Annotated in this window: 50 protein-coding genes, 1 tRNA gene, 1 other RNA gene and 1 pseudogene (2 of these 53 cut by a window edge); 40 read left to right on the top strand and 13 right to left on the bottom strand. The window is 42.8% G+C overall.

Features of this window, described 5'->3' with window-relative positions; genetic code table 11:
* The 3 genes and pseudogenes from QNI24_RS08565 to QNI24_RS08555 form a co-directional block, all read left to right on the top strand.
* Positions 1–41, top strand: part of the annotated coding region (locus QNI24_RS08565) for a hypothetical protein (protein ID WP_283708625.1) (this coding region is incomplete at its 5' end). 1,617 nt of the annotated region lie to the left of the window's left edge; 41 of its 1,658 annotated nt are in view.
* Positions 42–278: 237 nt separating this feature from the next.
* Positions 279–527, top strand: a pseudogene (locus QNI24_RS08560) (integrase core domain-containing protein); the annotation flags it as partial.
* 151 nt (positions 528–678) lie between these two features.
* Complete coding sequence (locus tag QNI24_RS08555) at positions 679–2,520, top strand: right-handed parallel beta-helix repeat-containing protein (RefSeq protein WP_283708624.1); 1,842 nt, start codon at positions 679–681, stop codon at positions 2,518–2,520.
* A 668-nt stretch (positions 2,521–3,188) separates the two neighbouring features.
* Here the strand turns inward: QNI24_RS08555 and QNI24_RS08550 are convergent.
* Positions 3,189–3,923 (bottom strand): transposase, encoded by a 735-nt coding sequence (locus QNI24_RS08550; RefSeq protein ID WP_267176145.1) that lies wholly within the window; start codon positions 3,921–3,923, stop codon positions 3,189–3,191.
* 810 nt (positions 3,924–4,733) lie between these two features.
* Here QNI24_RS08550 and QNI24_RS08545 point away from each other — a divergent pair.
* The 4 genes from QNI24_RS08545 to QNI24_RS08530 all read left to right on the top strand — a co-directional run bounded on the left by QNI24_RS08545 (position 4,734) and on the right by QNI24_RS08530 (position 9,299).
* Positions 4,734–5,858, top strand: coding sequence for a methionine aminotransferase (locus QNI24_RS08545; protein ID WP_267176147.1), 1,125 nt, complete (start codon positions 4,734–4,736; stop codon positions 5,856–5,858).
* Entirely contained in the window at positions 5,846–6,637 is a 792-nt protein-coding gene (locus QNI24_RS08540) for an amidohydrolase (protein WP_267176144.1), read from the top strand. Before QNI24_RS08545 ends, QNI24_RS08540 begins: the two co-directional genes overlap by 13 nt.
* 94 nt (positions 6,638–6,731) lie before the next feature.
* Positions 6,732–8,048 carry a hypothetical protein gene (locus tag QNI24_RS08535; protein WP_283708623.1) on the top strand — a complete coding sequence of 439 codons (1,317 nt, stop codon included), beginning with the start codon at positions 6,732–6,734 and terminating at the stop codon, positions 8,046–8,048.
* Between the two features lie 222 nt (positions 8,049–8,270).
* A complete protein-coding gene (locus QNI24_RS08530; RefSeq protein ID WP_267176142.1) occupies positions 8,271–9,299 on the top strand; it encodes a hypothetical protein in 1,029 nt (342 codons plus the stop codon).
* 33 nt (positions 9,300–9,332) lie between these two features.
* Here the strand turns inward: QNI24_RS08530 and QNI24_RS08525 are convergent, their stop codons facing one another.
* Complete coding sequence (locus QNI24_RS08525) at positions 9,333–10,223, bottom strand: 1-acyl-sn-glycerol-3-phosphate acyltransferase (RefSeq protein ID WP_267176141.1); 891 nt, start codon at positions 10,221–10,223, stop codon at positions 9,333–9,335.
* Between the two features lie 196 nt (positions 10,224–10,419).
* Between QNI24_RS08525 and QNI24_RS08520 the strand changes: the two genes are divergently transcribed.
* Together QNI24_RS08520 and QNI24_RS08515 are read left to right on the top strand one after the other, a co-directional pair.
* Positions 10,420–10,965: a hypothetical protein gene (locus QNI24_RS08520; protein ID WP_267176140.1), complete on the top strand. Its 546-nt coding sequence runs from the start codon at positions 10,420–10,422 to the stop codon at positions 10,963–10,965.
* Positions 10,962–11,594: a hypothetical protein gene (locus QNI24_RS08515; protein WP_283708622.1), complete on the top strand. Its 633-nt coding sequence runs from the start codon at positions 10,962–10,964 to the stop codon at positions 11,592–11,594. The genes QNI24_RS08520 and QNI24_RS08515 overlap by 4 nt, the downstream gene beginning before the upstream one ends.
* A gap of 116 nt (positions 11,595–11,710) precedes the next feature.
* On the opposite strand, the gene QNI24_RS08510 is transcribed toward QNI24_RS08515, so the two are convergent.
* Both QNI24_RS08510 and QNI24_RS08505 read right to left on the bottom strand, forming a co-directional pair.
* Positions 11,711–14,377, bottom strand: a complete 2,667-nt coding sequence (locus tag QNI24_RS08510) for a choice-of-anchor Q domain-containing protein (RefSeq protein WP_267176138.1) — start codon at positions 14,375–14,377, stop codon at positions 11,711–11,713.
* Between the two features lie 157 nt (positions 14,378–14,534).
* On the bottom strand, positions 14,535–14,786 hold the full coding sequence (locus QNI24_RS08505; RefSeq protein ID WP_267176137.1) for a hypothetical protein: 252 nt from the start codon (positions 14,784–14,786) through the stop codon (positions 14,535–14,537).
* A 155-nt stretch (positions 14,787–14,941) separates the two neighbouring features.
* Between QNI24_RS08505 and QNI24_RS08500 the strand changes: the two genes are divergently transcribed.
* The 4 genes from QNI24_RS08500 (at position 14,942) to QNI24_RS08485 (ending at position 21,893) form a co-directional block, all read left to right on the top strand.
* Positions 14,942–15,643 carry a DNA alkylation repair protein gene (locus QNI24_RS08500; RefSeq protein WP_267176136.1) on the top strand — a complete coding sequence of 234 codons (702 nt, stop codon included), beginning with the start codon at positions 14,942–14,944 and terminating at the stop codon, positions 15,641–15,643.
* Positions 15,644–15,795: 152 nt separating this feature from the next.
* Positions 15,796–17,442, top strand: a complete 1,647-nt coding sequence (locus tag QNI24_RS08495) for a patatin-like phospholipase family protein (protein WP_267176135.1) — start codon at positions 15,796–15,798, stop codon at positions 17,440–17,442.
* A gap of 124 nt (positions 17,443–17,566) precedes the next feature.
* Positions 17,567–18,736: an efflux RND transporter periplasmic adaptor subunit gene (locus QNI24_RS08490; protein WP_267176134.1), complete on the top strand. Its 1,170-nt coding sequence runs from the start codon at positions 17,567–17,569 to the stop codon at positions 18,734–18,736.
* A gap of 10 nt (positions 18,737–18,746) precedes the next feature.
* Complete coding sequence (locus QNI24_RS08485) at positions 18,747–21,893, top strand: efflux RND transporter permease subunit (RefSeq protein ID WP_267176133.1); 3,147 nt, start codon at positions 18,747–18,749, stop codon at positions 21,891–21,893.
* 62 nt (positions 21,894–21,955) lie between these two features.
* Here the strand turns inward: QNI24_RS08485 and QNI24_RS08480 are convergent, their stop codons facing one another.
* Positions 21,956–22,648 (bottom strand): LytR/AlgR family response regulator transcription factor, encoded by a 693-nt coding sequence (locus QNI24_RS08480; protein WP_267176132.1) that lies wholly within the window; start codon positions 22,646–22,648, stop codon positions 21,956–21,958.
* Positions 22,645–23,670 carry a sensor histidine kinase gene (locus QNI24_RS08475; RefSeq protein WP_267176131.1) on the bottom strand — a complete coding sequence of 342 codons (1,026 nt, stop codon included), beginning with the start codon at positions 23,668–23,670 and terminating at the stop codon, positions 22,645–22,647. The genes QNI24_RS08480 and QNI24_RS08475 overlap by 4 nt, the downstream gene beginning before the upstream one ends.
* A gap of 299 nt (positions 23,671–23,969) precedes the next feature.
* Between QNI24_RS08475 and QNI24_RS08470 the strand changes: the two genes are divergently transcribed.
* From QNI24_RS08470 to QNI24_RS08460, 3 genes are read left to right on the top strand one after another with little or no spacing between them, the layout of a single operon-like run.
* Positions 23,970–24,956, top strand: a complete 987-nt coding sequence (locus QNI24_RS08470) for an SDR family oxidoreductase (protein WP_267176130.1) — start codon at positions 23,970–23,972, stop codon at positions 24,954–24,956.
* Positions 24,953–26,284: an NTP/NDP exchange transporter gene (locus QNI24_RS08465; RefSeq protein WP_267176129.1), complete on the top strand. Its 1,332-nt coding sequence runs from the start codon at positions 24,953–24,955 to the stop codon at positions 26,282–26,284. Before QNI24_RS08470 ends, QNI24_RS08465 begins: the two co-directional genes overlap by 4 nt.
* Positions 26,285–26,301: 17 nt before the next feature.
* On the top strand, positions 26,302–26,841 hold the full coding sequence (locus tag QNI24_RS08460) for a DUF6841 family protein (RefSeq protein WP_267176128.1): 540 nt from the start codon (positions 26,302–26,304) through the stop codon (positions 26,839–26,841).
* Between the two features lie 68 nt (positions 26,842–26,909).
* Here QNI24_RS08460 and QNI24_RS08455 read toward each other — a convergent pair whose 3' ends face one another.
* A complete protein-coding gene (locus QNI24_RS08455) occupies positions 26,910–29,213 on the bottom strand; it encodes a S41 family peptidase (protein WP_267176127.1) in 2,304 nt (767 codons plus the stop codon).
* A gap of 291 nt (positions 29,214–29,504) precedes the next feature.
* On the bottom strand, positions 29,505–30,407 hold the full coding sequence (locus tag QNI24_RS08450; RefSeq protein WP_267176126.1) for a Vgb family protein: 903 nt from the start codon (positions 30,405–30,407) through the stop codon (positions 29,505–29,507).
* A gap of 194 nt (positions 30,408–30,601) precedes the next feature.
* Between QNI24_RS08450 and QNI24_RS08445 the strand changes: the two genes are divergently transcribed.
* From QNI24_RS08445 to QNI24_RS08395, 11 genes are all read left to right on the top strand, one after another.
* The gene (locus QNI24_RS08445) at positions 30,602–31,675 is read left to right on the top strand and encodes a sensor histidine kinase (protein ID WP_267176125.1); all 1,074 of its coding nucleotides are present in this window, start codon (positions 30,602–30,604) and stop codon (positions 31,673–31,675) included.
* Complete coding sequence (locus QNI24_RS08440; protein ID WP_283708621.1) at positions 31,668–32,420, top strand: LytR/AlgR family response regulator transcription factor; 753 nt, start codon at positions 31,668–31,670, stop codon at positions 32,418–32,420. The genes QNI24_RS08445 and QNI24_RS08440 overlap by 8 nt, the downstream gene beginning before the upstream one ends.
* A gap of 130 nt (positions 32,421–32,550) precedes the next feature.
* Positions 32,551–32,903, top strand: a transfer-messenger RNA (tmRNA) gene (gene ssrA / locus QNI24_RS08435).
* A 161-nt stretch (positions 32,904–33,064) separates the two neighbouring features.
* Complete coding sequence (locus QNI24_RS08430) at positions 33,065–34,312, top strand: tyrosine-type recombinase/integrase (RefSeq protein WP_267176123.1); 1,248 nt, start codon at positions 33,065–33,067, stop codon at positions 34,310–34,312.
* Positions 34,309–34,770 (top strand): DUF6795 domain-containing protein, encoded by a 462-nt coding sequence (locus QNI24_RS08425; protein ID WP_267176122.1) that lies wholly within the window; start codon positions 34,309–34,311, stop codon positions 34,768–34,770. Before QNI24_RS08430 ends, QNI24_RS08425 begins: the two co-directional genes overlap by 4 nt.
* Positions 34,763–35,563: a hypothetical protein gene (locus QNI24_RS08420; RefSeq protein ID WP_283708620.1), complete on the top strand. Its 801-nt coding sequence runs from the start codon at positions 34,763–34,765 to the stop codon at positions 35,561–35,563. The genes QNI24_RS08425 and QNI24_RS08420 overlap by 8 nt, the downstream gene beginning before the upstream one ends.
* Before the next feature lie 3 nt (positions 35,564–35,566).
* Positions 35,567–36,316, top strand: a complete 750-nt coding sequence (locus QNI24_RS08415) for a hypothetical protein (RefSeq protein WP_267176120.1) — start codon at positions 35,567–35,569, stop codon at positions 36,314–36,316.
* A gap of 232 nt (positions 36,317–36,548) precedes the next feature.
* Complete coding sequence (locus QNI24_RS08410) at positions 36,549–36,740, top strand: helix-turn-helix transcriptional regulator (protein ID WP_267176119.1); 192 nt, start codon at positions 36,549–36,551, stop codon at positions 36,738–36,740.
* Between the two features lie 399 nt (positions 36,741–37,139).
* The gene (locus QNI24_RS08405; RefSeq protein WP_267176118.1) at positions 37,140–37,574 is read left to right on the top strand and encodes a terminase small subunit; all 435 of its coding nucleotides are present in this window, start codon (positions 37,140–37,142) and stop codon (positions 37,572–37,574) included.
* Positions 37,575–37,641: 67 nt separating this feature from the next.
* Positions 37,642–40,875, top strand: a complete 3,234-nt coding sequence (locus QNI24_RS08400; RefSeq protein ID WP_267176117.1) for a type ISP restriction/modification enzyme — start codon at positions 37,642–37,644, stop codon at positions 40,873–40,875.
* Between the two features lie 2 nt (positions 40,876–40,877).
* Complete coding sequence (locus QNI24_RS08395) at positions 40,878–42,017, top strand: AlbA family DNA-binding domain-containing protein (protein ID WP_267176116.1); 1,140 nt, start codon at positions 40,878–40,880, stop codon at positions 42,015–42,017.
* Positions 42,018–42,159: 142 nt separating this feature from the next.
* On the opposite strand, the gene QNI24_RS08390 is transcribed toward QNI24_RS08395, so the two are convergent.
* Positions 42,160–42,471 carry a hypothetical protein gene (locus QNI24_RS08390; RefSeq protein WP_267176115.1) on the bottom strand — a complete coding sequence of 104 codons (312 nt, stop codon included), beginning with the start codon at positions 42,469–42,471 and terminating at the stop codon, positions 42,160–42,162.
* Between the two features lie 390 nt (positions 42,472–42,861).
* Between QNI24_RS08390 and QNI24_RS08385 the strand changes: the two genes are divergently transcribed.
* The 4 genes from QNI24_RS08385 (at position 42,862) to QNI24_RS08370 (ending at position 47,699) form a co-directional block, all read left to right on the top strand.
* Complete coding sequence (locus tag QNI24_RS08385) at positions 42,862–44,502, top strand: acetolactate synthase large subunit (protein ID WP_267176114.1); 1,641 nt, start codon at positions 42,862–42,864, stop codon at positions 44,500–44,502.
* A 42-nt stretch (positions 44,503–44,544) separates the two neighbouring features.
* On the top strand, positions 44,545–46,572 hold the full coding sequence (locus QNI24_RS08380; RefSeq protein WP_267176113.1) for a protein-disulfide reductase DsbD family protein: 2,028 nt from the start codon (positions 44,545–44,547) through the stop codon (positions 46,570–46,572).
* Positions 46,573–46,579: 7 nt separating this feature from the next.
* On the top strand, positions 46,580–47,188 hold the full coding sequence (locus QNI24_RS08375) for a redoxin domain-containing protein (protein WP_267176112.1): 609 nt from the start codon (positions 46,580–46,582) through the stop codon (positions 47,186–47,188).
* A gap of 199 nt (positions 47,189–47,387) precedes the next feature.
* A complete protein-coding gene (locus QNI24_RS08370) occupies positions 47,388–47,699 on the top strand; it encodes an HP1242/YdcH family protein (protein ID WP_267176111.1) in 312 nt (103 codons plus the stop codon).
* Positions 47,700–47,778: 79 nt separating this feature from the next.
* Here QNI24_RS08370 and yghU read toward each other — a convergent pair whose 3' ends face one another.
* The 3 genes from yghU to QNI24_RS08355 all read right to left on the bottom strand — a co-directional run bounded on the left by yghU (position 47,779) and on the right by QNI24_RS08355 (position 49,986).
* Complete coding sequence (gene yghU / locus QNI24_RS08365; RefSeq protein ID WP_267176110.1) at positions 47,779–48,651, bottom strand: glutathione-dependent disulfide-bond oxidoreductase; 873 nt, start codon at positions 48,649–48,651, stop codon at positions 47,779–47,781.
* A 104-nt stretch (positions 48,652–48,755) separates the two neighbouring features.
* Positions 48,756–49,574, bottom strand: a complete 819-nt coding sequence (locus QNI24_RS08360; protein ID WP_267176109.1) for a M15 family metallopeptidase — start codon at positions 49,572–49,574, stop codon at positions 48,756–48,758.
* The gene (locus tag QNI24_RS08355) at positions 49,567–49,986 is read right to left on the bottom strand and encodes a GFA family protein (RefSeq protein ID WP_267176108.1); all 420 of its coding nucleotides are present in this window, start codon (positions 49,984–49,986) and stop codon (positions 49,567–49,569) included. The genes QNI24_RS08360 and QNI24_RS08355 overlap by 8 nt, the downstream gene beginning before the upstream one ends.
* Before the next feature lie 71 nt (positions 49,987–50,057).
* Here QNI24_RS08355 and yajC point away from each other — a divergent pair, with 71 nt between their 5' ends.
* From yajC to QNI24_RS08330, 5 genes are all read left to right on the top strand, one after another.
* Positions 50,058–50,387 carry a preprotein translocase subunit YajC gene (yajC, locus tag QNI24_RS08350; protein ID WP_267176107.1) on the top strand — a complete coding sequence of 110 codons (330 nt, stop codon included), beginning with the start codon at positions 50,058–50,060 and terminating at the stop codon, positions 50,385–50,387.
* Between the two features lie 68 nt (positions 50,388–50,455).
* Positions 50,456–52,306: a protein translocase subunit SecD gene (gene secD, locus QNI24_RS08345; protein WP_267176106.1), complete on the top strand. Its 1,851-nt coding sequence runs from the start codon at positions 50,456–50,458 to the stop codon at positions 52,304–52,306.
* Positions 52,307–52,316: 10 nt separating this feature from the next.
* Entirely contained in the window at positions 52,317–53,267 is a 951-nt protein-coding gene (gene secF, locus QNI24_RS08340; protein WP_267176105.1) for a protein translocase subunit SecF, read from the top strand.
* A 166-nt stretch (positions 53,268–53,433) separates the two neighbouring features.
* Entirely contained in the window at positions 53,434–53,952 is a 519-nt protein-coding gene (locus QNI24_RS08335) for a DUF4252 domain-containing protein (RefSeq protein WP_267176104.1), read from the top strand.
* A gap of 316 nt (positions 53,953–54,268) precedes the next feature.
* On the top strand, positions 54,269–54,532 hold the full coding sequence (locus QNI24_RS08330; protein WP_267176103.1) for a zinc ribbon domain-containing protein: 264 nt from the start codon (positions 54,269–54,271) through the stop codon (positions 54,530–54,532).
* A 50-nt stretch (positions 54,533–54,582) separates the two neighbouring features.
* Here QNI24_RS08330 and QNI24_RS08325 read toward each other — a convergent pair whose 3' ends face one another.
* Entirely contained in the window at positions 54,583–55,371 is a 789-nt protein-coding gene (locus QNI24_RS08325) for an inositol monophosphatase family protein (protein WP_267176102.1), read from the bottom strand.
* 104 nt (positions 55,372–55,475) lie between these two features.
* Between QNI24_RS08325 and QNI24_RS08320 the strand changes: the two genes are divergently transcribed.
* The 4 genes from QNI24_RS08320 to bamB all read left to right on the top strand — a co-directional run.
* On the top strand, positions 55,476–56,213 hold the full coding sequence (locus tag QNI24_RS08320; RefSeq protein WP_267176101.1) for an RNA methyltransferase: 738 nt from the start codon (positions 55,476–55,478) through the stop codon (positions 56,211–56,213).
* Positions 56,214–56,299: 86 nt separating this feature from the next.
* Positions 56,300–56,375, top strand: a tRNA-Asn gene (locus tag QNI24_RS08315).
* 157 nt (positions 56,376–56,532) lie between these two features.
* Positions 56,533–57,168, top strand: coding sequence for a YfgM family protein (locus tag QNI24_RS08310; RefSeq protein WP_267176100.1), 636 nt, complete (start codon positions 56,533–56,535; stop codon positions 57,166–57,168).
* Between the two features lie 41 nt (positions 57,169–57,209).
* Positions 57,210–57,671: the 5' portion of an outer membrane protein assembly factor BamB gene (bamB, locus tag QNI24_RS08305; RefSeq protein WP_267176099.1), read on the top strand. Its footprint extends 672 nt past the window's final position; the window shows 462 of its 1,134 coding nt (coding positions 1–462); the start codon lies at positions 57,210–57,212; its stop codon lies off the right edge, out of view.

The following is a 57,671-nucleotide window of genomic DNA, read 5'->3' as shown; positions in this document are numbered from 1 at the left end:
TGCCTTTGATATATAACAATTATTCATCAGAAGGCTTCTAAAATTTTTTTAAGTGAAGAAGGCTTAGGTAAAAAGTCTTCTTCTATTCATTTGAAAAAATAGTTTCATTGAATTTAGGCATTCTAGTTGATTCCTTGCTACAGTCATACAAAACTCCATTTAAAAACACTATTTTGTAGGTCTAGCAGGAAATTATCTGTGGCAAATGTTTTATGAGCGTGTAAGTATTTGTTGAATGTGGTGCCTGTCCCAGATTAGTTTTGTCCCAGATTAGTTTTCGAAGTATGAGCAGACGAGGAAATTGTTGGGACAATAGTCCCATGGAGCGATACTTCAGGAGTTTTAAATCAGAATGGATGTCATCAATAGGTTATGCTTCTATGATGGCAGCAAAACAATCAGTAATCAACAACATAGTTGGATATTATTGCAACGTCAGACCTCATGCACATAATGATGGTTTGACACCTAATGAGTCAGAACGAAAGTATTGGCTTGAATCTAAAACCGTGGCCAAAATTACTTGACCACTACACTACGGATCTAGCTCTTTTAAAGTATATCTTACTTTGTATTGAACGAAACTTTAAACAGTTGAAGGTTAGAATTTAAATAAAAGCTATAAACTTACTTGAGTTAGATCAAAACTGTTTCTATCAATAAAAAAAGGAAAATATAATGAAAAAAACTTATTTGATAATAATTTGTTTACTTTTTAGCCATTTTGCTAATTCACAAACTGCAACTATCACTGCACCAACTCCTGCTTGCACTGTTCAAACCGGGCAAACTTATTGCAGTACAACCATAAGCTGGACTGCTACTAATGCACCAGATGCTTGTGTATATATAGCTGGTAATAGTAATTACTTCTCATGCGTTCCTGGGCCCAATAAAACATATAATTACGCAAAAATTGCAGGAAATACGTTTAACGTTCATGTCGACAATGACCCTAACTCAGCAATTCTTGCAACAGTCTTTGTACAAGCGCAAGCAGCAGCTGCTCCATCCGCCACGATTACTGCTCCATCACCTGCATGTACAGTACAAACCGGGCAAACTTACTGTAGTACAACCATAGGCTGGACAGCAACTAATGCACCTAATGCTTGTGTTTATGTAGCTGGTAATAGCAATCCTTTTTCATGCATCCCAGGTCCCAATAAAACATTTAATTATGCTAAAGTTGCAGGTAGTACGTTTAATGTACATGTCGACAATGACCCTAACTCAACAATTCTTGCAACAGTTTTTGTACAAGCGCAAGCAGCAGCTGCTCCATCCGCCACGATTACTGCTCCATCACCTGCATGTACAGTACAAACCGGGCAAACTTACTGTAGTACCACCATAGGCTGGACAGCAACTAATGCACCTAATGCTTGTGTTTATGTAGCTGGTAATAGCAATCCTTTTTCATGTAGCCCAGGTCCCAATAAAACATTTAATTACGCAAAAGTTGCAGGAAATACGTTTAACGTCCATATCAACAATGACCCTAACTCAGCAATTCTTGCAACAATCTTTGTACAGGCACAAGATACAGTTATTTCTCAAAATTGTGATGTAACGATCGATCAAAGCCAGGACATACAAACTATTCTAGATGCTAATCTCAGTGCTACATCTACTGATATTTGCTTAAGTCCAGGAACTTACAATATTCAAAATAAATTAAAACTTAAAGATAACCAACACTTGATCGGAATTGGAGCTACGCCAAATGATGTTGTTATTAAAGCTCTTAACGGATTTAACCATACAAGAATGATGGTTATGAATGGTAAGGATAATGTCTCTGTTACCAATCTAACATTCGACTCAAACCAAATACCATTTACTTTTACAGTTTTGGTTTACAACTCAACTAACGTCAATTTGGACAACATTGTTTTTAACAATTTATATGAAACCAGAGGTGTAGGGGTAAAACTTGGATCATTTATCGAACTTAAAAACTTAGAATTTAACTTCAGTGGTTTTTTAACATCTGTCAAAGAGTCAACATGGACAAATGATAGCAACGATGTATTGATTGATGGTGTGATCGTAAATGGTCAGAATGACGGGATTTTTGGACGTGGTTCAATAGCTTGTTACAGATCATTCAACTACGTTGTACAAAATTCAGTATCAATTGATTCTGGAGGTGCCGGGTTTTATCTAAATAGCTGTTGGGATTTTGAGATCAAGAACAATCAGATTAACGGTGGTTCAGAGTGGGGCGTAGATATAGTAAATGGTTCACACGATGGAATAGTTGATAACAATATTATCTCAAACAAAAGATTCGGAGCAATGGTCATCGACGACCACAGTGGTGCGATAGGTGGTGCAGGTCAAGGAAAAGCTCCTTACAACATAGTAATTAAAAACAACACAATGATTGGAAATAATATAGGCGGTACTTCAAATTGTTCTGGAGTGAATGTTGTTTTAGACTCACTCAATAATGGTGTTGATGTCCAGAATAGCAATTCTAATAATAATGGCCCTTTATATTGCACTCGCAACTAGTAATACTAAATAAAATATTCAAAATACCTATATTTGGGGGTTCTTTTGCAGAACCCCTTATTGATTGATAAAAAATGTAATGTTGCACTCATAACCATAATTTATTTAATAACAACTAATCAAGGACAGTCATTGATTAAAGAGATCAAGCTGAATCTTTTCAGGGTTTTCAGTGCTTAAAATTGATTGTTTGGGGCGTTAATTGAATGCGTTTTGAGCTGGCTTGATTGGATTAGTGATTTTAGGGTGTTTAGATGATTTTCAACTGAGTTGGACGGTTGCAGACAGAATTTGCTAAAGGACTTTGTGGTGCTGGTAAGCTACTTTAAAACAGGCGTTAACTTAATTCCAAGCGTCCATTTGCGCTTGGTTTTCTTAGCGTTTTCTTTGAGCTGATCAGCGGTTTCTACAGCCGAAAAACCAATGGATATAAGGCGTCTGAGTCCAACAAGTAATCAAGGACACACACTGCTTAAAGATAAAAAAACTAAGTTTTCAAAGGTTTAAGAGTTTAATAATTGATTGGTTTGAAGTGGTATTTCATAGCAATGAGACCATGATTTTAATGAGGGTTGTTTTTTGAGTGGTTTGGGTGGGTTTTTTTGTTTTTCAACCGAGTTGGATGGTTGCAGACATGATCTGCTGATTAATTTTTGATGATTATTGAGCTATTCTAATGCTGGTTTGAGCTTGATTCCAAGCGTCCATTTGCGATTGGTTTTCACTGAAAATTCTTTGAGCTGTTCGGTTGTTCCAACAGCACTAAACCCAATGGATTTAAATCCTTTTAATTCATCTAACCAGCTTTCAGGGTTGATGCCAATTTCATCAATGGCTTTGGCTGTTTTAGATGATATAAAGCCTCGCTTATCTCCTCTTAAGCAACGACCTGTTTCATCTACTAAATCGATGTAGCTGGAAAGATAAAAGGGCAGATCAGCATCACTTTTGCCGAAACCAGATAACCATGTGTGATTATTCCCAATCCGCTCTTTAATTGATGTGAACTCAGAACCTTTCAAATCTTTAGCCATAGCTGCTCTTATAGGGTTTAAGTCTACGTAAGCCATACAAGTCAAAAGGGCGCGTTCATCAAGCAGGGCTTGGCTCTTGAAGCGAGATTCCCAGAAGTGTCCAGTACATTTATCTTCTTCATTGGCCATTCTGGCGACATACTCATTGATCGACTTCATATACCAAGATACAGACATCAATCTAAAACGGTATTCAGCCACATATTCCTTTACTCGCCTGATTTCAGCTTCGGTGTTAATTTCACCCTTCAGATAGCGGTCACAAAGCACAGGTAGTGAGTATAACGAACACCAAGTCATAAGGATTTGAGTGGCGTTCCATTCTTCAGTTGAATTAACCTTCAGAACAATGTGAAAATGATTGTTCATGATGGCATATGAACACACATCAATAGCGAATACAGATGTGACCTGTTTAATTCGATCAATGAGCCACTGTCGGCGGTGTTCAAACGACTTGCCTGATACCTTATCTTCACCGCATAAAAACGCTCTGCGAACGCACCTAGACACCACGTGATAATAAGGCGTTTCTTCAACACTTATTTGTTGATTCCTTGCTACAGTCATACAAAACTCCATTTAAAAAAACTATTTTGTAGGTCTTGCATGAAATTATCTGTGGCAAAACTCTGATGAGCGTGTAAGAATTTGTTGAAAGGGATGCCTGTCCTTGATTAGTTCTTGATTAGTTAATATCAGATTTTGGCAGGCACACAGCTACATTGGGACACTGGCAGTGAATGAGACCATAACTTGTCGAATTCCAGTTACATTTTCGCAGACAGGTTATCTCGAAATGCTTTGGCGGTTGGGACCGTGGACCAATGACCCTGATTTCAGTAACAATGAAGTTGCATTTGTATTGCGTGGCCAGACAGTTCCTGTGACATTGGATGTGGGGTTCATTCTGTGTATGATAATTTTACTGGTTACTTATGGTTTCATGAATTTTTACTCACCTCATAAAGAAAATTTCAAAATTAAGAAAAGTACCACTCATCATTAAATATCTTGTTTAACAAGAACAGCCAAGTAAGTTTCACTGGCGTTTTTTATGGCGGCTATTAATAATCTCGGTTAAAAAAGTTATACTGTTTGCTTGCTATTCAGGAAAACAATGTGACCACATCTTTTGATTCTAAATTACCTCATTTGGGGGCCAGTATTTTTACTGAAATGTCGTTGATGGCGAGCCAGCACCAAGCCATTAATCTGTCCCAAGGCTTCCCCGAGTTTGATACGCCGGCCTATTTAAAAAATGCCATCAATGAGGCCATCAGTGAGGGCAAGAATCAGTATTGTCCATCATCTGGACTGCCCGAGTTTCTGCAGCAGATTGGCGAGCTGGTACAACGCTGTTACATCAAAGATGAAGCGCGCCGATTGGACCCATTGAAAACCATCACAGTCACATCCGGTGCCACAGAGGCTTTGATGGTGGCGATTCAGACCTTGGTCAGGCCTGGTGATGAGGTGATTGTGTTTGATCCGGCTTATGATGCTTATGAGCCTGGGGTTGAATTGGCTGGTGGTCGCTGTCGTCACATCGCTATGAATGCTCCAGATTATGCCATTGATTGGGGGCAGGTTACTGCTGTTATTAATGATAAAACCCGAGCGATTGTGATTAATTCACCGCATAACCCAACGGGTACACTGCTGTCATCTGCTGATATGAAAGCACTTCAGAGGCTGGTGCTGGCGCATGATTTGTATGTGATCAGTGACGAGGTTTATGAGCACATGACTTTTGATGGCGAACGCCATGAAAGTGTGTTGGCATACCCTGAATTGTTTGAGCGGGCTTTTGTGGTCGCCAGTTTCGGTAAGACTTTTCATTGTACCGGCTGGAAGATGGGCTATTGTGTGGCGCCTGAGGGCTTGACTGATGAATTCAGAAAGATCCATCAGTACGCGACTTTTTGCACTTTCACGCCGGCTCAGTTTGCGATTACCGAGATGCTTAAAGCCCATCCACAGCACATTGATGAGCTCAGTGATTTTTACCAACAGAAAAGAGATGTGTTGGTCGCTGCTTTGAAACCTTCGCGGTTTGAGGTGTTGCCGTCCAAAGGCACCTATTTTTTGTTGTTGGATTATTCTGCCGTTTCTGACATGAATGATGTTGAGTTCAGTCATTGGTTAACCAAAGAGGTTGGGGTGGCGGTGATTCCATTGAGCCCGTTTTATCAAGCGGATGTTTTGGATGAGTATCACCAAAAACACAAGGTGGTGCGTTTGTGTTTTGCGAAAAACGATGAAACCTTATTACAAGCGGCAGAAATCCTGTGTCAACTCTGAATATAGCTGCTGTCCAATACGACATCAAGTGGCTGGATAAGCCGGCAAATTTCACTGCACTTGAGGCTTTAGTCAACGATCATCTTTCAACCCATGGAGCGGTTGATTTGTTATTGTTGCCTGAGACTTTTTCGACTGGTTTCTGTTTACAGGATGTCAGCGTCAGTGAGGCGCAAGATGGTGGTGCCGATTTGAGCTGGATGCAAGCGCAGGCCAAACAGCATCGCTGTGTGGTTGCCGGTACGGTTTTCGTGCGCCAAGGTGATAAAAAAGCCAACCGTTTTTACTGGGTTTCACCGGATGGTTCGGTGGCCTACTATGACAAAAGGCATTTGTTCAGGCTCGGTAATGAGGGTGATTATGTGGTTCAGGGCAGGATGCGAAAAGTATTTGAAATCAAGGGTATACGGATTCTTCCGCAGGTGTGTTATGACTTGCGTTTTCCGGTGTGGTCGAGGAACCGTCAGGATTATGATTTGATGGTCAATGTGGCCAACTGGCCAGCGGCCAGGCGCCATGTCTGGGACATTTTACTTAAAGCCCGTGCGATGGAAAATCAAGTGTATGTGGTGGGCGTTAATCGCGTCGGTGAAGATGGTTTGGGTGTGGCACATTCAGGCGGCAGCTGTGTGCTTGATTATGTCGGTGAACCTTTGGTCAGTGCTGAGGATGACAGCCAAGCAGTGATCCGTAGTGAGTTGGATTTTTCTGCACTGGAGCAGTTCAAGCGTGATTTTCCAGCCTTTCTGGATGCCGATGAATTTGATTTGGAGCAATGAAGTTGTGAGGCAGGCCAATGATTTCATGGCAGCTTCATGCTAAGCTTTGATTGTTCTTAGATACCAATACTACGCACGTATGAAACAGGCCTTAATGATTTTTTTGTTAATTACAACCATTGCGTTAAAAGCTGGTGATGGTGTGCTGACGTTTGAGGATCATGGTTACATCAACCCATTCACTGGAGGGGTGGCTTGGGAAACGACTCAAAACCAAGCGGTGTTGGCCATGGAGTGGGATTTTATTGGTATGAGTGAAGTGCTGCCCTTATGTTCCGGCGATTTTGATTGGACTGTGGTTGATGAATTTTTAACTCGAGTTGATGCGCGTGGGCATCAGGCTATCTTGCGTCCCATTCTGTTTGGGCCTGGTTATGGGCAAGAGAGTTATGCGCCAGCTGATATGATTGTTAATGACTTCTTTTATGAGGGATCCCTATTCGATAACCCAGAATGGAGTGATGCCTCGGTTCAGGCCTGTGTCTTGAAATTTATTGATGGATTTGCATTGCGATACAGCAATGATCAACGCATCGCCTATGTGCAAATGGGTCTGGCTGGCTTGTGGGGTGAACACCACTTGGATGGTGCCGCATATACATCAGCTAATTTCCCATCATATGAATTGCAAAAAACCATGATCACTCATTACATCACTGGTTTTGGTGCCACTTCAGCTGACATACAAACTTCGCTGTCTTTGGATGCAGCACAGGCACATGGTTTTTTCAGCCAAGGTGATGAATCATTAGATGATTGGCGCTTTGGTTTTTTTGATGACAGTTTACTCATCAACGACCACAACAGTGTGAACAATTGGCGACAAGACCCCACACCAGCAGCACAGCTTTTGTTGCACAGACAACACGGTTGGGGCGGTGAGGCCTATTGGACTGGCTGCAACAGTACGGGCACGTGGGCACAGGCGCCATTCGACTGTGGCAATGGTGAGTCATTAAATGATCAAGCCATTCGCATCGGCTTGAATTACATGCTCGGCTCACCCGCCTTCACCAACGATAACATCAGTGCCAATTCACTGCTAAATGCCTCACAAATGATGGGGTATAAATTCACAGCTACAGCTGCCAGCAGGCTCAACTCAAATCAGATTACTGTAACTATTGAGAATACCGGGGCAGCTTATAGTCCTTATCAAATTCAGGTATGTACTGAGCAAGGATGTGCTGGAGATCTATCTACCTTAGCCCCAGCAAGCGAAGTAAACATAATCCTACCAGCCACAGCTGCTGATACTCAGGTTCTTAGATTGATTTCACCCAGATTAGACCCTTCCAGCTCACAAAAGATCAGATGGAGTAATACTGGCGCAGATGAGGTGAATGCGACATTGACCGTGCTGCTTAACGACAGTGACATGATTTTTTCTGATGGTTTTGATATCAATTAATCACTTTTTTAATTCAAAATCAGACAGGGGTGTATTATTCTTTTAAATTCATAAGATGAAAAATAAATAAGGAGATTTAAGATCATGCCAATGTTTCATTCCAAGGTAGCTGTCGTATTATTAATATTGTTTTGCTTCAATGCGTCAGCTCAAGATGATTGGGAGCCACCCGAATTAGCATTCACATATGTAGCAAATGAGGATCAGTTTTATCTGGAGCTAATGAATAAAAGTGATCCGGAACTACAGGCGGTTGGGCTCACCTACTGGGACTATAATTACGATGCCCTCATTCATGACAAGAAAACGCTCAAATTAATGTATAAGACATCAGAAAAATTGGCTCAATTGTCTAATCCTTCGCTGACCACACTCAAATACTTGTTGGAGGTATGTAGCCGTGAAAAAGGCAGTTTAGATTGTGATGCTGATAAAATCATGGCCAAACAAATGGCGCTATACCCTGATGATGCTGTGGTATATTTGGCGCCATTACAATATGCCATGAATGATGGCAATGAAGCAGATGTGTTTTATCTTATTAATCAAATGGCCAAAGCCAATTCTGTTCAGTTTTCGACTTACGATTCCAAAAAACTACATCAAGAACTGGAGAATTATATGCTGAGGAATCCGCATTCTGAGGAAGGCATTGAATACTTTCTCAATGATTATATTGATTATTTCTTTGGTACAGCTAAACCAACAAAAGCGGAGAACCAGTATATGCGAGACAATTTAGCGGATTACTTGTCGGTGGTGGCTAAATTGTCTTTGTCATGGCAGCGACCCTTACCTTCTATCAGGCCTTTTTTGCAAGCATGTGAGCAATACAAAGAGTTAAAAGCCCAGTGCTTAGATGCTGCCAAAATATTTTATGAAACTGGTGACAGTTACCTCAGTCAGATGATAGCTTTGGCAGTGGCTGAGAAAGTTCATTTGGCACAAGGGGCGTCAGCACTAGCCAAAGCAGTACAAAATAAACAAGACAAGCTTAAAGATACTCGTGGCTGCTTGACAAAAAAAATAGATATACCGCAGCTTATCGATGGCAGTTATCAGCTGTTTCTTGTTGCATTAGATGTGGGTATTGAAGCCGGTGAGTGGGCTGCGTTAAAACACCATGCCAGTTTGATTTATGAAAACGAACTCAGGGTTAATCCCGATACAGCTCATTTACTGAATCCAGAAATGTGTTTTGAGGGCATCTCTGAGCATGGGTTTTTGGATGCCTTCAAACATACCCAATGAGCGCGCTGCGATTTCATGCTAATACTTAAATAATTAACTCGCAGCTGGTTCTTGATTCAAAGCCGGATAGAGATGTAACAAGCAACCTTTACCAGCGAATGTCAGTTTGTATTCAGGTTCTGCATTGTCGCTGCCGGTTTTCTCAAGTACACCTTTTTCTACCAGAAATTCGAGCATGGCTGTTGAAAGTTGTTGGGCTTTGAGTTTGGCTGCAATCTCCAGCCGTGTGGCCACGCCCTTGGCTGAATAAACGGTCCTCAATATCCGCGCTTCCATGTCTGATAACTCAGGCATGGGGCCGGTGTATTCAGGGTATTGTAATTCTGGGAATTTGGCGCGGACTTTTTTGTAGGATTCTTGGATTGAGCGGATGTCGTCTTCTTTGTTACCGGTCAGGTGGTAAGTGTGGAATACACCAGATTCTTTGGTGCGAAAGTCCACTTTGGCCAAAAAGATAGGTAAATCTGTGCCCTCGGCCAAATGGTAAAAACCAGTTTTCCATTTTTCTACTTTACCGCGGGTGCCCTCAGCAGTGAATAAGAAAAAGATGCGATCTTGTTTGTGCTTATCAACAAATCGTGTGATTTTACCAATCTGTCCTTGGCTTCCGGCTTTTCTGGTGATGGGGATGGCGCCCATCCACATCATCAACCGCCCAATCACCGGAATGCGACACCAGCTTTCCTTGATGGAAAAGTAGATTTTGATGTCCAATAAAATGGCTGCACCCATGGCGTAAACAACGTCCCAGTTAGAAGTGTGTGGTGCTGCGATGGTTATACCCGCACCTTGGTGACCTGATTCGATGGCTTTCCAACCCGTGAGTTTGAACCAAATTTTAAAAATAAACTTTAAAATGTATTTGACGATGATGCCATCAAAGATGGTTTTGTCTCTGATTTCTAATGGTTTTTTTTTATTCATGGCTTGCCCTGTAAGCAATTTTGTGTGTGTTATTTTATAGGAATGATTATACCAGTGTCAGTGGATAAGTAGGATGAATTCAAGTCTTAACAAAAGGAATAATTTTTGATCTTAAAGAGTGAAGTATTGTGATTTAAAATAGTATCATCTGTATAGTCTAACTTAATGTACTAAAATAAGCTGGAAGGAGGACCAGATGAAAATGTATCACCCAGTAAAAAAAATTTGCATGGCGCTGTTGATCGCCATGAGTCAACAGTCAATTGCACAATGGAACATTGAAATCAACGAATCAGAAGGTGCATCACGTGAACTGCCTCTGGTTTTACCTTTTACCTATTCAACCACCCAATGTCAGTTTGATTTTGATGTGATTGATACTTCGGTGGTAGACTTAATAGTAGATGGCACAGCCACATGCAGTAATGATCACTATCTGGTCATTGACCGTTACAAATATCCAGTTTCAAAACAAATGATGGTTACATTTGGAACAAACTTTATTGATTTTTCTGACGGTGTTAATTTGGGCGTTTGTACCACACTCTCAGGCGAGGACATCAATACAGATGCTCCTTTTTTGTATGTCGGTATGACAGTTTTTCAATTAGATGTTACTTTTCCTCACGAAGTGAAAAAAGTGGGTAACGAGGTGCATTTAATAACTGAGACTTCCAATCATGACATCATTTGTGAAGGTGCTGAATTGGCAGAGCTTATTTTTAAAGGAGGGTTTGAATGATGTTGGATTATATTGTTGTTTTAATGACCTTTATGACTGATTTGAATTACGACTTTTCCGATGAGAGTAGCTTGGTTTTTAATTTACAATCGGAGCAAGTAGTTCTCTCAAATGTAACGCAGACATCTGTCGACTGTGCAACGGTGCCATCACCACCTCTAATCAGTCAGCCTCCATTGAGATTGACTTACACTGAGATCAATGATGGTTTTCCTTTTGGTGAAAGTACCAGCACCAACGTAGTAGCCAACTTCACTATCAATCAGCATGTGGAAATTGCTGATCTGTTTACTGATCAAGTGAATTTCAGAAGAAAATTACAGTTTTACCCAACGCCTTCAAATTATAATTCTCCTTTTTGGGTGAGTTTATCGATCAGTGAATGTCCGGGTGATTTCACCGAAACAGCGGTTTGTAATCGGGTGCTCGTGCCTGTTCAGTTTCCACAAGTGCGTGTTTCTACCTATCCAGATGATCCAACTGATACTTATTGTGTGATTGAGCCTGGTAAATCATACTATTTAAACATGCTGCACGATCAAGATCCTTTTGATGAGGTTGCTGGGCGTTGCGCGTTCCAGCCAGACTCTACTTGTGCTGTAATCTTTGGTGAAATTTCAGATCAATAAGTTTTGATTATAATTAATGCAATTCCATATTTCTAGGTCAAAAAAACCAGCAGATTTTTACCTGCTGGTTATTTCTTTGGTTAACAATTATCGCTGTGAACGACTGGTGTTAACAGTTAATTATCAGTTGGCGTTCTCCGGATGATAATCAATGGATCAAAGCCATCTTTGAAAATGATGTCACTGGATGAAATTGAACCAAATTCAACGGCACCAATGTCACAGTTGTCACCTCCATCATTATCACCATCCCACGGCCTGATAAAGCCCCTCTGGTCTTCAATCAGTTCACAGTTTGATGCACCGCCATCAACAGCAACACCATCATCAACAGGCAGGTGCGTCAGGGTATCACCGCCGTTATCTGCCAAATTAGTGGAGATGACCGTGCTGGTGGCACCGGCTGGTACGATGTCAGAATAACCCGGTGTGACATTGTATGTGCCTGGATCGCCGTTTTGGCCGATGATGTTGAAACTGTCCACTTCGAAATAAGAACCGTTTGATCCAATTTCAGTGGGTGTTGTTGGACCACCTAATGTTGGGTTGTTCACCTGACCCACCAAGTTCTGTGACAGCAGTGGGTGTTGTTCTGCACTCAAGGTGCTTGGTGATAAATTCCGTGGTGCTGGTGGAGTGACTTGGTTACCTGAGACAATGCTGTGTGAAAGCTCAATGTTACCTTCGGCTGAGGATGCGTTACCCAAAATGCCTCCCACAAATGCACCTGCATTATTGGTGATGGTGGCACTATCAATATCTGCTACCTGAAAATTATTGTAATTGGGTGTGATGATTAAACCGCCCGCATAGACTGAAGTGTTGCCAGATATGGTTGAGTTCTGCATGCTGGCCAAGGTCACATTCCTGAAATCAACACCGCCACCCGTACCACCAATGTTGCTGCTGATGGTTGAGTTGCTCAGTTCAAAGCCGACACTTTGCAAGGTGCTGAGCGGACTGAAAGCATAGCCTGCACTGTAGGGCCCTATGGGCGTGTTGTTAGCTACGGTGGTATTAACCACAGATGAGTTGATTGATGCAATATCAAATATGCCTGCACTTTGGTTATATGAAACATTTGAATCAATGATGTTCAAGTTGCCGCCAAACCAGCTCGATACAGCCCCTAATCCTCCATTAGCACCGGTGACATTCGCATTAATCAAGTTCAATTGACCACCCTCAGCCACCAACAACAAATCAAAATCTTCTGTTGCTGCTGCATCACGCTCAAAAGTACTGTCATTGGCTTCTATTGTGACCGCTGAATTGATGGCGGGGCTACCGAATGCGTAATAAACTCCAGCGGCATAGTTATCAACGAAATTTGAAAAAGTCACTGTGCTGCTTTCAGGTAGCTGGATGATGTCATGACCATTACCGGGGCGACAACCATTGACGCTGGTGTCGTTTTCAGCCGATGCCACCGCATCATCAAACGTACAAGGTGAGCCGTCAGCAATAATTGGTAATGAGTGCTCAAATGAACCGATGTCACAGATAAACGAACCATTGTCATCACCGTCAATGCCACGGCCTTTGCCTTCTTGGTCATTGATGGAGCCAAAACAGCTGATGTCATTGCCATCGATGGCCACAGAGCCTTCTTTCAATGGGTGCATCAACTGGCCTTGGCTGAGGGTCAATGGATACAGGTTATCTTTGGTGTCGTTGGCAAAAGACTGGTCGCCGGCCCCTAAAGTAATGTTTAAAGAGCCAGTTGAGCCATTATCACCAATGATGTTGTAGTTACCGAGATTAAAAGTGCTGTCACCTGTTGAGTATATATTGGGAATACCGTTGTTGGTATAACCGTTGTTACCCGCAACTATGGTGCCTTGTAAAGTGATGGTACCATAATCAGTGACATCCAAAATACCAGCTGCTAAATACGAAGTGTTGTCAGTGATGGTGCTGTTGGTTAAGGTTAAATCACTGAGGATGATGCCACGCATGGGGCTGTCATCAAACCGATTGATTTTAGATGGTAATGGAATGGGGTTATCATCAACCACAAAAAATCCAGCGCCATAGATGCTTCTGTTGCCACTGATGGTACTGTCACTGATTGAAACATCGGATTGGAGTAAACCCACACCACCAGCTATTAAAAAACCGCCACGGATAAAACCACTGTAATCATGGGTGTTATCAACGATACTGGTGTTTGATATGTCAATGCCAGCGAAAACCCCTTGTAAGCCCGCAGCAAAACCACTGCTGTTTCTGTTGTGGCGGATGATGCTGTTACTGATGACATTGCCGTAACTGTTGGCCATAAAGACAGCACCATTATTCAAAGCAAAGGTGCTGTTCTCAATAGTAACTCTGCCGCCGTAACTCAGCAAGCCACTACCGGTACCTGAGCCATTATCGACACCGGTTACGGTGGTATCACGCAGGGTCAAATCACCACCTGAATCAACTTCTAACATGCGAAATGCATCACTGGCACCATTGGCTGATAAGGTCAGCCCGTTGCCTTCAATGGTGATGTTTGAGCTGATCACTGGTAATCCGACATAACCCGAGTCATAACTGGATGGGCCGAATTGGGTGGTGATGTTAATCCCAGAGTCAGTGGTGACCACATTGATGATGTCATCGCCAGAACCGGCGGTACAACTGCCAACTGCCGCATCGGTGTTGGCCGCTTGGATGGCATCAATCAGACTACATGGTCCATCTACATCGATTGTGGCCGCTTGCGCAGAGCCTAATACACCCAATATGGCGCCACTTAAGGCGGCACGATTGGGCCATGAATTTTTCTTTTTCATTTGAGATCCCCGTTTTTAAGTACCAATGATTATATACCTTCAAGGTGCAGTTTGAAGAAAAATATTTTTGAATTTGAAGTTAATACTAGGATGATTTGAGGGAACCACGGCAAACGGCAGACAGCATGCTTATTACGTTCAGAATAATGAATTAAGTTTATTTAAAAAACACTTTTCCACCCATGATTTTATAGGCAGGCGTGCCTCTGACCAGTGTGTCACGAGCAAAAGATTGATCACAGCCGGGGCAGGTACACGGCGTTTCAGTGAAATCTTTGCTGATGCGCTCCTTAAAACATTTAACCAATGCGCCTTTGCCACCTTTGCGGTATTTGAATAGTTGTGTTTTACATTGGCTACAATAAACATCGATAGTCGCGGTGGGGCCTTTTTTATTGGGTTTTGCCATGTTAAATGAATGTGTTTTGCCTGATTCAGGTTTCAGGATAACAGGCTGCAGTGGCCAAGACAATCCACTTGATATGATATAGTCATACCTTTAATCGAAATAACAACCTACTTGGTTTAAGCTAATCATAAGAATAAATGAAACAGGTGAACGTGATGAAGCAAGCAGATGTGTTGAAGTTACTACAAGCGCACCAAAATGAACGTGGTATTAAGAACTGGATTGAGATGGAACAAGACTCGGAATATAAAAGTTTTGGGATAGGTTTAACGGTGTTACGAAAATTGGCCAAGGAGGTGGGTAAAAACCATGAACTGGCATTGCAATTGTGGAACAGTGACTGTTACGACATGAAGGTACTGGGGGTGTTGATTGATGAGCCGAAAAAGATCACCCGCGAGCAAATGGAGGCACAAGTAAAAGACCTGGATTATGGCATGATGGTACACGTCTTTTCAGCCTGTGGTGCGCCTGTTGCTAAAGTAAATTTTATTGATGAAGTGGCCGATGAGTGGGTGAAAAGTGATGATTCAGTGAAGCGTCGCTGTGCTTATGGTTTTATTTATGAACTGTCTAAATCGACCAAGAAAAGTGCACCTGATGATGATTATTTTATGAAATATATCAGACACATAGATGAGACTTATGACAACGAAGATCAGTCTGTTCATTTATCTATGGGTGGCGCACTGATGGGCATCGGGAAGAGGAATCTGAAACTGAATCAAGCAGCGCTCAAAGTAGCACAAAGGATTGGCGCGATTCCGGTTGAATCAGGCAAAACACAATGTGAGCCCATGGACATCAGTAAACACCTCACCAGTAATTATTTAAAGAAAAAATTTGCCAAAACCTAGAAATACTTTTCTCTGTAACAAGTTTGTGTCGTCTGAAAGTGGTGTCAAATTCACAGAAACGTCATGAACTTTGAAACTATACTGCACTGACGGGTTAATCAATCTTTGCTATTGGACACACCTGAAATAATTAATAAAACAGAGGGCAGATAATGAAACAATGTGACTTGGTCATGAAAGGGGGAATCTCCAGTGGTATCGTTTACCCCAAGGCAGTGGCCGTTCTGGCTAAAAAATTTCGATTCAGGAACATAGGTGGTACTTCTGCTGGTGCCATTGCGGCTGCTTTTGCTGGTGCGGCTGAGTACCGCAGACAAGTGGGGCGGAGTGAGGCTGGTTTTGAGCTGTTAGAAAATAAATTGCCAGCCCAAATTGGCAGTGACTTGATGAGCTTATTTCAGCCTTATCCTGAACATAAAAAGGTTTTTTCAGCATTAATGAAATTGGTGCAAAGTAAAAAACCCAGTTTACTGAAATTTTTAATCAGAAATTTTTTCAAGATTCGAAAGTTTTATCGATTACCCCAAACGATCACAGCAACAGAGTACGGTCTTTGCTCCGGCATGACCACACAAAACAATGGTGTGCTTGGACTGACAGATTGGTTGAATCAATGGCTGGAGCAGGTGGCAGGTCGACTTGAGAACGATCAGTTGCCCTCAGTGCCATTGACTTTTGAGCACCTCAATAAAGCCCAAATCAAGCTGAAAGTCATCACTACCAACGTTTCAACTCAGCAGTCGGTGGCCTTGCCTTTCAGTACCGCATGTTACGCCAAGTTAACTGATTTAAAGACTTTACTGCCTGAAAATGTGGTTAATTATCTGATTAATCATCACAACAAAAATAATCCGCAAACCATTGAAAATAATGATGATTTGGTGCGTTTGCCGGTGGGTGGTGACATGCCAGTGTTGTTGGCAGTGCGCATGAGCTTGAGTTTTCCGGTGTTGTTGGCTGCCTTTCCCATTTATCAAGCCGATTGGTCGCGGCGTAAACTCAGCCGCGAAGCACTGGCCAAACCCCGGTTGTGTTGGTTCAGTGACGGTGGCATTTCAAGTAACTTTCCCATTCACTTGTTTGATGACATTTTTCCACTGCGACCCACTTTTGGTATTTCACTGAACGAGTTCCACGAGGACCGTCACGACGAGGATGCATTGGTTGGACAGCCAGGGCAGAACCGGGTGTTTTTGCCGACCCAGGCCAATGAGGGGATTTCGGTGCCGATTAATCCCATTGGTGGTTTGTTTTCTTTCCTCGGTGCGGTGTTCGCTGCGGCGCAGAACTGGCAAGACAAAGCCCAAACCAAATTACCTGGCTACCGTGATCGGGTGGTCAGCATCGCCTTGAAAGCAGATGAGGGTGGCTTGAATCTGGCCATGAATGAAGAACAGGTGATGATGTTATCGGAATTGGGCGGTTTGGCTGCGGAGGAAATCATTGAGAAATTCAACTTTGATGAACACCGTTGGCGCCGTTTGCTCAGTGCATATGCGGCATTTGAGAAAGAGTTCAGCTTCATATATGAGGAGTTTTTGACCAATGACAGTTCAGAGAACCTCAGTGAGTATTTGGCCCGTTATGTCGCGGGATTCAATAACAAAGAACTCATCGCCAACAGTTATTCACCCAGTAATCAAGCCGAATTAGAACAACTGATCAGCCGCATCAATGAACTCTCGACATTGGCAGGCAAATGGCATGCCAATCCATTCAGAAATACTTGGGGCGATAACAACATGCCAAAACCCAATACGGCATTGCGCTTGGTGCCGGGTGATATATATGATGATTGACTGATTTTCACGCCATTTTTAAAGCGCATCACCTACCATCTGAACAGGTATTAAAAAATCAGTAAAGCAAGTTGAATCAATGACTTGTTTTACTGCAATCACCACAACAAAAACAGGGTAAATCATGAGTGCCAATAAAACCGAAGGATTTTCAACCGGTAAAACCATAGCCATCAGTGTGCTGATCATAGCAGCAGCTTTGTTATTCTCACTGCTGATATTCAGCACCGAACCTGAAGCACAGCGTGAAGGCGCCACCAACAGAACCGCCATGTTGGTTCAGACTGAAGCGGTTGCAGTGGGTGATTTTAAACCCATCATCACTGCCATGGGTACAGTGATGGCAGCCAAAGAAATTGACCTGCAAGCACGGGTCAACGGTGCAGTAATTAAAACCTCGACACAATTTATTCCTGGTCAAATCATCCAACAAGATGAAATGATCCTGCAAATCGATGCAGCCGACTATGAAACACAAAAACAACAGGCGATGAGTGAACTGGCTCAAGCCAGAGCTGACTTGCAGATTGAGATGGGCGAACAAATGGCCGCCAAAAGAGATTTTGATCGCCTCAATCGTGCTGTTGATGAAACCCAAAAATCTCTGATACTGAGGAAGCCACAATTGGCCAATGCCCAAGCACGGGTACAATCGGCGCAGGCTGCATTGACTCAGGCTGAATTAAATTTACAGCGCACTGAAATCAAAGCCCCTTTCTCGGCTCAGATTTTAAGCACCTCGGTCAACATCGGCTCACAAGTAAACAGCGGTGATGACCTGGCTGAACTGATTGGGGTTGAGACCTTTTGGGTAGAGGCCACAGTTGGGGTGAACCAACTGGCTTGGATTGACAGTCAGCAAAACGCTCCTGCCGTGAAGGTGGTTGATGACTTGGCTTGGCCCAAAGACCAATACCGCATGGGTGAGCTGCTCAGCGTTGTGGGAGAAGTGGATGCCGCTACCCGCATGCCAAGGGTTTTGATTGTTGTTGATGACCCTTTGGCACTGACCGATGATGATATACCCGCACTGACCTTGGGCGCTTATGTTTTGGTCCATATTCCAGCCAAAGAGTTACAGAACGTGGCTCGAATCGAGCGTGAGTATGTAAGAAAAAAAGACACTTTGTGGTTGATGATTGATAAAAAGCTGCATATCAAAGAGCTGGATGTCATTTACCGTGATAACCAACATGTCTACGCGCGCAATGATGATTTTGTCGGTAAACAAATGGTCATTACTGATTTGTCACGGGTGGCTGAAGGTGCTGCACTGCGATTGAACCAGCCTTGAGGGTATGGCCATGAACGACAGCACAAACAAACCAATAGAGCCAAACAAAGCAAGTCAAACCAACAAAGAGGCAGTGAAAGCAGGTCCAATAGCCTGGATGGCAGGTAATTCAATTGCGGCCAATTTAGTCATGATCATGTTGTTGGCCGGTGGTTTGTATATGGCTTATGAGGTGAAAAAGGAAGTCTTTCCCGAATTTGAAATGGACATCATTGATATCCAAGTGGCCTACCCAGGCTCATCACCAGCCGAAGTGGAGCAGGGTATCTTACAGCCGGTTGAAGATGCCGTGCGCTCGGTGCAAGGCATTGAGGAGTTAAGTGCCACGGCGCGCGAAGGTTCTGGATCGGTCAGCCTTGAACTGGTTGCAGGTACCGATCGCATGAAAGTCTTCCAGGAAGTTGATCAGGCCGTGAACCGCATTCGCACCTTCCCTGATGATGCCGAGGATCCGGAGGTCAGTATCCGTGCTCGGTCACAAGAAGTGATGGATGTCGGGCTTTATGGTGACATCGATGTGTGGCGTTTGCGGCAGTTGATTGAGCAGTTGCGTGACCGTTTATTGGCAGAGCCTGAAATCACCCAAGTGGAACTGGGTAACATGCCTGATTATGTGACCCATGTTGAGATCAGCCAGGCACAGTTGCGGCGCTATGAACTGACTCTGGGTCAAGTGGCGGCACAAATCGAAGCTTCAGGTCGCGATGTACCGGCTGGTTCGATTGAGACCAGCAGTGGTGAGGTACTGTTGCGTTTGAATGAGCGCAAACAATGGGCCGATGAATTCAGTCAAATTCCAATTGTGGCTGGTGCCAATGGTGCAATGATAACTTTGGCTGACATTGCCACGGTCACAGACGGTTTTGAAGAGGCTGGTTTTCATTCACAATTCAACCGCGAACCCTCAGTAGAACTCAGCGTGTATCGGGTCGGTGAACAATCACCGCTTGAAGTGGCTGCCGCAGTCGAGCGGGTGTTAGCGGAACTGGACAGGACCTTACCAGATGGGGTCAAGTATCGGATTGACAGCAACGACGCCGAAAACTTCAAAGACCGGCTTAATTTATTACTGACCAATGGTGCGCTTGCAGTCATTATTGTGTTGGGTATCTTGAGTATATTTTTAGAATACAAGCTGGCGTTTTGGATCATGATGGGTATGACCATCTCGTTTGTTGGTGGTATTTTGTTCATTCCATTTGCGGACATCAGTATCAACATGATCTCTATGTTTGCCTTTTTGGTGGTGCTGGGGATTGTCGTGGATGATGCCATTGTGGTGGGCGAAAACATCCACGAATACCGACAACAAGGGCATCCGCCGCTTGATGCAGCGATATTGGGTACCCGCGATGTCGCCATACCGGTGACATTTACCATTTTGACCACCATTGTGGCATTCATCCCGATTTTATTTATTCCAGGAACCACCGGCAATTTCTGGTGGCCCTTCCCGGTGGTGGTTATCATCGTGTTGTTGTTGTCTTTGTTTGAGGCTTTGTTTATCTTGCCAGCGCATTTGGCGCATCACACCAGCACCAACAGTCGCTTGGGTCAAGCCGTTCACGTCAGACAACAAAAGGTGGCCAATGGCTTCAGTCGTTGGATCAAAGACAGTTATGGTCCATTCATTGACCGTGCCCTGCGACACCGTTATATCACCATCAGCTTGGCTGTTTCGTTGTTAATTGTGGCAGGTGCTTACGGCAGCAGTGGTCACATGGGCTTCATTAATATGCCGCGTGTGGCCGCCGATGAGATTGAGGCTGGGGTGCGTTTGCCGGTGGGAACCACCCGCGAACAAGCAGCAGAGCTGGCACAAGTGATCACCGATTCGACATCCCGCATGTTTGAGGAACATAATTTATATGAAGCGGCTGAAGGGGTCAAAACCAATGTCCGTGGTAAAAGCTTCATCGATGTAGAGATAGTGATGTTACCGCCGGATGAACGTGAGGTATCAGCTGCGGAATTGATTGAGCTTTGGAGCCAGGAAATCGGTGATTTACCCGGTGTCGATCAGATTGTGTTTGAAGCAGAGCGCGGCCCAGGCGGCTGGCGCGATGACATCAGTGTTGATTTGTCGCACAATGATCCCGAGCAATTGGTGCTGGCCAACGAAAAGTTCAAAGAGGCGATGGCCACATTCAGTGCCACCCGCAACATCAACGACAACTACAACAAAGGCAAACAACAATTCAATTTCACCCTCAGAGAGCAGGCCCACTTACTGGGTCTGACCGCTGATGACATCGGTCGCCAAGTGCGGCATGCATTCTTTGGTGCAGTGGCCTTGCGACAATTGCGCGGCACCAACGAAATCGAAGTGCGGGTTAAATTACCGCTGGCTGAGAGACAACAGTTCGATACGCTTGAAAACCTGGTCATTCGAACCCCAACGGGTCTTGAAGTGCCATTGAATGACGTGGCTGATGTTGAATTGGGTGAGGCGTTCAGTTCATTGAGTCGGCGCAACGGCCTCAGGGTGATAAACGTGGGTATGGATGTGGAGCCGAAAAATGCTTTGAGTCGCATCTCTGCTGCGATGAAAGAAGAAGTTTTGCCGCAAATACGCGCCGAAATTCCCGGTCTGACTTGGAGTTTCCGAGGCAGTGATGCCCAAATGAGCGAAGCCACACAAGTTTTGTGGAGTGGCTTTTCCATGGCGATGTTCGTGATATATGCTTTACTGGCGATTGCCTTTCGCAGTTACTCACAACCCTTGATCGTGATGATCGCAATACCATTTGGTGCGATAGGTGTGGTCATCGGTCATTTGATGCTCGGTTATGATTTATCCTTGGTGAGTTTGATGGGGGCAGTGGCGCTTTCAGGCGTGGTGGTCAATGGCTCCTTGATCATGGTCGATTATGCCAACAAACGCCGCAGTACAATGCCTGCCATTGATGCCATTCGTGAGGCCAGTATCAGGCGCTTCAGACCGATTGCCTTAACCACTTTAACCACCTTCGGCGGCCTCACCCCAATCATCTTCGAACGCTCAATGCAAGCCGCCCAACTGATACCCATGGCCATCGCATTGGGCTTTGGTATCGTGGTTGCCAGCGCCATCATATTGATCATCGTGCCGTGCTTTTATATGGCCATTGAGGACCTCAAGGAAAGCTTTAATAACAGACGACAAGTACATAATTAATTTGATTAATATTTGTTGAGTTTAGGTTTTATTGCGTTGTGTTTGTAGGTGTAACTATTGAGTTATTGTAATTGCGTTTTGATGTGGTTTTGAAATGTTTCACCAATAGGGATCTCTATTTTGTTTAATTCAACATCATGTGAGGTAAAAGCAGTGACGTGGTTTTTATTGACGATGTAAGACCTGTGTATTTGGAGAAACTCAGGCGGTAATGATTGTAGAAAGGACTTCATGGTGTCTTTGGTGATGTGGGTGCCGTTGGTGGTATGAATTTGTAAGTAATCCTTTAATGCTTGGATGTGGGTTATGTCGTCCAGCTGCAGTTTTATTTGTTTGCGGTTTGCTCTGATAAAAATATGTTTTGAAGCGGTTGTGTCAATGCTGGTTGGAACTGATTGGTAAAGTGTTTTTTTGAACCTTTCCATGGCTTTGAAAAAACGGGCAAAAGTAATGGGTTTAAGTAAATAATCGACCGCTTCTAACTCAAAGCCGTCAACGGCATATTGGCGGTAGGCTGTGGTGAATATAACCGCGGGTTTATGACTCAAACCTTGGTAAAAGTCAGTGCCTTTTAAGACCGGCATCTCAATATCTAAAAAAATCAAATCAATGCTGTTTTCTTGCAAAAACTGACTGGCTTCGATGGCACTGGCACAGCTGCCGATTAATTCACATTCTGGTAATTGTTTCAGGTGAGTGGCTATCAGTTCTCGTCCCAGTTTTTCATCATCAACGATCAAACATTTTATGCTCATGATTCCTCGCTGGCCAGTTCACTGCCTATCACCAATTCAACCGCATAAGTATCCACTGTTTCAACTATATTCAGCTGATGTTGGTCTGGGTAGATCAATTTAAGTTGGCGTTTTAAATTAGCCAAACCTATGGGTTGATGTGAATCATTGTTCGGGTTGTTTATCGGTTTGGTGTTTTCGACGGTAAATACCACAGCACCTTGTTTGTTGTTTTTTATGGTGATATTGATCCTGGCTTGATTTAATTCTTGTGTTACTCCGTGCTTGAAAGCATTTTCAACCAATGTCAAGTACAACAATGGAGCCACTTGAGTGGGCTTTTTAATTTGGTTATCTATGTTTGTGTTGAGGCGATCACCATAACGCAGCGCTTCCAATGCAACGTAGTTTTCAATCATTTCAACCTCAGCATCCAATGAGACAAATCGCTCATTACATCGATATAGCACGTAATCAAAAATACCCGAAAGCTTTGCCACTGCTTCAGCTGTATGGGTCGAGCCACTGATGGCCAGGGAATAAATGTTATTCAGTGTGTTGAAAATAAAATGTGGGTTGAGTTGGGTTTTTAGGGCTTGCAATTCGGCCGCTTGTTTTTGTTCTTTGTAAGCCAATAACCGTTGTTGCTCTTCATAAAAATTTACTGCTATCAACACCACAGCTGGAAACAGTAAAGTGGGTATTTTTGAAATAACAATGTATCTGATCATATCGGAAAAACCGAGGCGTTCTATCAACGAATAATCAGCCAGGTTGTTGTTGTAAAAAGCACCATAAGTCAAAGGGTAGGTTGGTTCCAAGTACAGGTAACTGACTGCAATGTAAAACTGTGACATCAATAAAGCCAACAACAGCAACGATAAGCCAAAGGCCAGGTGGCGCTTGTGGTGTAAAAACTTGGGAACCAAAACTTGAATGGCAAAAAAAGCAACCAACCACTGCGTCAGTGTTTTCAGGCCGCCCACTTCCAAGGCTTCTCTTAATGAAGCAAATCGATGCCAGTCATAACCGAGGTTAATCATGAACACGACCGTCCAAAAGGCGAGTTGCAGACTGACTTTTCGGTTGATTTTTTTCAGCACTGATTGAAATTATGGGTGATTAGCTTAAGCACAAGTATAGCTGATTAATGGCTTTGTCTTGAACAGAAATCAATCAACACAGCCCAATAGTAGACGAACACCAATGTGGCGTCGATGAATCCCGATAATGTGGCATCTATGGGGTTCATGACTGAAAAATATGGGTTGGTCTATTAACAATCAATCCACCGAATAAGGCTCTTATGCTGGGATCACTTTTTAAACTTCAGGAGTCAAAGATGATCCATCCACTCATTCGTAATACTTTATTAATTGTCATGCTGAGTTTCTCTGTTATTTTCAATGACGTATGTGCATTGGATATGGAGTCCCACAAAGGCCAGGCGATTGGCGCTGGACGTGCTGTGTTGGTCACTGGTGCCAGCTCTGGCATTGGTAAACAAATCGCAATGACCTTAGCTGATGAAGGATTTTATGTTTATGCAGGTGCCAGAAAAGCCAAAGACATCGCGGCATTGAGTGCGATAGAAAACATGCAAGGTATTCGTCTTGATGTGACCATTCAAAGTGAGATAGATGCTGCAGTCAAAGAGATTGAAGCAGCGGGGCGGGGCCTTTATGGCTTGGTGAATAATGCGGGTGTGTTTTTATTTGATCCTTTGATTGAGGTCAGTGAACGTGACATGGCATTCATCATGGACGTCAATGTGATGGGTCCTTATCGTGTGACCAAAGCATTTGCCCCACTGATTATAAAAAGCCAAGGCCGCATCAGTACCATTGGTTCGGTTGCTGGCTTGTTCTCGGGGCGGTTGTTTGGTCCCTATGGCATGTCTAAATTTGCGGTGGAGGCATACGCTGAAGCCTTGGCCGATGAAATGAAAAAGTTCAATGTTGCGGTGAGCATTATTGAACCGGGTAATTTTAAATCTGACATCATGAAAAACATGGCAGCACGCCTCAAAAAGATTGATGAGGGCGGTCAGCAAACCTTGTACCGTGAAGAAATAGAGCGTTTTGCAACATTCACCCAAGCCGACCGATCACACCACCATGAACCACAGCCGGTGGCTGATGCTGTGCTGGATTTCATGATCAGCGAAAAGCCCCAATTTCGTTACTTAGTCACCCCAAATCAAGCTGAGGCTGATATGACCATCAAACGCACAATACAAAAATTAGTCAAAATGAATCAAGGACAACGATTTCGCATGAGCGATGAAGATTTGGTGGCGTACTTGAAATCGTTGTTGGCAGCTCAATGAAATCGCTGAAAGGATTGATTGAGTCGATCACGCTGATGAAAGCAGAAGAACAGAAAGCAGCTTATGCTTCATTTGCCATGGTGTTTTTGTTGATGGCGGTCTACTTTGTTCTCAGGCCAGTGAGAGATGCCATGGCCAGTGACTGGAGTGATACCGAAGTGAGTTTTTTATGGAACATTCAGTTTTTTCTGAGCACTGGTATCGTGCTGCTGTATTGTTTTTTTATCAGTAAAGTGCGTTTTAAATATGTGGTTCCTGTGGTTTACGGCTTGTTCGCCGTGTCGTTCTTACTGTTTTATGTGGTCACTACCCACAGCACCGAACCAACTTGGGTTGAAAAAGGTTTTTACCTTTGGGTCACTGCATTCAGTTTATTGAATTTATCGGTTTTCTGGAGTTTTATGAGTGAAACATTCAGTAAGAATCAAGGTAAGCGGTTGTTTGCTTTTATTGGTGCAGGCGCCAGTGCAGGGGCGATTGTTGGCCCCGCTGTTCCGACATTGTTTGCAGAGACACTGGGCTTGTCAAAACTGATGTTGGTGGCAGCTGTGGGTTTGTTGGCGGTGATTCCAATTATTCTTTACTTAACACGCTACCAACATACGCAGCACAAAGCTGCCCAAAAACAGTCGGCCAATCATTTGGTGATGCAAGCGCAGTGGTGGTCAGGCTTTCGCGACGTGGTTAAGAACCCGTATTTATTAGCAATCGCCCTGTTTATTTTGTTGTACGTATTCATCAACTCTTTTGTGTATTTTCAACAAAAAAACATGTTGGCAGTTTTCAGTCGGTCTGAACGTGCCCAAATTTTGGGCGGTATCGACTGGTTGGTTAACGTATTGACTTTTGTCTTTGCTTTCGCCATCACCAGCCGCATGGTTCAGCGTCTGGGTATGGGATTTACTTTGGCCAGCTTACCGCTGCTCGTGGTGATGGGATTTCTGATTTTAGCGATTGTACCTGCAGTGGTGGTTTTGTTGGCATTACAAACGGGTCGCAGGGTAGGTAATTACGCTGTGACACGTCCCGCTCGTGAAATGTTATTCACCCAAGTGACACCAGATGAACGTTTCAAAGCCAAGCCAGTGATTGATGTGGTGGTCTATCGTGGCGGCGATGCAGTCAGTGGCAGTTTATTTGCCGTGCTGTCCGATGGTATTGGTTTGGGCTTGATGGGCATGTCCTTTATAGGTGCCGGAATCGCTGCTTGTTGGGCATTCGTTGGCCTGAAACTAGGCCGAATGTATGCCTTCACCCAAACCACTGACGAAGCAGTTCAAACCCACCAACACCCATCAATCAAACCAACTGAAGCCATTAAACCCTAACTAAAAAGGAGAAAACCATGAAACTATTAATCAAACTTAAGAAGACCAGTGGCAAAGCTTTGATGCTGTTGTTTTTGGCATGTTCAATGACCCATGTGGCAGCTCAAGAAACCAAGACAGATCAACAAATAAAAGCAGCAGTGGAGGTGTTCTTTGAGGCTTATTTAGACACTTACAACCAGCGCTTTGGACACCCTGAAAAAGCGCCAGCATTCATTGCTTCAATGAGTGCATTGATCCACCAACCCTTTCTGATGACGCCACCCAATACACCGCCTTTTCAACCCAAAGATAAAGCACAAATGACCCGTGTTTTTGATGGGTTTGTCAGCATGCTAGAACAAAAAGGAGCCATTAAATTGAAGTGGAAAAACGTCAGTTTGAAAGTACTTTCTCAGCATAAGGTGTTGGCCAATAATGTGGGTTATGCCATTGATGCTGAAGGCAAAGAAGTTTACAAAACAGCCTCAGTCTATCTGCTGGTGCAAGTCGATGGACAATGGCAAATAGCACTGTTCAGTCCTTATGAACTGTCAAGAGAATGGTCATTCAACTGACCATGTGATTACTTGACACTGCCCCAGCCCTGTGAAAGCAGGGCTGGAGCAGTTCTTATCTATGTGATTCAATGGTCGTTTTCTAACACTGCCAATGCTTTATTCAGCAGTTCATCTTCTTTATTTATGATGCCAGATAGGGTTCTTTTGACTGGGTGGTCTGGTTCAAATCCAATCAAATGTAATTGGGATTGATCATGTTTGATCACTTTCATGCCAGTGAACATGGCCCTGTAGCCACCGAATAAATTGATGAAATTTGCGTTGCCATTGCAACCTGCTGTGTTTTCGCCAACTAATTCACCCAACTCATAATGGTCAATGAAAGAAGTGAAGGTTTCGCCTTGACTGACTACTGCTGGGGTGTTGATAAACACCTTTTTACCCGTGAAATAGGGTTCGGCTGGGCTGATATTCCAGCTGCTCTCTTTGAATTGCATTGCAGCTTGGTTGGGTTGTGTATACACGGGGGTCAGCCAGGTGGGAGAGGAGACTTCAGCGGTTATGAGGTGCGGCAGTAAATCTCTTATTGCTGATAGGGTTATCTGGCTTTTAGGTTGTTTGCCATCCCATCTTTTATCAAAAACAATGCCTTTGGCTTGTGCAAGTTTGGTTTTATGGTCTTTGAAATCTTGTTTTGTGGTGGTGGCGAGATTGACATAAAAAATGCCTGGTTTGAGTTCTTCGATGTCAGGAAAATCATAATAATCTAGACGGTTGTGAAACATGTTGGTTGTGCTGGCATCGACTCCATCTCTGGTATGTGTGTGGTTGAATTCAATTGGTCCTCGTTTCAATTGCAAATCGATTGTTGTGCCAGCAACACCATATCCAAATTGGTTCAGGGTCCTTAATTCAGTCAAATGTGGAGAACCAGCCACATAAGTCATTTGATCGGCAACATAGTCTTTGACATCCATGCCGTTCACTACTGTGATTACATCACCCTTAAAGATATTGTCAATCTGGCTGCCTACCACTACCAGTTGATCCTCTATCATAAGCACTTTCAATGGTACTCCGGTAAAAACAGGCTCTGACCTGAAGTAAATAATGCCATGACCGTCTTTGGTTTGCGCCATGACCTGCGCCAAAGCCAGGTAATGCTGGTTAGGACTTTGGTCGTAACTGGCTTGTTTAAGCGCTGGTATCAACAAATCTTCCCAATTGGTATCCACCACATCAAAATAAGGGTAGTAATGTTGAATCACATTCCACAATTTAATGACATTGGCCAGTCGAACAATTTCACTGTCGGCCGATAAGTTGGGGGTGTCTATGGCAGATAAAATTTCTTGTAGTTTGATGAATGAGGCACTGATGTAGTTCTCTGGGCCTTCCCAGACAGTAATCGGTAAGTGGACTGATAGATGCTCATTGAGTGCCAATTCTTTGGTGGTGTATTGGTATTTCTCTAGGGGTAATACCTGTCCTGCAATTGGTTGGCCTTTTGCAGTTATTTTCATGACATTATTCCCTGCATCATTGATGACCTCATAGCTGTAAAAATCTTCATTCATCGAACGCCATTTAGCTGCTGGTAATTCGTTGTCACTTTGATCGAATTGATGGTTTGGAATCTTTACTTGTTCCCATGATTCACCATCAGTTGATAGTTGCATTTCATAATCATCAGTCCATATTTGCCCCGGTCCAATTAATTCAGCGCCCAGCATGATGTAGGCTGTGGATTGGCCGAGTTTGCCAGTCACTCGTTGGGTGCGCCAGCCAAAATCATCAATCAAAGGTAAATTTTTATAATCATTGGTGACTTCAGTTCCTCTGCCATCATATGCAGATAAAATCAACCTGCCACCCAGTTTTGGTCCAGTGTTTTCTACTTTTACTTTGGCTGTCAGTTTGTAGTATTTCCCTTTGAAGTTGTCTCCAGCCAGATAAGTGAAGATGGCGTTGTTATGGGTTTCTGGAATGTCACCCAGCCGGTTACTGGCATAATGTGCCAAACTGTCATCACCCAGCCCAAGGTGCTGCCACATTTTAAGTTGCTGATTGGGCATTGGTTGGGGAACTTGAATGTTTGGTTTAAGGTGGTTGTGATAAACAATCATACCATCAGCAATCGGTTCAAAAATTTGATTCAAGGTTTTTACCAATTCAGTGGTGTCACTCATTTTTATCTGCTCAACGCCATAAATAAGAAATTTATCCCAATCAACTTCCATCGCTTCATGGGTAGGATGAAAATACCTGGCAAAGCCATAGAGTTTGGCAAAAGCAGCTAATGCTTCTTCTTGGCTCAGCTGTTGCGGCAGGTTTTTTGTGGTGGTGGGTTTTAACTCGGGTTCAGATTTCTGGGATGTTGCACATCCAAACATCAGAAACAAAACAGAAAGTAAAATTATTTTTCGCACGATTTTCTCCTCTTTTTAGTGTTTTCTTATCATTTGCGGTAACCAACACCCATGTTTATAGGCTGATAATGATGACCTTGTACAAAATTCGACATTACAGCGCCTTAAATGGTTCATAAAATTTTCAATTGACCAATTATGAATTCAGAGAGTTGATTAATGAATCGTCAGATCACAGCATAAGTCCGCTCATGCATGTGGATGTATGATTAATCAAAAAGAACACAACAAATTAATTGATGTGTTCTTTTTGATTGTGATTAATTAGTTATCTCATTGAACATAGTTATCTCACTGGGCAGGCCTGGGTCTGACTGGGTAACGTGTTAAGCCAGCCACACTGGAAAAACCTGGTGCCACCAACATGGCTTGATTGCTGGGGTCATAGGTTATGCCATTAGGGAAAGTGACACGATCACTGATGTCCTTGGTTCTGAAGCGGCCATTGGCAGGGTTTATTTTATAGAGGGCCTGGGTTTGAATACCCGTGGCATATAAACGTCCTTCAGCATAATCAAGGTGACCTATAGCAAAGAAAGCTTCTGGTGGTGTGGGTCTGGCGACAAAACTTTGTTGACCATTTTCATCAAAAGTAACAATGCGACCGTTATGTAAATTGGCTGTATACAGCTGTCCTTCATCATCCAAAGTGATGCCAACGGGCGCTGCCAATAGATCACCTTGTGAGAACAGAGTTACGTCACCAGATGGGGTTATTTTTTCAACTGCATTGCCCGTACCTAACCCGGTCACTGGATCAGTTGGGCCATACTGGGACACAAACAAATTTCCAGCTGAATCAATCACAATGCCAGCAGGGAACGGCAGGGTTTCAGCAAAAGCAGTGACCACGCCATCTGGAGTGACTTTTGAGACACTGGCACTGAGGAAGTTGGTGACAAATAAATTGCCAGCTAAGTCCTGAGCCATGTCAATGGGACCGCTCAAACCCTCTGCATACACAGTGGTACTGCCATCGGGTTTGATTTCGAAGATTCGACTGCCATTGAAGCCTTCGGCAGCAAAAACAGTCCCATCTTCGGTGCCTAACAGCGCATCAAAATTTAAAAATGCCAATGGTAAGGTGCGCTCTAAGCGCTCAGGTTGGGCTTTGAGTTGGGTTGCACAACCCAGCAGCAAAACACTGCAAAGCACAGTGGTGATAAAGTTTTGATAAACAGATGTGATTTTCATAAGACCTCTTGGTTTGTTGTTTGAAGTACAAACAGTATGTTCAACCTGAATGTATGCCTCAACTGCCATGTGATGGATGTCTGGTTTGGTGGGCTGAACGTCAGGTTTGGAGTGATGTTCAATTCGCAGCTTGCTTGAATGGGTTAATTTGTGTAATCTCGAGCACAGTTGATGAGAGGAAAGAATAGGAATTAATGAAGCGCAGTAGTTATGCATGGTTGTTGTTATTTTGGCTGTTGGTGGGTGCGCTGTACCTGTTCAGCTTGTATTTAGACGCTCTGCGCTTCAACACCGGTTTCAAACTTGATCTGGCTGTGGTGACTACCACGGCTTTGGTCTATGCCGGCTGGGCCTTGGTGACTGCAGTTTTGTATCGTTTTTTGCGGCAGCCAATCAACGCTGGCAGGGTTTTATATAGTGCCTTGGTTTTTATTGCGGGTCTTTTGACAAGTATTCCTTTGATTACCTTGTTAGATCGTCTGGTGATTGCGCTGATAGAGGGCAGGGAACTGCCTCATTTGTTGCATATTTTTGACAGCATCCAATACGTTTATGTCTTTTTTAATGTGCTGTTGTATATTTTGGTTTTTATTGTTTGTGCAGGTATTATCTTTCAGCAGCGCTCTAAACAGTTGACGTTACAAGCCAGTGAACTAGCAAGAGAGCAGGTTGAAGTGAAGATGTTGGCACTGCAGACCCAACTCAGCCCTCACTTTTTGTTCAATTGTCTCAATGCCATATCAGGGCTCACTCGAGTGGCTGATAAAAAGCAGGTGATTCAAGCCATTGCGAGGTTGGGTGATTTGTTGCGGTATGCTGTCAACGCCAGTCAAAAAAATTTAACGGTTTTGGCAGCAGAACTGGACTTCATAAAAAACTATGTCGCACTTCAACAAATGCGCATCGGCGAACAGTTTGTATTTAAATTAACCTGTAGTGATGACTTAAAAGTCATGCAATGCCCACCCTTTGTATTACATACTCTGGTTGAAAATGCGATTGTGCATGGCATGGATGAACAGAAAGATAAGTTGGTGGTTGATGTCGTAATTACATCTTCGAATAATCAGCTAAGGATCGAAGTGACAAACAGTGTGAACCCATCAAGCCAAGCCAATACTTCAGAAGGCCTGGGCGTGGCACTGAAAAACCTCAAAGCCAGGTTGGCGCTGTTGTTTGGAACAAACAGTGAAGTAAAACAATTATCTCAAGCTAACAGCTACCAAGCCACTGTTGAGTTGCCGCTCAAAGCGCATGATGATGACTGAAATTAAAGCATTGATTGTTGATGACGAGGCCTTAGCAAGGATTAATATTCGTGCTGCTCTACAAGAGCACAGTCGATGGCAGGTGGTGGCCGAATTGCACAGTGGTCGAGAATTATTCAAAGTGATTGAATCAACTCAGCCAGATGTGATTTTTTTAGATGTACAAATGCCAGGCAAGAATGGTCTGATGTTGGCACAAGAGATCATGGCGCTGAAGCATGCACCGCTGGTGGTATTTATTACTGCTTTTGATGAGTATGCGGTCAATGCGTTTGAATTATCTGCCGTGGATTACTTGCTTAAACCATTCGATGACGAACGTTTTGCACAAACCATCATGCGTTTGGAATCGCAGTTAAGTCAACCCAATGAACAATTACAACATTGGCAGAAACAACAACTGCAATCAGAGGGCCCCATTGAAAAGTTGGTGATTCGGGCGGTTGGATCCATCAAAATCATCTCAGTTGAAAACGTTTATCTGTTCAAATCATGCGGTAATTACGCCGAGGTTCATCATGCCGAAGGTATGGACTTACACAGGGTTTCATTGAGTCATCTTGAAAACCGCTTGGCTGATTCTGATTTCTGTCGTGTGCATCGTTCAGCCATTGTCAGATTGGCTGCTGTTAAAGAACTGAAAACCATTGATGAAAACAGCCAGCACATCATTCTGACTGATGGCAAGAAAGTGAAACTGTCCAGCGCCTATAAACACCGCTTGTTCTCACGGCTGGGCCTGTAGTTCATTGCTTGATACTAAGAGTAGATTCAACCGATTACATTTATATTTACTTGTGAAGGGTCAATAGGGTGCTACAATACCCAAACTTGATATTGGCGTCATCGACACCATATTACTATCAATCATACAAGGGGACGACCTGGCTTCGACGTGGGTGACGAAACTTGTAGGTGCATGCCGAGGGAGACACATACCTCGTAAAACTCAATGTCAAAGTTATAGTTGCAAACGACGATAACTACGCTTTAGCAGCATAAATGCTAACGGGCACTCGCGATTTCTTGCGTTCGTGAACTGTCCGTCATAACCAGCAAGATCGCTCAGTGTGCTGTTTAGACGCACTGGGTTAAACTAAATCTGAACTGGTGTCGGTAAATCCTGATTGGCGGAGCTTCCGACATAAGATTAAAAGCCAAAACTAAGCATGTAGAGCCTCAAGCAGAGGACTTGCGGACGCGGGTTCGATTCCCGCCGTCTCCACCAATCCAGAGTACAAGGACGTATTCTAACTTCCAATAAACCACCATATATCATCATCTTAACCACATCCGTGGTATAATAATGTCTTTTGCAGTCCAATAACATCCGCTGAATCTGGGGGTATTATTGGGGTATTTTTTCTATCCTTGGGGGTATTTTTTAAAATGACATCAAAAAGACCTAAGAAAATCACGGATGTATTTATCCGCAACCTTAAGCCTGAGAAGAACGGTAAACAGAAAAAATATACCATCGGTGATGGCTTGTTTTTATTGCTCACTGCTAAAGGTTCAAAACTGTGGCGTTATAAATATCGCTTTGAAGGCAGTGAAAAATCTTTATCTATGGGTAAATACCCTGTGGTGAGTTTGGCAGATGCCAAAATGAAACACCTTGAAGCCATGCGATTATTGCATCAAGGCAAAGACCCTTCAGCAGAAAAGCAAGCCCAAAAACTAAAGCTCAAAGAAAAAGAATATCAATTTGAATCAATTGCCAGAGAATGGCACAAAAAGAAATCACCGGAATGGACTGAAAAACACGCCAAAGAGGTTTTGCATTCATTAGAACGCGATATTTTCCCTCACATTGGTAAACACAAAATGGATGATATTAATTCACCATTATTGTTAAAGGTATTGCGCCGTATTGAAAGCCGTGGCGCATTGGTCATCGTAAACAAGGTGCGACAACGCTGTGAAGCGGTTTTTAAATACGCCATCATCACAGGTCGCGCTTCATACAACCCAGCCATTGACTTACAAGGCGCATTCACCAGCCACAAGAAAGCCAATTATAGGGCTTTAGAGCGTAAAGATATACCTGAGTTTATGGAAGCCCTTGATAACTGCACCAGTGACCGCACAATCGTTTTAGCTATTAAGTTTGTTATGTACACCATGGCACGAACCAGTGAAGTCAGGTTCGCCACTTGGGATGAAATCAACTGGGATGATGGTCTGTGGGAAATTCCTGAAGAACGCATGAAAGCCTCTAGAAATCATGTTGTGCCGTTATCAAGACAAGCCATGTCAGTTTTAAAAAATTTGTACGAAATGAACGGCGCATATCCTTTTATCTTTGCCAGCTATCACAAACCCCATAAACAACCGATGTCAGAAAATGCCATGCTCAGCGTAATAAAGAAAATCAACATGGCGGAAAAGACCACCATTCACGGCCTAAGAGCTACAGCCTCGACTATATTAAATGAAATGAACTTTAATTCTGACTGGATAGAACGCTCATTGGCGCACGTACCAACTAACAAAGTCAGAGCCGCCTATAACCGCGCCGAATACCTCATTGACCGCGCCGATATGCTTCAGCAGTGGGCTGACTTGGTTGATTCGGATGTTAATAAAATTGTGCCGATTGGTGAAAGAAACCAAGCCGCTAGGAAGAAATCATGAATCTATACAGGAATTTTTTTGGCTTGTTTATTGTAATAACAATTTCTGGGTGTGTAGCCATGCCTGCACCCCATACAAGACAAGTTATCCCAGAAGCGAATGGAATTGTTACTTTCAATCAAATACCTGTTGTAGGTGCTGAAGTTCATCTTCACAAGATAAAGGGTAAAAACCATTGTGGCGAATCTAAATTTTCAACGAAAACAGACAAAGATGGTAAGTTTTATTTCAAGGGGAATAAAGATTTTAGATTTTTTATCGTATTCGGTGATCCCTTGGAGACGTGGGGATTTTGTATTAAACATGAAGATAAATACTACAATGGCTGGACTGCTCAGGGTATAGGTTATTCACCATTAAAAATAACGGCGAAATGCGACCTAAAGAACCAACGAAAATTAGATGATAATGTGATTTACGATGGTTTTGGAATTTGTGAGGTTAATAGATATGACTGAACAAACAATCACTCAGCAACAGCTAGACATCATCAAAGCATTCAGAGAAGTCTTTGACCTTAGTAATGAAGGCTTTATGAAAAAGCAGTATTGGGATTACATTCCTTTTGGTTTGGCCATGATTCATTTAACCACCGCTGAGACTGCGCATCTCAAAGATTCAGAAGACTATCACATCAAATTTCACGAAAGGTTGTTCGAAAACACATACCAATTTGTTCCGGCTATCATGAGTGAGGAGCTTGTCATGTTCACACCAGAAAGATTGCCCTACGATGAAGGATTTATGAAAGACTTTCTCAAAGCAATAGAAGATGGGAAAGAAGATAATTATTTTGGTGTACTGGTAAGTTTTGTAGCTTATGAAGGTTTAAGAAATACTTTGATAAACAAGGGCTTCTCAGTAACTGATCACAAAGTTCAATCCATTGGTCACATCTTCTCAGTCATGAATGACCCTAATTCTAAAGTCTTTCCAGAACATGCCACAAATGATGTGCTTTACAACACCATCAAAGGTTTTCCAATCAAGGAAGAAGATAAGAAGTTAAACACACATGAAAGGCGTGAAATGGCATTGTTAGAGTTTTTGAAAAAACAATATGATTATGCAGTCACAGATGGTTGCAAGGACATGAGAGAAAGTGATTGGCCTGATAGGCATTCTTTGTGGATGAAGCTGGGTAAGTCAAACCCAAAAGACTTTAAGCAAGACGCAACAAAAGATTTAGTTGATAAGTTTTTTAACAAACAGCAATATGTCTCATACTCTGACAACAAAAAAACAAACTAAAGCATGGAAGTTATAACTATAGTCACAATCCTGATTACGTGGATAATTCCTACATTTTTACCAAACTATCAAGAAGAGTTTGAAAATGTAATGTCACCCAGTCAGGTTCAAAGAGGAAGAAGCATTATACATAGCATTTTCACAATGCCATTATTGGCTATAGGATGTATGTATTTGTTGAAACACTTATTTGGTGAAGGCGGTGTTGTATTTGTATTCTCGGCACACACGTTCATTCTTTTATTATTTTTTGTTTCAACCATTTATTGGCGTGGGCAATTTAAAGCTGCAAAAAAAGAATCCTTAATTAAAGCCAAACATTTTTTTAATCAATTCCCATGGGATAAAGTAGAACATGCATACGGACAAGCCACAGATTCACCAGAATACTTAACTAATCTGATTAACGAAAAAGATGAATTCTTAGATGCCAGAGAAGATGCTATTAATGATTTTCTATATGCCAGACCCTGGCATCAATATACAGTATATTCATCCACACCATATGCCGTGAAATGCGTTCATTACATCATTGAAAATGTGGATGTCTCAAGTTTTTATGTTGGTAAGAGTCCTTTGCTTTTTGATTTGATTCATTTTGTCAACTTATGTACTCATGCTGCTCAGAATGATGAAAAACTAAAAAACACTATCATCGATGGTAAGGAAATTTATAAACGCTTTCAGAACCATCCAAACCAAGGTGTTCGGGAAAAATCTGCCGAGTTGGTGGTGTTTTGTGTCTCTCGTTGAGCATTTTAGCCCTACTTGAGTAGGAAATCCCCAATAGGAAACTCAATAATTCAAAATATCCTATCAAGTTTTAAACTCAATAAAACCCAATCAATACAACTACTTATCAATTAATTCTAATTAATTCCAATTAATTCATTTATCCCATTGTGTTCCTATTTTCATCACCTGTAAAAAGGGTTTATGAATTCAGTGTTTGATTGAGTTCAACCCCGTTTAATTCGGATGAAATATGAACCAGTTAGTTAAATACATCAGATGGAATGACTTGAAGGAATACCTTCCTTTCTCTAAGTCCACCATTTATTCAATGATCAAAGAAGGTCGCTTCCCTGCGCCGATTAAGCTGAGTGTGCGTGTGTCGGCTTGGAGTTTGGAAGATGTGAATGAATGGTTAGAGGCTCGGAAACAAGACAGCCATTAAAAACGATTGATAATTATTGGTTCCCTGAATTAAACCTTTGTGAATGGTCGGGTTAAATAACGACAGCGTTTATGAAGTATGGTTACTGGGGGATGCGTACACAGCCAAAAGGCACCTCGAAAGACCGAAGCCTGTACGCTGGCAGAATGCTCTATCTGTCATAAGTAGCGGTTGAGGTTGATGCATAGAGACATGGTTAATTATTAACGATGTGACATCAACCGCCTGAGACGATGAGCTGGCTCCGAAGGGCAAGTTGATTAATGTTGATGGCATAGTGGATCACTTGATATGAATATAATTCAGCTTCAGGATGATCCCCCTATGCCTAAAACTCCAAACTTCACCAAAGAGCAAGTATGTATATAGATAGATTTATTAGTATTTTAGAGTGAGAGAATGGCCAGAAAAACCAAGTACAACGAACAAACAACGCAACAGCTGATTGATTACATGGGCGAATATGAAACACACGGCGACGTGATACCCACTGTTGAAGGATTTAGTGATGTTGTCGGGGTTTGTAAAAAGACAGTCTACAATTGGTCTCAGAAGCCAGAAAACAAAGAGTTTTTACACGCTTTAGAGCGCCTCAAGACAAAACAGCACAGAACACTCTTAAACAGAGGCTTGTCCTGCCAAATCAACCCCATGTTGACTAAGTTGATGCTCATCAATAATCACGGTTATACTGAAAAGAAAGAAGTTAAAAAAGATAATGAAATCACTGTGGTGGAGCTGAGAACTAACTTTGATGACACTGACTATGATTCAATGACTGATGAACAATTAAGGGAGTCGATCAGAAATATTAAAGCCAGACTTGAAGAGTAGTTCTCATTTGTAACTGATTGCTTTATGATGTTATGTGAAAATAAATACAAAAATCATAAAAGGGATCATGGACTTACAAGAATATTTAGAATCAGTCACCAAACGTTTCAATTCTGGCATTTCAGGCGAACATACCTACCGCTCAGACCTAGAGCGATTAATCAGATCAATTGTACCCAGTGTTGAATTGACCAATGAACCTTCCAAAGTCACAGATTGTGGCAATCCAGATTTTGTCATCACTAAACGTGATATCCCAATTGGTTTTATTGAAGCCAAAGACATCAATAAAGATTTAAACAGTAAAAGCTATAAAGAACAATTCACTCGTTATAAAAACGCTTTAGATAATCTGATTATTACAGATTATTTGTGGTTTCAGTTTTTTCAAGAAGGTGAATTGGTACATGAAATCAGACTGGCTGAAATAGTGGATGGATTAATCATAACCAAACCAGATCAGTTCAGACATTTTGAAAACCTGATTGAAGATTTCTGTACCTTTATCACCCAATCAATTAAGTCATCTAAAAAACTGGCTGAAATGATGGCAGGTAAAGCAAAGCTATTACAAAATGTCATTGAGCTAGCAGTCACACATGATGAAAAAGAAGAGCAGTTATCGACTGAAGACACTTGGTTAATCAGCCAGTACAAGACATTTAAAGACATGTTGATTCATGATTTAAAGCCCAAAGGATTTGCTGACATCTATGCACAAACCGTCGCTTATGGCATGTTTGCAGCACGTTTACATGATGAAACATTAGATAATTTTAGTCGCCAAGAAGCCGCTGAATTAATCCCGAAATCCAACCCTTTTTTAAAGCGTTTATTTAGTGAAATAGCTGGGCCGAATATTGATGACCGTATTAAAAAGATTGTTGATAATTTAGCCGAAGTTTTCAGAGCCACCAATGTCGGTGCTTTACTTAAAAACTTTGGTAAAAGCACCAAAACCCAAGACCCTATTATTCACTTTTATGAAACTTTTTTGGCCGCTTATGACCCGAAACTGCGAAAAGCGCGTGGTGTCTGGTACACGCCTGAGCCAGTGGTAGATTTTATTGTGCGTGCGGTGGATGATATCTTAAAAACAGAATTTGATTTAAAAGATGGCTTGGCTGACACTTCTAAAACCACAATTAAAGTTGAAGTACCCACAACTAGCAAACAATCTAAAGCCAGTACCAAGCTTGTTGATAAAGAAGTTCACAAAGTTCAAATTTTAGACCCTGCTACAGGTACAGGCACGTTCTTAGCTGCCGTAGTGAAATTCATTCACGAAAAGAAATTCAAAGCCATACAAGGTGTTTGGTCTCAATATGTTGATGAACATCTCATTCCAAGATTAAACGGTTTTGAACTGTTGATGGCTTCCTATGCCATGGCACATCTAAAACTAGATTTATTGCTGAAAGAAACTGAATATAAAGCGCAAAAAAACCAAAGGCTAAACGTTTATCTGACCAACTCTTTAGAAGAATACCATCCAGACACAAATGACATTTTTTTCTCACAATGGTTAAGTGAAGAATCTCGAGCCGCCAACAATATTAAAAATGACACGCCAGTGATGTGCGTGATTGGTAACCCGCCATATGCTGTAAGTAGTTCAAATAAAAATGACTGGATTCAAAATCTAATAGCCGATTATAAGAAGAATTTAAATGAAAAAAAAATTAACTTAGACGATGATTACATTAAATTTATACGGTATGGGCAACACTTTATTGATAAAAATGGTTTTGGCGTATTAGCTTATATCACCAATAATAGTTTTATTGAAGGCATTACACACCGTCAAATGAGAAAAAGTTTACTAGAAAGCTTCGATAAAATTTATATCTTGAATCTTCACGGGGATTCCAAAAGGCAAGAGACTTGCCCAGACGGGTCTCCAGATCAAAATATATTTGATATTATGCAAGGTGTTTCGATTAACATCCTGGTAAAAAGTGGAGTTATTAAAAACAAACCTTTAGCCAAAGTATATCATTCTGACTTATATGGTAAAAGGTATAATAAATACACTTTTTTATCCTCTAAAAACATAACCGATATCGATTGGACAATTTTAAGTAATGAAAAACCATTCTACTTTTTCATTCCAAAAGATATTGAAAACAAGCAAATTTACGAGTCTTACTTTTCAATAAATGAACTCTATTTACAAAGCAATAGCGGAGTTCAAACAGGTAAAGATCAATTAGTAACTGACTTTGAAAAATCTAAGCTACAGATGAGAATTAAGGAAGTAATTGAATCTAAAATTGAAAGTGAAATCAGATTGAAATATAGATTAACTGATACAGCTGGGTGGAGTTTAGCAAAGTTTAAAACTTCAGTTTATAACGAAGAAAAAGTCCTAAAATTTACTTACAAACCATTTGATAATAGATGGTTATATTATGACAATGAAGCCTTAAAGAGGAGCAGGTATTCAACTGCAAAAAACCTTCTCAAAGGAGATAATTATTCACTAGTTTCAATGAGGCATTATGAATTTAAGTTAAACGATTTTAGCTATTGTTTAATTACAAGGGGGCTCATATTGGATAGAACATTCATGAGTAGTAAGGGCACTCCGTATTTCTTTCCATTGTATATTTATCCAGAAAGCCAAAATAACTTTATAAATGCTGAAAGAATTCCTAATTTGAATTCAGAAATGGTCAAAACCATTGCAAAAAACCTGAAGCTTGAATTCCTGTCAGAAGAACCTGAAGTAGGCAATACATATTTGGCTGATAGCTCTGAAGTTACTGATGCTTATCGAAATTTTTTTACACCCTTGAATCTTTTGGATTATATTTATGCGGTGTTACACTCACCCAGTTACCGCGATAAATATAAAGAATTCCTCAAAATCGACTTTCCACGTGTACCGTACCCCAAAGACGCCAGCACTTTCTGGCAGTTGGTTAAACTCGGTTGTCAGATTCGTTTGTTGCATTTGATTAAAAGTCCTGACAGTGAAAACTACATCACCACCTATCCGATTGAGGGCGATCACTTGGTCAGCCGCAAAATGACCCAAAAAAGCATCGGCTTTGAACCTAATAAAGACGACAGGAGTTTGGGCAAAGTATGGATTAACGATGAACAGTATTTCGATGACGTACCCGAACTGGCTTGGAACTTTTATATTGGTGGTTACCAACCAGCCCAGAAATGGCTCAAAGACCGTCAAGGTCGAAATTTGAGCTATGATGACATCCTATATTACCAAAAAATAATTGTGGCGTTAACTGAAACTGATCGTTTGATGAAAGAGATTGATAGTATTGATTTCATATAATTATGATTGATGATATCGAAAAATTAATTGAATCAAAAAGAGAAGGCGAATACTGGGATTTCAAGTCTGAACCTCATGTAAATAAGGCGGAATTGTTACATGATATTTTATGCTTAGCTAATTCAGTATGTATGAAAGATAAATATTTAATATTCGGTGTGACTGATCCAGAATCCGGTTGTGAAATAAAAGGCGTAGACCACATTCCAAATAGAAGAAAACAAATAGACTATATAAACTTTTTAAGGGATAAGAAGTTTGTAAGTGAAAGGAGACCAGATATTCAGCTTTATACTTTTGATATAGAGGGAAAAACAATTGAGGTATTAAAAATATTTGACACAAAGTTTAAACCATACTATTTAACTGAAGAGTTTAGCTGTAATAAAAAAATAATAGGTGTTGGAAAACCTAAAGTCGTTAAGCCTTATCATACTTATAGCCGAGTGTTAGATACCAATACCCCAATTGATAGAAGTGCCGATGAATATTTACTTGAAAAAATGTGGAGAGAAAGACTTGGTATTGATGAAGAGCCCTTAAAGAAATTTAATCAGCTTTTGAATGAATTTGACGATTGGGAACGTGATTTTAATAATCATGAATGGGCATATCATAGAGTTCATGCAGAATATCAACTGAAATACAGTGGCACAGCATCAGATAATGATCAAATTTATAGATTTTGTTATACCAACTCAAATAGCAGAATTGGACAAGTAGAATTTAAATTTCATTCAACAGTATTAAACCAAATTAATTATGTCTTAGTTGATGAAACAAGAATAACCCTTCCTGATCCTGATAAATTTACAGTTTATGCTGGATCAAATCAAATACGAGTTTTTTATTACGACTTATCATCTTTTAAGGGTGCTTATTTAAATCAGGTTACATTTGGGAAATTTGATTTTGTTGAAACTGCGGCCAATGACTTATTTATACTATTTAATAATTTGGAAGAAAAAGAAAATTTTGAATATTATCTTGAATCAAATTATCATCTACTAGATGAAATTGACTCTCCCTCATACATTAATCTTTTAAAGCAAGAAATTGCTCAATCTGGAAACTCTTATATTTATGATATTGAAGATTCTATTAAGGCAGCTTTACTTTATAAACAGTTAATAAAAGGGTAGATATGGGGGTGCTATAAAATTGTATTTAAATCAATATTATATAAATCATATGGTTACCGCTTTAGTTCGTTGTCCGCCGTCTCCACCAATCAAAAAAGGCCACCCTCAGGGCGGCCTTTTTTATTCCTGAGTTTCTATACCTTCAATCAGCTTGACAGGGGGAAACTACAGAAACGTTTCCATTACCCATAACTGCACTCACTTGTTGTTGGCAGTAAGCCATGGTAGTGCCAGTCAGTGTCAAATAACTGTATGTGTAGTAGCGGCCATCAGGACCTTCGTGTGGGTTGACCCATCTTACTGTGGCGCTGAAAGAGCCAAATTCGATGATGTCATCATCTGGTCCAACACCGATGCCAATGGGTGTACAACCTGTACAAGCTGCATCAGCAGTGAACGTAGCGAACGATAAAGTCATGGCAAAGGCCATTAAAAATAATTTAGTTTTACTCATAATTTTCCTCTTTGATCTGATAGTTAGTTTTAACGCTCAACAAATTTGTTGAGCAGGCTTTGATTAAATGATGGATGCATGAAAAAGTTAAGCAAAGAACTGGAACAAAATGGTGCAAATGGAATGTATATCAATTAAATCAATGAGATAGGGTGGTGTTGGTTGAGTTTGTTAAGATTAAATTATGCTGCTTTCAAACCATACCTGAGCTCTTTTCTGCTGATCCAACACCACAATATGCACTACCAATGAACGTTGTTTTTTTGACCTAAACAGAATCTTTATGCCATGCTGCCTGAATGAATCAAAGTTAAACTGCATGGTGCTGTTGAGGACATAATATTGACGCGGGATTTGTCAAAATGATGGTTTTTGAATAAAAGGATGCTTATGTCAAATGCTGCGCAGGTTTTGATTCGGTCTTTAGAGGCTTTTGATGTCACCCATGTATTTGGTGTGCCAGGGGAAGAGACTTTGGATTTGTTGGCTGCTTTGAAAGATTCTGCTATCACTTTCATTCCATGTCGACATGAACAAAGTGCCACCATCATGGCTGCTAACATGGGCCGCCTCACAGGTGTGCCGGGTGTCAGTTTAACCACCTTGGGCCCAGGTGCCTTGAATGCGATTAACGGCGTGGCTTATGCTTATCTGGGCCAAATGCCTTTGTTGGTAGTCAGTGGCCAAAAACCGGTCAGACAAATCAAGCAGGGTAATTTTCAAATGCTGGATGTGGTTGAGGCGATGCAGCCGGTGACCTTGATGAGCCAGCGCTTGATGAAAGCCGACTCAACGCCATCTGTGGTTTATCACCTGTTAAACACAGCCACTGATCACACCCCAGGTCCGGTGCATTTAGAACTGGCTGAAGACATTGCTCATGAAACGGTGAGCGATGCATTTTCAGATCTGAAGAGTTACCAGTTTAACCCCAATCAGTTGGCCGATGATAAAGCCATCAATGATGTGGTTGAGCGCATCAATGCAGCGAACAAGCCGCTGTTGATTTTGGGTCAGCACGCACAAGAGACCGAGGTGGCAGCACAATTAAAAAACTTGGTTCAAACCACCAACATGCCATTCGCTACGACCCAGATGGGCAAAGGGGCGGTGGATGAACGCATCGATCAATACATGGGTACCACAGCCTTGTCATCAGATGATTTTGTGCATGAGATGGCGGCTGCGGCTGATTTGTTGATTATGGTGGGGCACAATGAATCAGAAAAGCCACCGCTTATGGCCTGTGGCAAGCACCAAGAGTTGATTCACATCAGCACCACCAAGCCGGCTTTGAATGACACCTATTTTCCTGATTGGGCTTTGATTGGTGATATGGCACACACCATTCAGGTCTTGGGAACACAACTCAAGCCGCTAGATGAAAGCCCTTTTACAACCATCAAACAAGCCTTCGATGATCACGAAGTGGCTCTGATGACATCGGCGCATCCGGTACAAATCATCCAACAAGTGCGTCAGGCGCTGCCCAGTGATGCCATGGTTACTTTAGACAATGGTATGTATAAAATATGGTTCACACGCCATTACCGCGCGCACATTGAAAATTCATTGTTACTTGATAACGCCCTGGCGACCATGGGCGCCGGCTTACCCGCGGCAATAGCCTGCCAGCTGGTTTATCCCGAGCGGCCGGTGCTGGCGGTCTGTGGTGACGGTGGTTTTGTGATGGGTGGTCAGGATTTTGAAACCGCGGTCAGGTTGAATTTGAATTTGGTGGTGTTGATCTTGCGCGATGATCAGTTTGGTATGATCAGGTGGAAACAAGAGATGGATGGTTTCGATGATTACGGGCTTGATTTTGGAAACCCTGATTTCGCTGCGATGGCGGACAGTTTTGGTGCCAAAGGTCACCGCATTGATGATGTCAGCGCTTTGGGCGATTGTATTGGGGCATGTGTTGAGCAGGGCGGGGTGCATTTGATTGAGATGGGTATTGATTATGCGGCCAATTCTTTGTTCAATGATTTAGCGCCGGTGGTAAAACAAGCCATTGAAAGCATTGATTAAAGGGTTCAGATTGATTACAAAAACTACTTAATGAGAGAGAACATGATTAATACGGTGTGGTTTGTTTTGTTGGCTTTGGTGATGTCAGCCAGTCAAGCAGAACAAAAGTATGTGCAAATCGAAATGGTTGCTGATCAAACCGCAGTTTCCGGCGGTGATCGCATCACGGTAGGGATGGTTCAAAATATCGCTCCTAAGTGGCATGTTTATTGGCTTAATCCGGGTGATTCAGGAGAGGCTACCGAAGTTTATTGGTCGGGGCTCGAAGGCTTAAATACCACGCCGATTCAGTGGCCGATCCCACACAAAATTCCGTTTGGTCCCTTGACCAATTATGGTTATGAGAATCAGGTTGTTTTATTGCAGGAAATGACCTTGCCAGATAACATTCCTGATGGCCCGTTTGAGCTACTGGCTGATATCAGTTTGTTGGTGTGTGAGGAAATATGTTTGCCTGAATTTCACCAAGCGACTTTGGTTTTGAATAGTGATCAAACGCCACAGCCTGAAACCATCAGTCAGGCACAACTGAAACTGCCGGTGCCACAAAGCTGGTCAACTAACTATACGCTGGATGGCAGTGATGTTGTGTTGACTGTGGATGTGGCAGCAAGCCTGTTGCCATTGGACCAAATGAGTGCGGTTGAGCTGTTTTTTACCGAACGCGGCATGGTTAATAATTCTGCCAAAGCAGAGACATCACTGACACCGAACCAATGGAAAATTCGCCAATCAACAGGCGATATAGCAGTGAATGAAATTACCAACAGTGCTGTGGTGATTACTTATAAGGACCCCAGCGGCCAGCGCAACGGCATTGAACTGCAAGCCACATACCAGGCATTCAATGCGTTAGATAACAACACCTCGTTTTTATATGTCTTGTTGTTGGCGGTGCTGGGTGGTTTGGTGTTGAATGTGATGCCGTGTGTGTTTCCGGTACTGGCCTTGAAAGCCATGAATTTGGTGCACATGCAAGATGAATCAGCGCGCCAGGCGAAGCTGCACGGTTGGGCATACACGATTGGTATTTTAGTCAGTTTTCTGATTATTGCCTTGGTGTTGATTGGGTTGAAAACGTTTGGTGCCCAAATTGGTTGGGGTTTTCAGTTACAGAGTCCGCTGTTTGTGATGTTTTTGATTTATTTATTAACCCTGGTGGCATTGAATCTGGCTGGATTTTTTGAATTCGGTACGGGCTTGACCAATGTGGGCTCAAAACTGGCCAATCAACAAGGCCTCTCTGGTTCTTTTTACACCGGTGTATTGGCTACTTTGGTGGCCACTCCATGTACCGCACCTTTTATGGGCGTGGCCATTGGTTATGCTTTGGTACAACCTGTCTATGTTTCAATCAGTGTGTTCTTGGCATTGGGCTTTGGTTTGGCCATGCCGTATTTGCTTTTAGCCAGCTTCCCGGTAACCCGCTCATGGTTGCCACAACCGGGTGCTTGGATGATGAAGTTCAAAGAATTCTTGGCTTTCCCGATGCTGGCAACAGTCGCTTGGCTGGTTTGGGTATTGAGTTTTCAGGCTGATAGCTATGGGGTGTTGGTGGTGTTGATGGGCTTGGTAACCTTGGCTTTGGGTATTTGGTTGTTGCGCTTAAGCGGCAGGGTTCGTTGGAGTGGTTGGGTCTTCTTGTTGTTGGCGTTGTGGCCGTTTTATGCAGTCTATCAAGCCCAATCAAATGCGGCAGAAGCACCCAACTGGCAAGCCTTTAACAATGACAGATATGCCGCAGTGATGGAAAAGGATGAGGCGGTTTTTGTCAATATGACAGCAGCTTGGTGCATCACTTGTCAGGTCAATGAACAAGTCGCATTGAATACCGAGACGACCAAAAAGCTCTTTATGGATGAAAAAATTCAATATTTAAAGGGAGATTGGACGGATTTTGATGCAGAAATCACGCAGTATCTTGAAAAATACCAAAGGAATGGCGTTCCTATCTATGTATTTTATGGCGCCAAGGATACAACAACTGGTCAACGACCTGAACCACAGGTGTTACCACAAATCTTAACCCCGGCCATCATTGAAAGTTATGTGGCCAATAAATCGGAGTGATTCGGACATGTTAAAACAAAACAAAAATCTTTTATTGAGCGGCTTGGTCTTGATGGTGATTAGTTTACCTTTGTGGGCCAGTAAAGCCGGTGTGATGGCACCAGATTTCACCTTGGTAGATACCAACGGCACCAGTCACTCATTGTCAGACTTCAGAGGCAAAACAGTGGTGCTGGAGTGGACCAACCATGAATGCCCTTATGTTAAAAAACACTATGAAAGTGGCAACATGCAACAGCTGCAAGCCGATGCCACAGCAGACGGGGTCATCTGGTTAACCATCTTGTCATCTGCGCCAGGCAAGCAGGGTCATACTTCGGCAGAGGAGGCCAATGCCATCATTAAAAAACATGGTGCCAAAGCCACCGCGCGTCTGCTTGATTATGACGGTACGGTAGGGCGTTTGTACGATGCCAAAACCACCCCTGAAATGTTCATCATCGATGCCAACGGCATGATTCAATACGATGGTGCGATAGATGACAAACCTTCATTCAATCCAAAATCTTTAGAAGGTGCCACCAATTACGTCACAGCAACCTTAACTGCGATGGCCGAAGGCAGTGACATAGCCGTCACTTCCACACCACCTTATGGTTGTTCCGTAAAATACTGATATCGCTAAATTTATAACAGTCAAAAAAGCCCTTTTTGGGCTTTTTTTGTTTAACTGCTGCAAAAAATCTAAACAGTCCGAGCAGCAATTTATTGGCCCCATTTTCACCCTTAGCTGACTGACTTGATATCGGTCAAATTTCCGGGTGTGATTTGTTGTTATATTGTTTACATCATTTAAATAAACAATGGAGCAACAAATGTTTGGCGAAAAACACGATTTACACCACGAATTTCCCGAGTACGAGTCTGAAATCAGACACTTAAAAATGAACAACAACCATTTCGCTCGCTTTTTCGATGAATACGATGAGTTAGCGCATGAGTTGACCCGCATTCAACAGGGCATTGAAAACCATGCCGATGATTATGTTGAAGGCTTGAAGAAAAAACGTTTGTTCTATAAAGATGAACTGCACTTCATGATTCTCAAACACAAAAGGAAAGAGAAGAAAAAAGCCCTGAAAGCTGAGAAAAAACGTTTGAAAGAGAAACAAAAAGCAGCCGGTTAAGTGCTGTATTTGTTGTGCCTGGAGGCCTTTGATTGACTTGATGTCCAATCAAAGGCTTTTCATTTGCGGTTTTGTTTTTTTAGCTTTCTGCCAACTTGTCTTGGGTTTTGTTATGGAAATCTGCAGCGTCATGGCGTTCATGTAATTGCTGGGATTTCTCGCCCCAGGCGCGATTGACCATGGTGCCTCTTTTGACCGCAGGGCGCTGGTTGATATTTTCTGCCCAACGCACCACATGGGTGTAGCTATCGGCCTGAATGAATACTGCGGCGTCATACAATTGCCCTAAAACCAATGCGCCATACCAAGGCCAAATGGCGATGTCAGCGATGCTGTATTCATCACCACACATGTACTCATTATCCGCCAAATGCTGGTCCAATACATCCAACTGACGTTTGACCTCCATGGTGAAGCGATCAATACAGTATTCAATTTTCATCGGTGCATAGGCGTAAAAATGACCAAAACCACCACCTAAATAGGGTGCACTGCCCATTTGCCAGAACAGCCAGTTCAGGCATTGGGTGCGCTTGTTGGGGTCCTCTGGTAGAAAGGCATTAAACTTTTCGGCCAAGTGCAACAAGATCGCGCCGGATTCGAACACCCGCACAGGCTCATCACCACTGACATCCAGCAGTGCGGGGATTTTTGAATTGGGGTTGATGGCCACAAAATCACTGCCAAACTGATCGCCTTCACTGATGTCAATCAAATAAGCATCGTACTCGGCCTTATGAATGCCAGCTTCCAACAATTCCTCGAACATCACCGTGACCTTAACGCCGTTGGGCGTGGCCAGTGAATACAATTGAAAAGGGTGCTGGCCTTGTTTTAGTTGTTGTTCGTGGGTTGCACCGGCAATGGGGCGGTTGATGTTGGCAAATTTACCGCCACTGTCTTTGTTCCATTGCCACACTTTGGGCGGTTCATACTGTTTTTCTTCGCTCATGATTCATTCCTGATAGTTCTTTGAGGTTAATTGACCTGGGGTAGGGGAAATTTCATGCAATTAATTATGGTCATGTTTTATGAATTTAATGTCAAAGAAGTTATTTACCTGATGGCATAACACCAATGCCAAGGCTCGTAAATGATGCCTTGGTCGTTGTCTCTGGGGTAGCTCATGGTGAAGCCATGATCAGCCGCATGATTTTGTAGCCAGTCAAAGGCGGGGCTGTTTTCAAATGATTCGCTCAGCGGTTCGAAGTCATCTGAGGTGATGTCAATGGCGCAGCCGGTGTGGTGTTGGCTGTGTCCCGGTGCGGCATTGGTTTGAAGAATTTCTTGCAGGATTTGTCCTTGGTCGATTTTCATTTGGATGATGCCGGCTTGGTAGCCCATTGACCTGAAAGCGGAAACCAGTTGTAAATTCACACCGTCTTTATTGGCAGATTGTTTCATGCTTTGCCATGCCTGATTGGCTTTTGGGTGAAGCTTTGTGGGCCTTTGGAAACAGTCAACATCGCTGTCAACCAACTGCGCTGTGGTGTGGTATTTTGGGTTGTTTAATTGTTCGGTGTCGATGCCCAGTTTGTGGTTCAAAGATTGATACAAATCAGGCTGTTGTAGCTGTTCAATGGTCACTTCAAAGTGTTTGTTTTTGGGCTCAAAACCAAGCTCCTTAAGGAACTGTTGGGCGTGTGGGATTGATGATTTGGCCATGTATTTTTCACTGTTGATGGCTTTCATTAGCCCATAACTGGCCTCAGTGGCTACCCCTAAGCGCAGTGATTGGGGTTTAAGGATGATGTTGAACCAGTGGTTGCGAAAAAACAACTTGCCAATCAATGTGTCATCCTGTTGGTCGAAGATGGACCAACAGTTTTTGTGTGTTGGTTTGATGTTAAGTCGATCCGTTTGAATATTAATCATGTGTTAACCCCCCTTTGGCTTGTTGCCAGTTTTGACCATCGAAAGGCTCAATGGTCCAATTGATGTTTGCCTGCTTATCGATACAGTTGATGTTGATGCTCCAGCAATCTGGATGAGACCGTGGTTGATAAAATGATTTTATGCCACAAACCGAACAAAACAGATGGTTGGCTTGTTGGGTATGAAAGCGGTAACTGCTGAGTTTGTCTTCGCCTTGGCTTAAATTAAATGCTTGGTGCTTTACAATCAGATGTTGGAAACCAGTCATGGCACAAATGGAACAGTTACAGGCCAAAACTACGGTATCTTGTGGCACTTGAGCCGAAAAGCGAACGGCACCACAGTGACAACCGCCCGTGATATTTATCAGGCTTGAGGTGCTTGATGCATTGTGCTCTTGACTTTTAATCATTTCATTCCTATATCTCGAGGACTGTGGGGTATAATACCGCGCTTTTATTTTATTAGAAATAGGACTATAAGATGAATTTTTTTATATCAGATGCCATGGCTCAATCTGGAGGCCAAGCTGCCAACCCAATGGGCTCATTTATTTTTATTGGTATTTTCTTTGTCATCATGTATTTCATGTTGATCCGTCCACAACAAAAACGCATGAAAGCTCACAACGAATTGGTGAGTAATCTAGCGGTTGGCGATGAAGTCATCACCAATGGCGGCACTTTGGGTGCGATTGTGGCTGTGGATGATGCTTTTATCAAAGTTGAGATTGCTGCTGGTACCGAAATTCATGTGCAAAAGAGTGCGGTGGCCAAGGTTTTACCTAAAGGCACCATCAAGTCCCTCAAATAAATATTGTATATTCAATCATAATCAGGCTGGTGTGAATCAGCCAAAATAATAACTAAAAAGAGAACAACATGAATCGATATCCATTATGGAAATACTTGCTGATTCTGGCGGTGATATGCATGGGCGCCTTATATGCCCTGCCAAATATCTACGGTCAAAGTCCAGTGGTACAAGTCTCTGCAAAGGATGACGTCGCGGTTACTGAAAACACCTTGGAACGCATTGAGACCCTCATTACCGACGCTGGTTTGGAACACGATAGGGTGGTCATCGATGGTGATTCAGCGGTGGTGAAATTCAGCGACCTGGATGCACAGCGCAAAGCGCAGGATTTATTGAAAGAAAAATTAGGCGGCTTTGATACCGCGATGAATTTGAAACCCAACGTGCCAGACTGGTTGGCAGATTTAGGCGGCAGTGCCATGAATCTGGGTCTTGATTTACGTGGCGGTGTCCATTTCTTATTGGAAGTGGATATGAAAGACGCCACGGCCAATAAGAAAAGGCAGATCAGATCAGATGTCACAGCGACTTTGGTCAAACAAAAAATCCCTAAAAGAAAAATCTTGTGGAAGGACAATGAACTCACAGTGGGTTTCAGAACGCAGGCAGATTTGGACAAAGCCGTTGATTTGATTGAAGAAGAATTCACTGAGTTGACCATCAGCACTGAAGTAAGTGGTGATAGTTTTGATTTGAAAGGTTTATTGACCGAGCAGTCTTTGAACGCAATCAAAGAAAACGCACTGACTCAAAACCTCTCCACCCTGCGATCGAGGGTCAATGAAATTGGCGTGGCAGAGCCTATCATTCAACGCCAAGGTTTAGAGCGTATTGTGGTGCAACTGCCTGGCGTACAAGACACCACCGCGGCGAAAAACATCCTTGATGCGACAGCCACCTTGGAATACCGTCCCACTGACATGGAAAACAACGCCCAACTGGCCGCACAAACGGGACGCGCTCCGGTTGGTTCAACATTGTATTATGAGAAAGGCGTTCCTGTGTTGTTGAAAAACCGAGTGATTGCTACCGGTAATCAACTGATTGATGCGCAAGCCACTTTTGATCAACAATCAGGCTCCCCTGCGGTATCGGTCCAACTGAACAGCATGGGGGCAGCCCGCATGCTAGAGTTCACCAAAAACAACGTGGGTAACCTGATGGGCGTGGTTCTGAAAGAACGAATACCCCTCAAAAAAGATGAGGTTACTGGTGAAATGCAGTATCGAGTGAAGGAAGAAGTTATCAGTAATGCCCGCATCAATGGCATCTTCTCCAACCGCTTCCAAACCACCGGTTTGGGCACACAAAAGGCGGCTTCTGAGTTGGCATTGTTATTGCGAGCTGGTGCTTTGGCGGCACCGGTACAGATTGTTGAAGAACGGACCATTGGTCCTTCATTGGGTCAAGAAAATATTGATCGCGGTGTGATGTCAGTACAAATTGGTTTGGCCATGGTGCTGGTGTTTATGTTGTTTTACTACCGCATGTTTGGGTTGATTGCTAACATCGCATTGACCATCAATGTGGTCTTGATGGTGGCCTGCTTGTCTTTATTCGGAGCTACGCTTACTTTACCAGGCATCGCTGGTATCGTCTTAACCGTCGGTATGGCGGTGGATGCCAATGTGTTGATTTTTGAGCGGATTAAGGAAGAACTGCGTGAGGGTAATACGGTTCAAGGCAGTATCAAATCCGGTTATGACAAGGCTTTCTCGACCATTGCTGATGCCAACGTCACCACGCTGATTGCGGCGGTTGTGCTGTTTGCATTTGGTACTGGACCCATCAAAGGTTTCGCTGTGACCTTGAGTATTGGTATCATGACATCGATGTTCACGGCCATTGTGGTTTCAAGAGCCATTGTTAATTTAATCTATGGTCGCAAGAAACGCTTGCAATCGATTGCGATATAAGGAGCCTGACATGAATATATTACAAAACATCAAGTACGACTTCATGGGGCATCGACGTGGGGCACTGGTCATTTCCATGATACTGATATTGATTTCATTTGGTTCCCTGATTACCAGGGGCTTGAACTTCGGTCTGGATTTCACTGGTGGTACGGTGATGGTGGTCAATTTTGACTCAGCCGCTTCGGTCGGTGATGTACGAGAACAATTAGAAGCTGCCGGTTATGACAAGTTGGTGGTCAAGAACTTTGGTACCAGCCAAGATATTGAAATCACGGTGCCACCACAATTCGATGCTGAGACCGGTGAACCGCTGGATGATGACAAACTCAGCAACAGGATGTTGGAAGAAATGCAAAAAACCGACGCTTCAGCGCAACTGGTCAAAGTCGATTTTGTCGGCTCACAAGTGGGAGAAGAACTGGTTGAACAAGGCTCATTGGCTTTGTTGTATGCCATCATTGGTATTCTGATTTATGTCACCATTCGTTTTGAGTGGCGTTTTTCCCTCGGAGCCATTGCAGCTTTGGTGCACGATGTGATCATCACAGCAGGTGTATTTTCCATCTGGCAGGTAGAATTTGATCTGACCGTTCTGGCAGCTTTATTGGCGGTGATAGGGTACTCCTTGAATGACACCATCGTGGTGTTTGACCGGATTCGTGAAAACTTCAGAAAAGGCCGCAAAGCGACCACAGAAGAGGTGATTAACCGCTCCATCAGCCAAACCTTATCGCGTACGGTGATTACCTCATTCACTACCATGTTGGTGTTGTTTGCCCTGTATTTCTTGGGTGGCGCATTGATCAATGGTTTTGCATTTGCCTTGATCGTGGGTGTGGTGATAGGTACTTACTCGTCGATATTCGTGGCCAGTACCACCACTTTGGCTTTGGGAATCAGTCGCGAAGATTTAATCCCAATTGAGAAAGAGGGCGCCAATTTGGACCATATTCCATAAAGAAGTGCTTTATCCATCGAAAAAGCCCGCTGGTCGGGCTTTTTTTGTGTCTGATATTTATTTGATGGAAATATTATTTAATGATTTTGTAACAAAGTCATCAACACTTCGTCTTAAAACTATAAATCCATGGCGGATTCTGATTTTTAAATTAAATGAGGTAGTTATGAAAAAATTATTGATGGTTTTACTGATGGCAATGAGCGCTTCTGTAGTCTGGGCCAATGACTTCGATGAGTTGGAGGAAATTTTAGGTGTTGAGGCCAACGTTAAAATCACTTTGGGGCCAGGTATGTTAGGTCTGGCCAATATGTTCACCAAAGACGAGCCTGAGGCGCAGGCTGTGTTATCAGGTTTGAGTGATTTATCCATCTCGGTTTATGAATTGACCGAACAGGTCAATGATTTAGACTTGGGTGATTGGATGAAAGACATGAAGCGCAACCTATCGAGAAATGGGGTTGAGGAAATTGTCAAAGTGGCTGATGGTGATGAGCGAGTCAGCATCATGGCAAAAGTCGATGGCACCCGCTTGAGTGATTTATCCATCATGGTTTATGAGCCTGGTGATGAATTCGTTTTTATTCGCATGGATGGTGAGATAGATGTGGCTAATTTAAAAGACATTTCAGGAAATTTCGATATCGATATTGATGGTTTAGAGGGCTTGGCTTTGAATCTGTAACCTGCATTTGTGAATCGGGCTTGGCGCAAGCTGTTTAACGGAGTTCCGATCACAAACCCAGAGGCGTTGTACTTGATGAAGGTGCAACGCCTTTTTTTATTGTGTCCAGGGCGGTGCTGCTTCGTTGCGACTGTGAAGGTAGGAGGAAATACCCTTGTTTGGCGGTAGGCGCGACACCTTTTAAAGGCATAATTGTGTCTATAAAGCAGGGTGAATTAATTCATCCAATTTTTGTATTTCAAGTGACAAGTTCGTCTTGAAGATTTTCTATTCACTGTTGATGCTGTTACCATACAGAAAACATTCAGGAGATTAAATGTCGTTTTTTAAAACTTTAAAAAGAGGCTTCAAAGGCGCTGCAAAAGCAGTCAGTGCAGATAGTTATGTAATCAATGGCATGGCAGTCAACTGCGTACACTGTGGCGGCAAGCATTTTGATGAGGGTCAGGCACAGATGAACACCGCGGGCTTGACCTTCTTGAACTTAGATTGGGCCAATAAAAGTGCCACCGTGATGGTGTGTAAGACATGTACCCATGTGATGTGGTTTGCCCGTTCGCCTGAAAAAGTATTGGACTAATTCTTTTGGGTATTGCTTATTGGGCGTTTATGACTGGTTTAGTTAGTTATTCAAGCCTGATAAATGGTTTTTAACTGGGTTGATAACCAGGCCGTTAGTTTTAAGTTACCCGCAATGACTTGTTTCGATTCGTTGAAATTACGCTTGGTTGAGAAATCCATGCATTGGCCACCCGCTTCCTCTACCAACAAAATGCCTCCCAGCATTTCTGATGCACTCATATCGCTTTGCCAATAGCCATTGATTTTACCGGCCGCCACCATGGCCAAATCCAAAGCGGGACAGCCCATCACGCGTGCCTCTGCGGTTTGTTTACCTATGGTGCGCAGCGCATTGGACTGGGCGCCGAATTGGTTTTTGTTGTCGGCGTAATTGGTGGCCATCAGAGACTCACTGGGTTCATTGTGGTTACTGATGCGCAAACGGTGTTGGTTCAAAAAAGCGCCTTTGCCTTTCGTTGCCATGTACTTGTCATCATTGATTGGGTTGTAGACCAGGGCTTCCTTGGTTTTACCGTTTTCAATGAAAATAATGGTGATGGCACAATGCGGGATGTCATGCAAAAAATTAGTCACTCCGCTCAAAGGGTTAATCAGCCAGACCCGTTCAGGATTGGTGTTATCTGACAGGGTTTGTTGGTCAGATTGGATTTCATCATCGGGGTATGCGCGTTTGATGGTGAAAAAGATGTCATTCAGACTGACTTTAATTGCTTGATCGACAAAACCGTTGTTGAGTTTTTTATTGACCGATAACAGTTCGTTTTTGAACATCAGTTGTTCAATCGAGTTGGCGGCTTTCAATGCGGCATTTTGGGCAATGTTGAGTTCTGGTGACATGTGTATTTGATCCGTTGTGCGTCCAGGCGGTGCCTGTGCGTTGATGTTATTATCAGAACCGCGTATGATACCAAAACTTTGTTATTTATGTCAGAGATTCCTTGATGGAAAGATTACAAAACATCAGATTTGCCCTGATCAACACCTCACATGCGGGTAACATCGGTGCTGCTGCTCGGGCTATGAAGGTCATGGGCCTTGATCAACTGCACTTGATTGGCCCCGATGATTACCCTAGTGCAGAGGCCACTGCGCGCGCATCCGGTGCCGATGATGTACTCTACAATGCGGCGGTTCACAATACGTTAGATGAAGCCATTGCACCTTGTACATTGGTGTTTGGTACCAGTGCCCGCAATCGAGGTATGGACATACCAGTGATCGATTTGGCTGATGCGGTCGAAATCATGCTGGATGCGGCAATTTCACAACAAGTGGCTTTGTTATTTGGGAAAGAGCGCTATGGCATGACCAATGAGGAAATGCAACGCTGTCATTATCTGGTTAAATTCCCTGCCAATCCAGTGTATTCATCGCTGAACTTGGCAGCTGCGGTACAAGTCGCAGCTTATGAAATCAGAAAACAATGCTTGGCGCTGTCGGCTGAGACAATTGACAAGGCTAATGATGTTGAAGGTGTGCCGTTTGCTGATGCGGCTAAAATGGCCAGTTTTTATCAGCATTTGTTTACTGTGATGCAAGATGTTGATTTTATTCAAACGCAAAACCAAGTGTCCTTGGAAGAAAAGTTGAGGATGATGTTCAATCGCTTGCGTATTGAAAAACATGAGATGGATATTTTGCGTGGATTTTTAAGCGCAGTTAATAAAAAAATTAAATAATTTGCAAACAGCCACATTTTATTCTTGACAGTTATGCTGAAGGCGGTAAAATGCGCATCTTCTTGTGAAAACAAGCGTACCAATTTTCCCCGGTAGCTCAGCTGGTAGAGCGGGTGACTGTTAATCACTAGGTCGGCGGTTCAAGCCCGTCCCGGGGAGCCAAATATGAAAAACCGCTTCAATTTAATTGGGCGGTTTTTTTTTGCCACAAACATAATGGCAATTAATCGACAGCGGGCAGCTTGGCATTGATGAAATTTTACAAACCATCATGTAAAATAACCCGCTTTATAAAAACGACATCCATTGGAATAAGAATATGGCTTTTGAAGAATACGATGATTATGAACAAGAACAAATGGTCAAGGAATGGCTGGGTAACAACTGGTTAACCATTGTTGCTGGAATTGGTCTTGGCATTGGCGGTTTGTGGGGCTATGGTAAATGGCAGGACTCTCAAGTTTCTAAGAGCACCGAGGCGGCCACCGAATATGTTCAATTAGCGGCCGAAATTGATGCCAGTGAATTGACTAATGTGGACGCCCTGATAGACGGTTACGAAGCAGAGTTTGGTGCCAACGTGTACACCATTGAAGCTCGCATGAAAGCGGCTAAGAAGTTTGTTGAAGCGAAAGACTTGGGTTCGGCTAAGGCTCAGTACCAGGCTTTAATTGCTACCAAGCCTGATAAACCCATAGCTGAAATGGCGCGTTTGCGTTTGGCGCGTTTGTTGGTTGCAGAAGGTGACTACAGTGCTGCCAAAGCAGAATTGGGTTTGGTACAATCGGCTGCTTATCAGACCATTGTTGAAGAAGTCATGGGTGACATTTATGCTGCCGAAGGCGATATCAGCAAGGCACAAGATTCATATCAATTGGCATTGAATGAAGGCGAAGGCTATTCTGGCAAACAAATTGTCGAAATGAAGCTGGCTGACATCAAGTCAATTAACTGATTGTAATTAAACAACAGCGTTAATCCAAAAACGAGGTATTCATGAAACGATTTCCCATTTATTTATTGCTGCTTTTACTGGTGGCATGTAGCAATAAAAAAGATGAAGTTAAACCCAACGAGCTGGTAGATCTGCCTGAAACGGGTTCCATCAAAACTTTATGGAAACTGAATCTTGAATCATCTGAGCGTGCTTACGGTTATAAACTGATACCTGCGGAAAAGAACGGCGCTTTGTTATTGGCAACGCAACAGGGTGAAGTTTACAGCCTTGATGCAAAAACCGGTGTGACTAATTGGCAAACTAATATTGCTGCAGAAATCAGCGCAGGCCCTGGAGTGGGTGATACCATTTTGGTACTGGGTGGCCCAGAAGGCCAAGTGGTTGCTTTGGATATTGATACTGGTACTGAAATTTGGCGCACCAATGTGACATCAGAAGTACTGAGTCCGCCAGTGATTGATCGCAACAAAGTGGTGGTGCGAACTCAAGATGGCAGGATT

It is taken from the genome of Marinicella marina (assembly GCF_030065545.1).
Classification (GTDB): domain Bacteria; phylum Pseudomonadota; class Gammaproteobacteria; order Xanthomonadales; family Marinicellaceae; genus Marinicella; species Marinicella marina.
This window is presented reverse-complemented; position numbering and strand designations above follow the sequence as displayed.

Bases quoted from the DNA above. Each gene is read 5' to 3' on its own strand.
- QNI24_RS08555 (WP_283708624.1), top strand. From the start codon at position 679: ATGAAAAAAACTTATTTGATAATAATTTGTTTACTTTTTAGCCATTTT.
- QNI24_RS08550 (WP_267176145.1), bottom strand. From the start codon at position 3,923: ATGAACAATCATTTTCACATTGTTCTGAAGGTTAATTCAACTGAAGAA.
- QNI24_RS08545 (WP_267176147.1), top strand. From the start codon at position 4,734: ATGTCGTTGATGGCGAGCCAGCACCAAGCCATTAATCTGTCCCAAGGC.
- QNI24_RS08535 (WP_283708623.1), top strand. From the start codon at position 6,732: ATGATTTTTTTGTTAATTACAACCATTGCGTTAAAAGCTGGTGATGGT.
- QNI24_RS08530 (WP_267176142.1), top strand. From the start codon at position 8,271: ATGAATAAAAGTGATCCGGAACTACAGGCGGTTGGGCTCACCTACTGG.
- QNI24_RS08525 (WP_267176141.1), bottom strand. From the start codon at position 10,223: ATGAATAAAAAAAAACCATTAGAAATCAGAGACAAAACCATCTTTGAT.
- QNI24_RS08520 (WP_267176140.1), top strand. From the start codon at position 10,420: ATGAAAATGTATCACCCAGTAAAAAAAATTTGCATGGCGCTGTTGATC.
- QNI24_RS08515 (WP_283708622.1), top strand. From the start codon at position 10,962: ATGATGTTGGATTATATTGTTGTTTTAATGACCTTTATGACTGATTTG.
- QNI24_RS08510 (WP_267176138.1), bottom strand. From the start codon at position 14,377: ATGAAAAAGAAAAATTCATGGCCCAATCGTGCCGCCTTAAGTGGCGCC.
- QNI24_RS08505 (WP_267176137.1), bottom strand. From the start codon at position 14,786: ATGGCAAAACCCAATAAAAAAGGCCCCACCGCGACTATCGATGTTTAT.
- QNI24_RS08500 (WP_267176136.1), top strand. From the start codon at position 14,942: ATGAAGCAAGCAGATGTGTTGAAGTTACTACAAGCGCACCAAAATGAA.
- QNI24_RS08495 (WP_267176135.1), top strand. From the start codon at position 15,796: ATGAAACAATGTGACTTGGTCATGAAAGGGGGAATCTCCAGTGGTATC.
- QNI24_RS08490 (WP_267176134.1), top strand. From the start codon at position 17,567: ATGAGTGCCAATAAAACCGAAGGATTTTCAACCGGTAAAACCATAGCC.
- QNI24_RS08485 (WP_267176133.1), top strand. From the start codon at position 18,747: ATGAACGACAGCACAAACAAACCAATAGAGCCAAACAAAGCAAGTCAA.
- QNI24_RS08480 (WP_267176132.1), bottom strand. From the start codon at position 22,648: ATGAGCATAAAATGTTTGATCGTTGATGATGAAAAACTGGGACGAGAA.
- QNI24_RS08475 (WP_267176131.1), bottom strand. From the start codon at position 23,670: ATGATTAACCTCGGTTATGACTGGCATCGATTTGCTTCATTAAGAGAA.
- QNI24_RS08470 (WP_267176130.1), top strand. From the start codon at position 23,970: ATGATCCATCCACTCATTCGTAATACTTTATTAATTGTCATGCTGAGT.
- QNI24_RS08465 (WP_267176129.1), top strand. From the start codon at position 24,953: ATGAAATCGCTGAAAGGATTGATTGAGTCGATCACGCTGATGAAAGCA.
- QNI24_RS08460 (WP_267176128.1), top strand. From the start codon at position 26,302: ATGAAACTATTAATCAAACTTAAGAAGACCAGTGGCAAAGCTTTGATG.
- QNI24_RS08450 (WP_267176126.1), bottom strand. From the start codon at position 30,407: ATGAAAATCACATCTGTTTATCAAAACTTTATCACCACTGTGCTTTGC.
- QNI24_RS08445 (WP_267176125.1), top strand. From the start codon at position 30,602: ATGAAGCGCAGTAGTTATGCATGGTTGTTGTTATTTTGGCTGTTGGTG.
- QNI24_RS08440 (WP_283708621.1), top strand. From the start codon at position 31,668: ATGACTGAAATTAAAGCATTGATTGTTGATGACGAGGCCTTAGCAAGG.
- QNI24_RS08430 (WP_267176123.1), top strand. From the start codon at position 33,065: ATGACATCAAAAAGACCTAAGAAAATCACGGATGTATTTATCCGCAAC.
- QNI24_RS08425 (WP_267176122.1), top strand. From the start codon at position 34,309: ATGAATCTATACAGGAATTTTTTTGGCTTGTTTATTGTAATAACAATT.
- QNI24_RS08420 (WP_283708620.1), top strand. From the start codon at position 34,763: ATGACTGAACAAACAATCACTCAGCAACAGCTAGACATCATCAAAGCA.
- QNI24_RS08415 (WP_267176120.1), top strand. From the start codon at position 35,567: ATGGAAGTTATAACTATAGTCACAATCCTGATTACGTGGATAATTCCT.
- QNI24_RS08410 (WP_267176119.1), top strand. From the start codon at position 36,549: ATGAACCAGTTAGTTAAATACATCAGATGGAATGACTTGAAGGAATAC.
- QNI24_RS08405 (WP_267176118.1), top strand. From the start codon at position 37,140: ATGGCCAGAAAAACCAAGTACAACGAACAAACAACGCAACAGCTGATT.
- QNI24_RS08400 (WP_267176117.1), top strand. From the start codon at position 37,642: ATGGACTTACAAGAATATTTAGAATCAGTCACCAAACGTTTCAATTCT.
- QNI24_RS08395 (WP_267176116.1), top strand. From the start codon at position 40,878: ATGATTGATGATATCGAAAAATTAATTGAATCAAAAAGAGAAGGCGAA.
- QNI24_RS08390 (WP_267176115.1), bottom strand. From the start codon at position 42,471: ATGAGTAAAACTAAATTATTTTTAATGGCCTTTGCCATGACTTTATCG.
- QNI24_RS08385 (WP_267176114.1), top strand. From the start codon at position 42,862: ATGTCAAATGCTGCGCAGGTTTTGATTCGGTCTTTAGAGGCTTTTGAT.
- QNI24_RS08380 (WP_267176113.1), top strand. From the start codon at position 44,545: ATGATTAATACGGTGTGGTTTGTTTTGTTGGCTTTGGTGATGTCAGCC.
- QNI24_RS08375 (WP_267176112.1), top strand. From the start codon at position 46,580: ATGTTAAAACAAAACAAAAATCTTTTATTGAGCGGCTTGGTCTTGATG.
- QNI24_RS08370 (WP_267176111.1), top strand. From the start codon at position 47,388: ATGTTTGGCGAAAAACACGATTTACACCACGAATTTCCCGAGTACGAG.
- yghU (WP_267176110.1), bottom strand. From the start codon at position 48,651: ATGAGCGAAGAAAAACAGTATGAACCGCCCAAAGTGTGGCAATGGAAC.
- QNI24_RS08360 (WP_267176109.1), bottom strand. From the start codon at position 49,574: ATGATTAATATTCAAACGGATCGACTTAACATCAAACCAACACACAAA.
- QNI24_RS08355 (WP_267176108.1), bottom strand. From the start codon at position 49,986: ATGATTAAAAGTCAAGAGCACAATGCATCAAGCACCTCAAGCCTGATA.
- yajC (WP_267176107.1), top strand. From the start codon at position 50,058: ATGAATTTTTTTATATCAGATGCCATGGCTCAATCTGGAGGCCAAGCT.
- secD (WP_267176106.1), top strand. From the start codon at position 50,456: ATGAATCGATATCCATTATGGAAATACTTGCTGATTCTGGCGGTGATA.
- secF (WP_267176105.1), top strand. From the start codon at position 52,317: ATGAATATATTACAAAACATCAAGTACGACTTCATGGGGCATCGACGT.
- QNI24_RS08335 (WP_267176104.1), top strand. From the start codon at position 53,434: ATGAAAAAATTATTGATGGTTTTACTGATGGCAATGAGCGCTTCTGTA.
- QNI24_RS08330 (WP_267176103.1), top strand. From the start codon at position 54,269: ATGTCGTTTTTTAAAACTTTAAAAAGAGGCTTCAAAGGCGCTGCAAAA.
- QNI24_RS08325 (WP_267176102.1), bottom strand. From the start codon at position 55,371: ATGTCACCAGAACTCAACATTGCCCAAAATGCCGCATTGAAAGCCGCC.
- QNI24_RS08320 (WP_267176101.1), top strand. From the start codon at position 55,476: ATGGAAAGATTACAAAACATCAGATTTGCCCTGATCAACACCTCACAT.
- QNI24_RS08310 (WP_267176100.1), top strand. From the start codon at position 56,533: ATGGCTTTTGAAGAATACGATGATTATGAACAAGAACAAATGGTCAAG.